General features: G+C 72.7%; 52 protein-coding genes (1 of these 52 only partly in view). 24 read left to right on the top strand and 28 right to left on the bottom strand.

The window, feature by feature from the left end; translation table 11 throughout:
• Positions 1 to 109, top strand: partial view of an FBP domain-containing protein gene (locus Pen02_RS10010; protein ID WP_203865663.1) — the 3' portion only. The gene continues 377 nt to the left of window position 1, outside the view; 109 of the gene's 486 nt are visible here — the last part of the coding sequence; its start codon lies off the left edge, out of view; its stop codon occupies positions 107 to 109.
• A 94-nt stretch (positions 110 to 203) separates the two neighbouring features.
• Here the strand turns inward: Pen02_RS10010 and smpB are convergent, their stop codons facing one another.
• On the bottom strand, positions 204 to 752 hold the full coding sequence (gene smpB / locus Pen02_RS10005) for an SsrA-binding protein SmpB (RefSeq protein ID WP_203865662.1): 549 nt from the start codon (positions 750 to 752) through the stop codon (positions 204 to 206).
• Between the two features lie 161 nt (positions 753 to 913).
• On the opposite strand from smpB, the gene Pen02_RS10000 reads away from it, so the two are divergent.
• Positions 914 to 1669 (top strand): HAD family hydrolase, encoded by a 756-nt coding sequence (locus tag Pen02_RS10000; RefSeq protein ID WP_203865661.1) that lies wholly within the window; start codon positions 914 to 916, stop codon positions 1667 to 1669.
• Positions 1670 to 1745: 76 nt separating this feature from the next.
• On the opposite strand, the gene Pen02_RS09995 is transcribed toward Pen02_RS10000, so the two are convergent.
• Positions 1746 to 2723, bottom strand: a complete 978-nt coding sequence (locus Pen02_RS09995) for a diacylglycerol/lipid kinase family protein (RefSeq protein ID WP_203865660.1) — start codon at positions 2721 to 2723, stop codon at positions 1746 to 1748.
• A 179-nt stretch (positions 2724 to 2902) separates the two neighbouring features.
• Positions 2903 to 4816, bottom strand: coding sequence for a molecular chaperone HtpG (htpG, locus tag Pen02_RS09990; protein WP_203865659.1), 1914 nt, complete (start codon positions 4814 to 4816; stop codon positions 2903 to 2905).
• 343 nt (positions 4817 to 5159) lie between these two features.
• Here htpG and Pen02_RS09985 point away from each other — a divergent pair, with 343 nt between their 5' ends.
• The gene (locus Pen02_RS09985) at positions 5160 to 8204 is read left to right on the top strand and encodes an AfsR/SARP family transcriptional regulator (RefSeq protein ID WP_203865658.1); all 3045 of its coding nucleotides are present in this window, start codon (positions 5160 to 5162) and stop codon (positions 8202 to 8204) included.
• Positions 8205 to 8318: 114 nt separating this feature from the next.
• On the opposite strand, the gene Pen02_RS09980 is transcribed toward Pen02_RS09985, so the two are convergent.
• The gene (locus Pen02_RS09980) at positions 8319 to 8765 is read right to left on the bottom strand and encodes an SRPBCC family protein (RefSeq protein ID WP_203865657.1); all 447 of its coding nucleotides are present in this window, start codon (positions 8763 to 8765) and stop codon (positions 8319 to 8321) included.
• A gap of 53 nt (positions 8766 to 8818) precedes the next feature.
• Between Pen02_RS09980 and Pen02_RS09975 the strand changes: the two genes are divergently transcribed.
• Positions 8819 to 9415 (top strand): TetR/AcrR family transcriptional regulator, encoded by a 597-nt coding sequence (locus tag Pen02_RS09975; RefSeq protein ID WP_203865656.1) that lies wholly within the window; start codon positions 8819 to 8821, stop codon positions 9413 to 9415.
• A 19-nt stretch (positions 9416 to 9434) separates the two neighbouring features.
• On the opposite strand, the gene Pen02_RS09970 is transcribed toward Pen02_RS09975, so the two are convergent.
• The 5 genes from Pen02_RS09970 to Pen02_RS09950 form a co-directional block, all read right to left on the bottom strand.
• Positions 9435 to 10310, bottom strand: a complete 876-nt coding sequence (locus Pen02_RS09970) for an endonuclease/exonuclease/phosphatase family protein (RefSeq protein ID WP_203865655.1) — start codon at positions 10308 to 10310, stop codon at positions 9435 to 9437.
• 290 nt (positions 10311 to 10600) lie between these two features.
• Complete coding sequence (locus Pen02_RS09965; protein ID WP_203865654.1) at positions 10601 to 11212, bottom strand: helix-turn-helix domain-containing protein; 612 nt, start codon at positions 11210 to 11212, stop codon at positions 10601 to 10603.
• 184 nt (positions 11213 to 11396) lie between these two features.
• Entirely contained in the window at positions 11397 to 12662 is a 1266-nt protein-coding gene (locus Pen02_RS09960) for an alpha/beta hydrolase family protein (protein WP_203865653.1), read from the bottom strand.
• A gap of 151 nt (positions 12663 to 12813) precedes the next feature.
• Complete coding sequence (locus Pen02_RS09955; RefSeq protein ID WP_203865652.1) at positions 12814 to 13629, bottom strand: MBL fold metallo-hydrolase; 816 nt, start codon at positions 13627 to 13629, stop codon at positions 12814 to 12816.
• Positions 13623 to 14210, bottom strand: a complete 588-nt coding sequence (locus Pen02_RS09950; protein WP_239140398.1) for a dihydrofolate reductase family protein — start codon at positions 14208 to 14210, stop codon at positions 13623 to 13625. The genes Pen02_RS09955 and Pen02_RS09950 overlap by 7 nt, the downstream gene beginning before the upstream one ends.
• Positions 14211 to 14283: 73 nt before the next feature.
• On the opposite strand from Pen02_RS09950, the gene Pen02_RS09945 reads away from it, so the two are divergent.
• From Pen02_RS09945 to Pen02_RS09905, 8 genes are all read left to right on the top strand, one after another.
• Complete coding sequence (locus Pen02_RS09945; protein ID WP_239140397.1) at positions 14284 to 14775, top strand: winged helix-turn-helix transcriptional regulator; 492 nt, start codon at positions 14284 to 14286, stop codon at positions 14773 to 14775.
• Between the two features lie 337 nt (positions 14776 to 15112).
• Entirely contained in the window at positions 15113 to 15337 is a 225-nt protein-coding gene (locus Pen02_RS09940; protein ID WP_203865649.1) for a hypothetical protein, read from the top strand.
• An 85-nt stretch (positions 15338 to 15422) separates the two neighbouring features.
• Positions 15423 to 16469, top strand: a complete 1047-nt coding sequence (locus Pen02_RS09935) for an AAA family ATPase (protein WP_239140436.1) — start codon at positions 15423 to 15425, stop codon at positions 16467 to 16469.
• 88 nt (positions 16470 to 16557) lie between these two features.
• Positions 16558 to 17676, top strand: a complete 1119-nt coding sequence (locus Pen02_RS41695) for a DUF58 domain-containing protein (protein ID WP_239140394.1) — start codon at positions 16558 to 16560, stop codon at positions 17674 to 17676.
• A 10-nt stretch (positions 17677 to 17686) separates the two neighbouring features.
• On the top strand, positions 17687 to 18646 hold the full coding sequence (locus Pen02_RS09920; RefSeq protein WP_203865647.1) for a VWA domain-containing protein: 960 nt from the start codon (positions 17687 to 17689) through the stop codon (positions 18644 to 18646).
• A 53-nt stretch (positions 18647 to 18699) separates the two neighbouring features.
• Positions 18700 to 19623, top strand: coding sequence for a S1C family serine protease (locus Pen02_RS09915; RefSeq protein WP_443678477.1), 924 nt, complete (start codon positions 18700 to 18702; stop codon positions 19621 to 19623).
• A 45-nt stretch (positions 19624 to 19668) separates the two neighbouring features.
• Positions 19669 to 20349, top strand: a complete 681-nt coding sequence (locus Pen02_RS09910) for a response regulator transcription factor (protein ID WP_203865645.1) — start codon at positions 19669 to 19671, stop codon at positions 20347 to 20349.
• A gap of 122 nt (positions 20350 to 20471) precedes the next feature.
• Positions 20472 to 21740, top strand: coding sequence for a sensor histidine kinase (locus tag Pen02_RS09905; RefSeq protein ID WP_239140392.1), 1269 nt, complete (start codon positions 20472 to 20474; stop codon positions 21738 to 21740).
• Positions 21741 to 21906: 166 nt separating this feature from the next.
• Here Pen02_RS09905 and Pen02_RS09900 read toward each other — a convergent pair whose 3' ends face one another.
• From Pen02_RS09900 to Pen02_RS09885, 4 genes are all read right to left on the bottom strand, one after another.
• The gene (locus Pen02_RS09900; RefSeq protein WP_239140390.1) at positions 21907 to 22647 is read right to left on the bottom strand and encodes a D-Ala-D-Ala carboxypeptidase family metallohydrolase; all 741 of its coding nucleotides are present in this window, start codon (positions 22645 to 22647) and stop codon (positions 21907 to 21909) included.
• Positions 22648 to 22874: 227 nt separating this feature from the next.
• Positions 22875 to 24983: an MMPL family transporter gene (locus tag Pen02_RS42510; protein ID WP_203865642.1), complete on the bottom strand. Its 2109-nt coding sequence runs from the start codon at positions 24981 to 24983 to the stop codon at positions 22875 to 22877.
• Between the two features lie 132 nt (positions 24984 to 25115).
• Entirely contained in the window at positions 25116 to 25838 is a 723-nt protein-coding gene (locus Pen02_RS09890; RefSeq protein ID WP_203865641.1) for a response regulator, read from the bottom strand.
• A gap of 155 nt (positions 25839 to 25993) precedes the next feature.
• Positions 25994 to 27115 (bottom strand): sensor histidine kinase, encoded by a 1122-nt coding sequence (locus tag Pen02_RS09885; RefSeq protein ID WP_203865640.1) that lies wholly within the window; start codon positions 27113 to 27115, stop codon positions 25994 to 25996.
• A gap of 84 nt (positions 27116 to 27199) precedes the next feature.
• Here Pen02_RS09885 and Pen02_RS09880 point away from each other — a divergent pair, with 84 nt between their 5' ends.
• The 3 genes from Pen02_RS09880 to fmdA all read left to right on the top strand — a co-directional run bounded on the left by Pen02_RS09880 (position 27200) and on the right by fmdA (position 29191).
• On the top strand, positions 27200 to 27484 hold the full coding sequence (locus Pen02_RS09880) for a DUF427 domain-containing protein (protein WP_203865639.1): 285 nt from the start codon (positions 27200 to 27202) through the stop codon (positions 27482 to 27484).
• Positions 27485 to 27635: 151 nt separating this feature from the next.
• Entirely contained in the window at positions 27636 to 27917 is a 282-nt protein-coding gene (locus tag Pen02_RS09875) for an FmdB family zinc ribbon protein (protein WP_203865638.1), read from the top strand.
• A gap of 20 nt (positions 27918 to 27937) precedes the next feature.
• Positions 27938 to 29191 (top strand): formamidase, encoded by a 1254-nt coding sequence (fmdA, locus tag Pen02_RS09870; protein WP_203865637.1) that lies wholly within the window; start codon positions 27938 to 27940, stop codon positions 29189 to 29191.
• Positions 29192 to 29270: 79 nt separating this feature from the next.
• Here fmdA and Pen02_RS09865 read toward each other — a convergent pair whose 3' ends face one another.
• From Pen02_RS09865 to Pen02_RS09855, 3 genes are all read right to left on the bottom strand, one after another.
• A complete protein-coding gene (locus Pen02_RS09865) occupies positions 29271 to 30224 on the bottom strand; it encodes a diacylglycerol kinase catalytic domain-containing protein (RefSeq protein ID WP_203865636.1) in 954 nt (317 codons plus the stop codon).
• 28 nt (positions 30225 to 30252) lie between these two features.
• Positions 30253 to 31308 carry an SPFH domain-containing protein gene (locus tag Pen02_RS42505; RefSeq protein WP_203865635.1) on the bottom strand — a complete coding sequence of 352 codons (1056 nt, stop codon included), beginning with the start codon at positions 31306 to 31308 and terminating at the stop codon, positions 30253 to 30255.
• 166 nt (positions 31309 to 31474) lie between these two features.
• Positions 31475 to 32176 (bottom strand): SDR family oxidoreductase, encoded by a 702-nt coding sequence (locus tag Pen02_RS09855; RefSeq protein ID WP_203865634.1) that lies wholly within the window; start codon positions 32174 to 32176, stop codon positions 31475 to 31477.
• 92 nt (positions 32177 to 32268) lie between these two features.
• Between Pen02_RS09855 and Pen02_RS09850 the strand changes: the two genes are divergently transcribed.
• Positions 32269 to 32847, top strand: a complete 579-nt coding sequence (locus tag Pen02_RS09850) for a TetR/AcrR family transcriptional regulator (protein WP_203865633.1) — start codon at positions 32269 to 32271, stop codon at positions 32845 to 32847.
• A 206-nt stretch (positions 32848 to 33053) separates the two neighbouring features.
• Here Pen02_RS09850 and Pen02_RS09845 read toward each other — a convergent pair whose 3' ends face one another.
• The 3 genes from Pen02_RS09845 to Pen02_RS41675 all read right to left on the bottom strand — a co-directional run bounded on the left by Pen02_RS09845 (position 33054) and on the right by Pen02_RS41675 (position 38471).
• Positions 33054 to 33929, bottom strand: coding sequence for an ABC transporter permease (locus Pen02_RS09845; RefSeq protein WP_239140388.1), 876 nt, complete (start codon positions 33927 to 33929; stop codon positions 33054 to 33056).
• Positions 33926 to 34909, bottom strand: a complete 984-nt coding sequence (locus tag Pen02_RS09840) for an ATP-binding cassette domain-containing protein (protein ID WP_203865632.1) — start codon at positions 34907 to 34909, stop codon at positions 33926 to 33928. Before Pen02_RS09840 ends, Pen02_RS09845 begins: the two co-directional genes overlap by 4 nt.
• 235 nt (positions 34910 to 35144) lie before the next feature.
• Entirely contained in the window at positions 35145 to 38471 is a 3327-nt protein-coding gene (locus Pen02_RS41675) for an AfsR/SARP family transcriptional regulator (RefSeq protein ID WP_239140386.1), read from the bottom strand.
• Between the two features lie 196 nt (positions 38472 to 38667).
• Here Pen02_RS41675 and Pen02_RS09830 point away from each other — a divergent pair, with 196 nt between their 5' ends.
• The 3 genes from Pen02_RS09830 (at position 38668) to Pen02_RS09820 (ending at position 41198) form a co-directional block, all read left to right on the top strand.
• Positions 38668 to 39189: a 2Fe-2S iron-sulfur cluster-binding protein gene (locus tag Pen02_RS09830; RefSeq protein WP_203865631.1), complete on the top strand. Its 522-nt coding sequence runs from the start codon at positions 38668 to 38670 to the stop codon at positions 39187 to 39189.
• Positions 39186 to 40175 carry an FAD binding domain-containing protein gene (locus tag Pen02_RS09825; RefSeq protein WP_203865630.1) on the top strand — a complete coding sequence of 330 codons (990 nt, stop codon included), beginning with the start codon at positions 39186 to 39188 and terminating at the stop codon, positions 40173 to 40175. Before Pen02_RS09830 ends, Pen02_RS09825 begins: the two co-directional genes overlap by 4 nt.
• A 183-nt stretch (positions 40176 to 40358) precedes the next feature.
• A complete protein-coding gene (locus Pen02_RS09820) occupies positions 40359 to 41198 on the top strand; it encodes an aldo/keto reductase (RefSeq protein ID WP_203865629.1) in 840 nt (279 codons plus the stop codon).
• A gap of 152 nt (positions 41199 to 41350) precedes the next feature.
• On the opposite strand, the gene Pen02_RS09815 is transcribed toward Pen02_RS09820, so the two are convergent.
• From Pen02_RS09815 to Pen02_RS09805, 3 genes are all read right to left on the bottom strand, one after another.
• The gene (locus tag Pen02_RS09815) at positions 41351 to 41824 is read right to left on the bottom strand and encodes a hypothetical protein (RefSeq protein WP_203865628.1); all 474 of its coding nucleotides are present in this window, start codon (positions 41822 to 41824) and stop codon (positions 41351 to 41353) included.
• Between the two features lie 105 nt (positions 41825 to 41929).
• Positions 41930 to 42544, bottom strand: coding sequence for an FMN reductase (locus Pen02_RS09810; protein WP_203865627.1), 615 nt, complete (start codon positions 42542 to 42544; stop codon positions 41930 to 41932).
• On the bottom strand, positions 42541 to 43653 hold the full coding sequence (locus Pen02_RS09805; protein WP_203865626.1) for an LLM class flavin-dependent oxidoreductase: 1113 nt from the start codon (positions 43651 to 43653) through the stop codon (positions 42541 to 42543). Before Pen02_RS09805 ends, Pen02_RS09810 begins: the two co-directional genes overlap by 4 nt.
• A gap of 174 nt (positions 43654 to 43827) precedes the next feature.
• On the opposite strand from Pen02_RS09805, the gene Pen02_RS09800 reads away from it, so the two are divergent.
• The 4 genes from Pen02_RS09800 (at position 43828) to Pen02_RS09785 (ending at position 48183) form a co-directional block, all read left to right on the top strand.
• Positions 43828 to 45174, top strand: a complete 1347-nt coding sequence (locus Pen02_RS09800) for a sensor histidine kinase (protein WP_372445598.1) — start codon at positions 43828 to 43830, stop codon at positions 45172 to 45174.
• Positions 45171 to 45902 carry a response regulator gene (locus Pen02_RS09795; RefSeq protein ID WP_203865624.1) on the top strand — a complete coding sequence of 244 codons (732 nt, stop codon included), beginning with the start codon at positions 45171 to 45173 and terminating at the stop codon, positions 45900 to 45902. Before Pen02_RS09800 ends, Pen02_RS09795 begins: the two co-directional genes overlap by 4 nt.
• A 171-nt stretch (positions 45903 to 46073) precedes the next feature.
• The gene (locus tag Pen02_RS09790) at positions 46074 to 46958 is read left to right on the top strand and encodes an ABC transporter ATP-binding protein (protein ID WP_203865623.1); all 885 of its coding nucleotides are present in this window, start codon (positions 46074 to 46076) and stop codon (positions 46956 to 46958) included.
• Positions 46959 to 47100: 142 nt separating this feature from the next.
• Complete coding sequence (locus Pen02_RS09785) at positions 47101 to 48183, top strand: ABC transporter permease (RefSeq protein ID WP_203865783.1); 1083 nt, start codon at positions 47101 to 47103, stop codon at positions 48181 to 48183.
• Positions 48184 to 48285: 102 nt separating this feature from the next.
• On the opposite strand, the gene Pen02_RS09780 is transcribed toward Pen02_RS09785, so the two are convergent.
• The 5 genes from Pen02_RS09780 to Pen02_RS09760 form a co-directional block, all read right to left on the bottom strand.
• Entirely contained in the window at positions 48286 to 49389 is a 1104-nt protein-coding gene (locus Pen02_RS09780; protein ID WP_239140385.1) for a CapA family protein, read from the bottom strand.
• Between the two features lie 195 nt (positions 49390 to 49584).
• Positions 49585 to 50199 (bottom strand): bifunctional 4-hydroxy-2-oxoglutarate aldolase/2-dehydro-3-deoxy-phosphogluconate aldolase, encoded by a 615-nt coding sequence (locus tag Pen02_RS09775; RefSeq protein ID WP_239140384.1) that lies wholly within the window; start codon positions 50197 to 50199, stop codon positions 49585 to 49587.
• Between the two features lie 150 nt (positions 50200 to 50349).
• A complete protein-coding gene (locus tag Pen02_RS09770; RefSeq protein WP_203865621.1) occupies positions 50350 to 51099 on the bottom strand; it encodes an IclR family transcriptional regulator in 750 nt (249 codons plus the stop codon).
• 14 nt (positions 51100 to 51113) lie between these two features.
• Positions 51114 to 52112, bottom strand: coding sequence for a sugar kinase (locus Pen02_RS09765; protein ID WP_239140381.1), 999 nt, complete (start codon positions 52110 to 52112; stop codon positions 51114 to 51116).
• A gap of 179 nt (positions 52113 to 52291) precedes the next feature.
• On the bottom strand, positions 52292 to 53356 hold the full coding sequence (locus Pen02_RS09760; RefSeq protein ID WP_203865620.1) for a DUF2332 domain-containing protein: 1065 nt from the start codon (positions 53354 to 53356) through the stop codon (positions 52292 to 52294).
• Between the two features lie 316 nt (positions 53357 to 53672).
• Between Pen02_RS09760 and Pen02_RS09755 the strand changes: the two genes are divergently transcribed.
• Positions 53673 to 54950: a multidrug effflux MFS transporter gene (locus tag Pen02_RS09755; RefSeq protein WP_239140379.1), complete on the top strand. Its 1278-nt coding sequence runs from the start codon at positions 53673 to 53675 to the stop codon at positions 54948 to 54950.
• A 191-nt stretch (positions 54951 to 55141) separates the two neighbouring features.
• On the opposite strand, the gene Pen02_RS09750 is transcribed toward Pen02_RS09755, so the two are convergent.
• Entirely contained in the window at positions 55142 to 55999 is an 858-nt protein-coding gene (locus tag Pen02_RS09750) for a pentapeptide repeat-containing protein (RefSeq protein ID WP_203865779.1), read from the bottom strand.
• Positions 56000 to 56285 lie beyond the last annotated feature (286 nt).

The following is a 56285-nucleotide window of genomic DNA, read 5'->3' as shown; positions in this document are numbered from 1 at the left end:
GGGGAAGAAGGACGCCGGGCGCCGTCTCGACGAGACCATCACGCTCGCGGAGAAGATCGACCGCACCACGGTCAGCCTGGCCGCCCTCCTGGCCAGGGTCGTCGGATAACCACACGCCGACTGCGAGCGCGCCGACCTTGCCGGCCAGGGCGACGGTGGGTGAACGTCGAGCGAGGCAGGTCGGTCGGTCTGGTCAGGTCAGGTCAGGAGCGGCCGGTCGGCCGAGGGCGCCGGGGCATGCCCTTGAGGTGCCGGCCCAACTCCCGGGCTATCTCCCGGTTGGCGTCCCGCTCCGCCATCGCCTGCCGCTTGTCGAACGACCGCTTGCCGCGCGCGATGCCCAGCTCGACCTTTGCCCAACCGTCCGCGAAGTACAGCGACAACGGCACCAGCGTCAGGCCGGGATCGTGGATCCGGTCGAGGATCTTGTTGATCTCCACTCGGCGGAGCAGCAGCTTCCGCATCCGCTTCGGCTGGTGGTTCGTCCACGTCCCGTACGCGTACTCGGCGATGTGCAGCCCGTAGAGCCACAGCTCGCCGTCCCGCTCCTGGGCGAACGCGTTGACCAGTGACGCGTGGCCGGAACGCAGCGACTTGACCTCGGTGCCGCGCAGCACGAGACCCGCCTCGTACGTCTTGAGGATCGCGTACTCGTGCCGGGCCTTCTTGTTCGAGGCGATGAGCCGGCGCTCGCCTTCCCTGGACGCGACGACCTCCCCGAACTCGACTCGACCCGACCCCGGCCGGGCCACTGCGCCCGCCGGGCAGCCAGACTATACGCGGAGGTCAGGTCCCCGCCGATCGATTTCCCGCGCCACCGGCGGCCGGAAGGATCTCGTTTGCGCCAGCCGGACGGATCGCGTTGGCGACGACCGAGGAATCCCGGCGACAGTGGTCGGGAGATGATGTCGTGATGCAATCCGCCGGCCGCACGCACATCCTCTTCGACTTCTTCGGCACCCTCGTCGACTATTCGGCGAGCCGCACCGAGCAGGGCTACGCCGGCTCGCACGAGCTGCTCCGAGGGCTCGGCGCCGACCTGGACTACGCCGACTTCCTGACCGCCATCAGCGGGACGATGACCGCGTTCGACCGGCGCAGCGACCGGGACGACTCCGAGTTCTCGATGACCGAGGTCGGTACGGCGTTCCTCGCCGACGTCCTCGACCGGCGACCGGCGGCCGACGAGGTCGACGCGTTCGTCACCGAATACATCCGGGAGTGGAACACCGGGGTCCGCTACCCCACCGGCGTCGCCGAACTGGTCCGCGACCTGCACCGCGACCACCGGCTGGCGGTGGTGACCAACACGCACCAGCCGGACCTGGTCCCCAACCACCTCACGGCGATGGGGCTGCGGCCCTACTTCGACGCCGTCGTCACCTCCGTCGAGCTGGGCTGGCGCAAGCCGCACCCCCGGATCTACGCCGCCGCCCTGGACCTGCTCGGCATCGACGCCGAGTCGGCGGTCTTCGTCGGCGACACCTACCAGCCCGACTTCGTCGGCCCGGAACAGGCGGGCATGACGGCGTACCTGATCGACCCGGAGCACCGGAGCGCGGTGCCCGACGCCCGGCGGCTCGGCTCGATCCTCGACCTGCCCAACCGGCTGCGCATCGAACAGGCCGACGACGGCCAGCTCGCCGGCTCCACCCCGGTAACCGGATAACCCGTCGGCGCTGCCGGTGCACCGGGTGGCCGACGGCACCCTCCGGCGGCCGGGGAGGGCGGCGGCACCGCCTGGGTCAGTCCGCGGTCCCGGCTACCCGGACCTCCGGGTCGTCGGGTACGCAGACCGTCAGCGCGCCCGGCGCGACCCGGGCCTTCAGCCGGTTGACCCGTTCGCGGGCGCCACCGTCCAGCTCGTACCTCATCGGCTCGGCGAACCGGACGCTGATCTTGCGCCCCCGGGTGATCCGGACGAACGGCGAGGAGTCCGACCGCCCGACGGCCATCCGACCGAGGGTACGGGCCCAGTCGAGTACGCCGCTGGCGGTCGCCACTCCGACCTCCAGGCAGCCGTCGTCGGGACGGGCGTCGTCGAAGGCGGGAATGCCGCCGGTGATCGTGCCGACGTTGCCGAAGAGTACGCAGCTCGCCTCGCCGTCGAACCAGTCCGCGCCGTCCACTCGGATCCGCATCCCGGTGGACTCGCTCCGGACGTGCCGCAGCCCGGTCCAGACGTACGCCAGCCGGCCCAGTCGGTCCTTCAGGTCGCGGTCCGCGTCGCGGATCAGTTCTCCGTCGAAGCCGGCGCCGGCCATCACCGCGAAGTGCTCACCGCCGAGCCGTCCGAGGTCGATCCGCCGACGTGGCCCGGTCAGCCCGATCCGTACCGCGTCGGCCAGGTCCTCCGGGATGCCGAGGTTGGTGGCGAGCAGGTTCGCGGTACCGGCGGGCAGGATGGCGAGCGCCGCGTCGGAGCCGGCGAGCGCGTCGGAGCAGCGCTGCACCATGCCGTCCCCGCCCCAGACGAAGACCAGTTCGGCACCCTTGTCGAGCGCCTTGCGCACCTTCTTCGGCGCCTTGCGGCTCTTCGGCACCTCGTACCAGAGCAGGTCCTCGATCCCGGCGCCGCGCAGCCGGGAGCGGAGTTCGTCGAGCCCGCCGCCGAGGGACTTCTTCCGGTGCGCGACGACCGCGACCCGGCCCACCCGGGCCGGGGCCACGGCCGGGTCGGATGTCGGGGCGGCGGCGGGCGGGGCGGTCAGCGTACTGCTCATGGGGCTGGTCCTTACCCAGCCGTCCGGCCCGCCATGCCCGACTCAGAGGGGCCCGGAAACCGCCGTACCCGGTCCGGACCGCCATGCCGGACGCCGACCGCAACGCCGGGCGCGGGCGGCCCGGAACTGACGCCGGGTCGCCCGCTGCCGCCGGCCGGGTTCGGACCGGATGTCGGGTTTCAGAGGGTACGGGCGAGGCGCTCGGCGAGCAGTCGGGTGAACCGGGCCGGGTCGCCGAGTTCGCCGCCCTCGGCGAGCAGCGCCATCCCGTACAGCAGTTCGGCGGTCTCGGCGACCGCCGGATCATCGCTGCGCTTCCCGTGTGCCTCGCGCAGCCCGGTCACCAGCGGGTGTGTCGGGTTCAGCTCCAGGATCCGCTTCACCGCCGGCACCTCCTGCCCCATCGCCCGGTACATCTTCTCCAGGGTCGGGGTCATGTCCTGGGAATCGCCGACGATGCAGGCCGGCGAGGTGGTGAGCCGGGACGACAGCCGTACCTCCTTGACGTTCTCCCCGAGTTGGCCGGTCAGCCAGCCGAGCAGGTCGGCGAAGTCCTTCTCCTGCTGCTCGCGCTCCGGGCCGGCGTTCTCCTTCTCCTCGTCGGTGTCGAGGTCGACCTGACCCTTTGCGATCGACTGGAACGTCTTCCCGTCGAAGTTCGGCACCGAGGAGACCCACATCTCGTCGATCGGGTCGGTGAGCAGCAGTACCTCGTAGCCCTTGGCCCGGAACGCCTCCATGTGCGGCGAGTTCTCGATCATGGTGCGGGACTCGCCGGTGGAGTAGTAGATGTCGGTCTGTCCCTCCTTCATCCGCTCGACGTACTGGGCGAGGGTGGTCAACTGCTCCGGGTCGGCGGTCGAGGCGAAGGAGGAGATCTCCAGGATGGTGCTCTGGTTGTCGAAGTCGTCGAGCAGGCCCTCCTTGACGGCCTTGCCGAACTCCGTCCAGAAGGTCCGGTACCGCTCGGCGTCGCCCGCCTGCATCTCCTTGACCGTGGAGAGCACCTTCTTGACCAGTCGGCGGCGCATCAACTGGATGTGCCGGTCCTTCTGGAGGATCTCCCGGGAGATGTTCAACGACAGGTCCTGGGCGTCCACCACGCCCTTGACGAAGCGCAGGTACTCCGGCATGAGTTCCTGGCAGTCGTCCATGATGAAGACCCGCTTGACGTAGAGCTGCACGCCGCGCTTCGCACCCCGCATGAACAGGTCGTACGGGGCGTGCGACGGGATGAAGAGCAGCGTCTCGTACTCGAAGGTCCCCTCGGCCCGCATGTGGATGGTCTCCAGCGGGTCGGTCCAGTCGTGGCTAAGGTGCCGGTAGAACTCCTTGTACTCGTCCTCCTTGACGTCGTCCTTCGACCGCGCCCAGAGCGCCTTCATCGAGTTGAGCGTCTCGGACTCGGTGGTCGTGACACCGTCGTTGTCGGTCCGCTCGACCGCCATCCGGATCGGCCAGGCGATGAAGTCCGAGTAGCGCTTGACGATCTCCCGGATCTTCCACTCGGCCGTGTAGTCGAAGAGCTGGTCCTCCTTGTCCTCCGGGCGGAGGTGCACGGTGACCGAGGTGCCCTGCGGCGCGTCGTCGACGGTTTCCACCGCGTAGGTGGCTCCGCCGTCGGATTCCCAGCGGGTGGCGGTGGACTCGCCCGCCCGCCGGGTGAGCAGGGTGACCCTGTCGGCGACCATGAAGCTGGAGTAGAAGCCGACCCCGAACTGTCCGATCAGGTCCTGCGAGCCGGCCGCGTCCTTGGACTCCCTGATCTTTTCCAGGAGTTCCGCCGTGCCGGACTTGGCGATGGTGCCGATGAGGATGATCACCTCGTCCCGGGACATCCCGATCCCGTTGTCCCGCACGGTGAGGGTACGCGCCTCGCGGTCGACCTCGATCGCGATGTGCAGGTCGGACGTGTCGACCGTCAGATCCTTGTCGGTGAACGCCGCCAGCTTGAGTTTGTCGAGCGCGTCGGAGGCGTTGGAGATGAGTTCCCGCAGGAAGATGTCCTTGTTCGAATAGATCGAATGGACCATCAGCTGTAGCAGTTGACGCGCCTCGGCCTGGAACTCGAAAGTCTCGGTCCCGGTGCTCATGTGACCCTCCACGAAATACCCACTCCGCCGACAACGGAACGACGCCGGTGATCCTGGCCCCTCCCGGGATACGCTCCGGATAGCCGGCGCCATACTAAATGACCCCGGCACGGCGACCACGTACACCCGTACTCCGGCCGGTCGGTCCGGCTCACCACGAGCCGGGCCGGCCCGCCCTGCTCCGACCACCGGCCGCCCAGGTGGTGGCGGCGCGGCCACGCCGCTGCCATCTGGGAACCCGCACCGGCGAATCGGGGGCGGCCGGCCGTTGTGTGATCCTTGAACCGGTCGCCGACCCGGGTAGCGGCCAGGGTTACCCCGACCTGGTGGAGGTTCGCGGACGGTGCTGGAGTTTCGGCTGCTCGGCGAGCTCGACGTACGCCTCGACGGGCACCGGATCGAGATGGGTCCGGCACGGCAGTGCTGCGTCCTGGTCGCGCTCCTCGTCGAGGCGAACGAACTCGTCTCGGTCGACCAACTGCTGGACCGGGTCTGGGGCGACCGCCGGCCGCAGCGGGCCCGGGAGACCCTCTACAGCTATCTTTCCCGGCTGCGCCAGCACCTCGCCCCGGCCGGGGACGTGACGGTGCTCCGCCGGCCGGCCGGCTACCGGCTGACGATCGAGCCGGAGACCGTCGACCTGCACCGGTTCCGGGGACTGGTCCGGCAGGCCCGGAGCACCTCGGACGACGCCCGGGCGCTGACCCTGTTCGACGAGGCGCTCGGGCTGTGGCGGGGCGAGGCGTTCGCACACCTGGAGACGCCGTGGCTGAGCGCACTGCGTACCGCGCTGGGGCAGGAGCGGTTCGCGGCCGAACTCGACCGCTGCGACATCGCGCTGCGCCAGGGCCGGCACGCGACGCTGCTGCCGGAGCTGACCCGACGGGCCGGCGAGCATCCGCTGGACGAGCGCCTCGCCGGGCAGCTCATGCTCGCGCTGTACCGCAGCGGGCGGCAGGCGGACGCCCTGGACCACTACTCCCGGCTCCGGCACCGGCTGGCCGACACCCTGGGCGTCGACCCCCGCCCCGAACTGCGCCAACTGCACCTGCGGATGCTGCACACCGATCCGGACCTGGCCAGTCCGGCCGGCGGCGGCCCGGAGCCCGCCCCGGCCGTACCGGCGCCGCCCCGGCCGCACCAGCTACCGCCGACGGTCGCCGACTTCACCGGCCGGAGCGAGGCCGTCGGATCGCTGGAGGCCGGCCTCACCGGGCCGGCCGACCGACTGCGGGTCGTCGCGCTCTCCGGGCCGGCCGGCGTCGGCAAGTCCAGCCTGGCCTGGCACGTCGCACACCGGCTGCGTCCGGAGTACCCGGACGGGCAGCTCTACGCCGATCTGCGGGGAAGCTGGCCGGACGCCGCCGAACCGTTCACGGTGCTCGGGCGTTTCCTGCGGGTGCTCGGCCTGCCCGACAGCCTGCACAGCGACAGCCTCGAGGAACGTGCCAGCCAGTTCCGGGACGCGGTGCACGACCGGCGGCTGCTGGTCGTACTCGACGATGCCCGGTCCGCCGCGCAGGTCCGGCCGCTGCTGCCCGGCGGCGCGCCCGGCGCGGTCATCGTGACCAGCCGGCAGCGGCTCACCGGCCTGGACGGTGCCGGTCACCTGGCGCTGGCGACCTTCGCACCGGACGAGGCGATCCGGCTGCTCGAACGGGTCGTCGGGCCGGGTCGGGCCGGCACCGAACCCGCCGCGGTGGCGGAGATCGTCCGGCTCTGCGGATACCTGCCCCTCGCGGTACGCATCGCGGCGGCCCGGCTCGCCGCCCGACCGCACTGGCGCCTCGGGCAGCTCGCCGAACGGCTCCGCGACGAACTCGGCCGGCTCGACGAACTCGCCACCGACGACCTGGAGGTACGGGCGAGTCTGGCGCTCAGCTACCGCGCCCTGGCCGAGCCGGCCCGCCGGATGCTGCGGCTGTTGAGCCTGCTGGACGCGCCCGACGTGCCGGCCTGGACCGGCGCGGCGATGCTCGACGTGCCGCCGGGCCGGGCGGAGAGCCTGCTGGAGTCGCTGGTCGACGCGTGCCTGCTGGAGCTGCACGACCCGTCCGACGGCGAGCCCCGGTACGCGATGCACGACCTCGTCCGGCTGTTCGCCCGGGAGCGGGCCGCCGACGAGGAGTCCGCGCAGGTACGACGCGACGCGCTGGAACGGGCGTTCGGTGCCTGGCTGATCCGGGCGGAAGCGGTCGGTGCCGGGCTGCCGACCCGTACCCTGGCGCAGATCACCGGTCCCGCCCGTCGCTGGCAGCCGGCGGCTCCGGTGGGGTCGGTGCCCGACCCGGTCGGCTGGTTCGACCGGGAACGACCGGCGATGAGCGCCTCGATCCAGCAGGCTGCCACGCTCGGCCTCGCGGACCTCGCCTGGAACCTGGCCGCGACGACGCAGCCCTTCTACGAGCTGCGCGGCATGCACGACGAGGCGCGGCGGATCCACCAGACGGCGCTGCGGGCCTGCCGTCGGGCGGGTGAACGGCGCGGCGAGGCGGTGCTGCTGCGCAACCTCGCCGACCTGTGGACCTCGCGGCCCGGCGCCGACCTGCGGGACAAGTTCGACGCGGCCGAGGCGGCGTTGGGGATCTTCCGGCTGGTCGACGAGCCGCGAGGGGTGGCGGACGCGCTGTGGCTCTGCGCCGACGTCTACCGGGTGACCGGTCGGCACCGGGAGGCGGAACCGCTGCTCGCCGAGGCGATGTCGATCTCCGTGGCCGCCGGTTACCAACTCGGCGAGTGCCACGCGCTGGCCCAGCGGGCCATCATCAGCCGGGAACAGGGCCGCGACGAGGCCACCCGGGAACTCGGCCAGCGCTATCTCGACCTCGCCCGGCGAATGGGTGCCCGGCGGGACGAGAGCACGGCGCTGACGCTGCTCGGGCTGACCTACGGGGAACTCGACCGGCCGGAGCCGGGGCAGGCGTACCTGCGGCAGGCGGTGGCGGTCGCCCGGGAGATCGGCGACCAGGTCCAGGAGACGTACGCGCTGGCCCGGCTGGGTGCGCTCTACGCCGTACTCGGTCATCCGTCCGCCCGGCACACCCTGGCGGCGGCACTGGCCCGCAGTCAGGCCGACGGGCTGGCGTTCGGCGAGGCGATCTCGTTGGCCGGGCTCGGTGAACTCGAGTTGATCGACGGTCGGCCGCGCCGGGCGGTGGCGTTGCTGCGCCGGGTGCTGCAACTGCTCGGTGATTCGCGGTTCCACTTCCTCCGGGCGCGGGCGCTGACCGTGCTCGGGCACGCGTACGCCAGCGTCAACGACGACGTCGCCGCCGTGTCGGTCTGGTCGGCCGGGTACGACCTGTTCCGGCAGATCGACAACGAGCCGGCGGCCGAGCGGGTGGCCGCGCTGATGCCCGAGATACCGGTACAGGGCACCTGCCGCTGAGCCGGTGCCGGGGACCTGCCCTCGGGCCAGCGGTGCCGGCGGACCTGCCTTCAGGCCGGCGTGCCGGCGGACCTGGCTCGGGCCGGTGGTGCCGGCCGGTGGCGGCGGTCGGGGTCAGGCCGGGTGGGTGGCGGTGGCGGCGTGGGTGGCGAGACCCGTGGCGACCTGCCGGATGAACCGGCCGAGTGCATGGCGGTAGAGCCAGCCGGTGCCGGGCACCCTGGCGGAGAAGGTGGAGTGCCAGCGGATCAGGGTGCCGCCGCCGTCCGGGGTGAGGTCGACGTCGGCCCGGTAGTCCCGCAGCGGCAGCCCGGAGAGGAGTTCGTAGCTGAACCGGCGGTCGGGCACCCGCTCGGCGACCCGCTCCCGGCTGGTGGTCCGGCCGGTCCGGAAGACCCGGATCGCGCCCACGCCCTCCGGCTCGTCGGCCCCGGGACGCTCCAGCGCGAAGGAGCCGAGCGGCGACCAGCCGGGCCAGCCGGCCCCGTCGACCAGCAACGCGTAGACCACGGCCGGGCTGGCCGTGGTGTGCACCCGCACGTCGATCTCTTTCCGCGTCATGTCCCGGCCCCTCCTCCACTCGTGTACCAAGTGGTACATGTACCGTATGGTACATGCCTGGTGAAGCACGGGAACACCTGCTGGCCCGCGTCGTCGACCGGATGGCCGAACAGGGCGTCAGCGCGCTGAGCCTGCGCCGGCTGGCGGCCGACGTCGGCACCAGCCACCGGATGCTGATCTACCACTTCGGGTCGAAGGAAGGGCTGCTCGTCGAGGTGGTCCGGGAGATCGAGAGCCGACAGCGGTCCGCACTGTCCACGATGGAGATCGACCCGGCCGTCCAGCCGGCGGACGCGATCCGGGGCATGTGGCGACGGCTGGCCGACCCGGCGCTGTGGCCGTACGAGCGGCTCTTCTTCGAGCTGTACGGCCAGGCGGTGCAGGGCTATCCGGGCACCACCGCGCTGCTGGAGGGGGTGGTGGAGAGTTGGCTCGACCTCAACGTCGAGCTGGCCGCCCGCCGGGGCGTACCGGCCGAAGTGGCCCGGACGCATGCCCGGCTCGGGCTCGCGGTGATCCGAGGGCTGCTGCTCGACCTGCTCGCCACCGGTGACCGGGCCGGCACCGACGCGGCTCTGGAAGCCTTCGCCGCCGGCTACGAGGCGGGCCTGCCGGGCCTGCCCGGGCCACGGAACGGAGCGGACTCGTAGCCGGCGGACGGCGAGCGCGTCAGTTCTGGATCGAGAACGTGGCGACGACGCCGTTGTGGTCGGACCGGGTGCCGCCGACGATGTCGTAGCCGGTCATCCACATGAGCTGGTACTCCGGCAGCCGCTTCCAGAAGTAGACGTAGTCGATGTGCCGGTTCCCGTGCGTACCGGTGCCCTTCTCGCCGTAGAGGTTGTAGTTGGAGCGCAGGTTCGGCAGTTCGTTGGCCTCGAAGACCTGCCACGGGAACTTCGCGTACCCATAGCTCCGGTCGGCGCTGAAGTCGACGTTGAGATCACCGCTGACGATGACCTGGCCCTCGTCCTGCTTGTCGACCGCCAGGTCCTTGAGGCCCTGGAACTGCGCCTCGGCGCACCTGGTGCGCGGCAGATCCTCCGGCCGACCGGCGGTCTCGATGCTGGCCACCGCGTGGGCGTTGATCTGTGTCACGTTGCGACCACTGGCCTTGTGCCGGTACTTGACCCAGTTGTTGTACCGCGCGGGCGGCACCTCGCCCGGACCGTTGGTGTCACACACGAAGATCGAGCCCTTGTCGAGTACGTCGAACATGCTCTTCCTGGCGATCAGCGCCTCGCCGGCCTGGTTGGTCCCGCCCGGCGCGTACAACCACCAGCCGTTGGCGGCGGCCCAGCTCTCCAGGAAAGCCTTGCGGTTGCCGACCTCGTTGAGACCGACGAGGTCCGCCCTGGACGCGATCAGGTTCAGGTCGGACACGAAGTCGGCCTGGCTCAGCCCGTTGTAGATGTTCAGCGTCGCCGCCCTAAAGGTCACGTTCGCCGCAGCCGCCGGATTGGCCGGCAGCAGGGCCGTCACCAGCGCGACGGCGCCCGCGAGAGCGCCCAGGGCACGGGCCGACCAGTGTGTTGTCTTACGCATCGACATCCCTCCGCACGAAACCCGCCGTCGGTGGCGGCCAGCGCAGGCTAACGATTCGAGTCGACGCGACACCGAACAACGGGGAACGGAAGATCGACAGACCCCCGCCGTGGCGTGGCCGCCGTCGGAAGCAGACGGGCGGCCACGGAGGGCGGCACAGCCGGTTAGTTACGAAGCGTGACGGACTTCGGCCGGGCCGGTGCGCGCGTCGGCACCTCCGGATGCCGGCTCGGGACAGGGGCGGGCAGGCAGCGGTGTGTCAGTGGTGCGTCGGCGGATGGCATGCCAACTCATCGGGTGTCTTCCGGATCGAGTCCGGCGATAGCGGCAAGATCCTCTGCGGACATCTTCAGGACCTCGGGAACATAAGCGAGCACGTCCCGGTGCGGATTGAAGTGTCCACTGCGGAGTGCCCTGATCGTCGAGTACGACCGGAAGCTCCCCCTGGCCATCTCCCGGACGGAGATTCCGCGCAGGTCCATCAGCCTGCTGAAGACAATCCCGAACGGATGCGGTTCGGGCTGCCCCGTAGCGGCGATGCTCGGACCGACAACCACGTCACCGAGCTTCGCTTGAAACCGGATCATCCGGTCATGTTCGAACCGCACCCGGGCCGAGAACGGCAGGGTGTCCGCCACACCGCAGCTTGCCGTTCCTGGCACGGACACCTCGACAACTCCCTGTCTGCCCTCGTTCCACGGAGTCTCGCGTGGGTAGGCGGGCTCCACCTGGGTGATCCGCCACGCGCGATTCCACCACGGCAGTTCGGCAAGCAGCTCGTCGAAGAAGGGTGGCAGAACCGCGAGGTCCACGGGTGCCGGCGTGACCTCGTGCACGACGCCGGGCCAGTACCTCAACGCCTCGACAACGGCAGGACTCAATGTGCGCCCGGCGAACGTCATTGCCAGAGCGTAACGCGCTGGCCGGCCTCGGATCGTTCGCAGAAGTCCGGATCTGCGGCTCGCCTCCGGCCGGTGATGTTGGCACCCACCGGCAACCTCTTTCATCGACCTGTTCGGATCCGAGGCCCGAGCACCCGTCCGCCGGCCGGTACCGGCCGGCGGACGGGCCGTCACGGCGTGGGGGTCAGGGACGAACGAACGCGACGTCGGGATGCCGGGGCGACGGGTCGCGGAGCAGCGGCTGCGGCTGTCCGCGTAGGTGCTGGTCGAAAAAGGCGCCGAGGTACGCCTTCAGCGACCCGACGATCCGGTCCGGGTCGACGGTACCGATCGAGCTTTCGACCAGGCCGGGCGGCAGCGGGAACGCCTCGGCGAGCTGCGGCAGCAGTGCCTGGTGGTCGGTGAAGGTGAAGTGCTCGCCCTCGGCCACGTAGAGGTCGAGCTTCCAGCCTGTGGAGTTCGCCCAGAAGCCCGCCCAGTCCCGGGCGTGCTGGTGGGTGTGGGGTGTACCAGAACTCTGTCCCGCCCCCATCAGCAGGAACGGCCGGTCCAGCCCCTGGTCCACCACGTCACCGAAGTCGTTCGCCGAGAAGCTGTACGCCAGGCTGCCGTCCATGTTCACCCCGGCGTCCAGTCGGCGGTCCACCAGCATCGTTTCGGCACTCGTGAAGCCCCCGGCGGAGTGGCCGAACATCCCGACCCGGGACAGGTCGATCCCCGCACCGAGGCCGGCCGGCAGCCGCCGGTGACCGGCGTCCGGGTTACCGCCCCGGGCGAGCACGGCGAGCTGGTCGAGGACGAACCGGCTGTCCCGGACCCGGGTCTCGATCATCCGGTGGTTGAGTTCGGTGGGGTCGATGTCGGGAAGCTGCTGCGCCTCGACCCGCCCGCCGGGAAACTCCACCTCCGGCGTCTCGTAGGTGTGGTCGATCGTCACCACCACGTACCCCCGGCTGGCCAGGTCGGTCGCCAGCATGGTGCCGTGCGCCCGGGGTACGGCACCGCCGGGCGAGAAGACGACGACGGGGTGGCCGCCGAGCCGGGGACGTACCGGCACACCGGTGCGGGCGTGCGTGGTGGTCCCGGCCCAGTCGACCTGGCCGGTGGCCAGCCCGAGCTGCGCGTCGGTGCGCTCGGCGAACGCTCGCGCGGCCAGTGGTGGCAGGTACGGCGTCGGCTGCCCGCCGTGCGCGGTCGACGCCGGGTACCAGACGCTGACCATCAGTTCTCTCGGTCGGCCGGCCACCCACGGATCGGGGCGGCCGGCGTCGACCAGGTGCAGTTCGGTGCTGCCGACCGGGTACGGCCCGGTCGGTTCGGGCAGGGTGAGCCGTAGTGCGGGTGCGGGCGGCTCGGTCCGGGCTGACGCGGCCGGTGCGGCGGCCGGCGCCGAGACCACCAGCAGCGCGACCAGCCCAGCGAGCAGCCAGCGTCGAGAGGGAATCTGCATACCCGCAGCCTCGCCCGCCAGCGGACCGGCGCACATCTGTCGAAGGTGGCCAGCGGGACCCGGAGAAATCTCAGGGGCGGGTCGCCGGAAACCAGGGTCGGTCCGGCGACCGGACACGGCAGCGCCGCGCACCGGTCAACCGTCGACCCACTCAGTCACCAGCGGCCAGCCTCTGGACCTGACCGTGGTGCACATCGCTCACCCACTCCCAGCCGGGCTTGGCCGAGGGGCCGATCCGCGGGTCGTCGGGCTCGCGGCCGTCCCGCAGGGCGAGCACGTACGCCCGGTCCCGCTCGATCCGCTCGTGCACCTGACCGGCTCCGCCGACCGACCCGTGGCCGGGAACGACGACGTCGACGTCGGCCGCCACGCCCTCCAGCAGCCGCAACGCCGCGAGGTAGTCCTCGATCGGGTCGGCGGCGCCGTGCAGGTCGAGCATCGGGACCAGGACGTCGGAGAGCATGTCGCCGGCGACGAGCAGCCCGCGTTCCTCGACGAACAGCGCCGCATGGCCCGGCGCATGTGCTCGATGCTCGATGATCCGGACCCCGGGGCCGTCCCAGGGGATCCGCGTCGCCCCGGCGGGCAGGGCGGTGACGAGGCCGTACAGGTCCAGCGCGACCTGCCCGGCGATCTCCGTCTCGGCCAGGTGTTCGGTGACCTGGGTCTTCGCGTCCGGGTCGGACAGTTGTTCCCGGACGGCGGCCACGCAGCGGGCCGTGCCGTAGCGGGGCGCTTCGCCGAGCTGTGCGTGCCAGAGCAGGTGATCCCAGTGCGGATGCGTCGAGAAGCCCGCCACGACGGTCCGGCCCGAGGCGGAGAGGTCGTTCGCGAGGCAGGCCAGTTCGTGGTCCTGCAACCCGGGGTCGACGAGCAGCACGCCGGCGGGGCCCTGCACGACGACGGTGTTGCTCTGGAGGAACTCGCTCTGGTGGACCAGCACGCCGTCCGCGACCTGCCTCAGCACGAGCTTGCCTTCCGGATGGCGTAGTGGTGCATCGTGACCCCCTGCTCGAACGATCGCTGCTCGATCAGGTCGAGGTCGATCGGCATGTCCCAGTCGTCGAACAGCGGCCGGCCGAAGCCGAGGATCGCCGGGTGGGTGAAGAGCAGCAGTTCGTCGAGCAGCCCCGCCCGGAGCAGCTGCGTGGCGAGCGCCGCGCCGCCCACACCGAGGGTGCCGTCGGTCTCGGCCCTGAGGGCGGCCAGTTGCTCGATCGCGTCGTCCCCACCGACGATCCGGGTGCCGTGATCGGCGCTGTGGCGGGTGCGGGAGACGAGCACCTTGGGCGCGGAGGTCCAGATCTCGCCGTACTCGCGCATGAAGTCCGGCAGCGACGTGTCCTCGCGCGCCCGTGGCCAGTACTCCTCCATCGTCTCGTAGATGACCCGGCCCTGGACCATGCCCGCGAGTCTTCGCGCCCGCGCGTTGAACTCTCGGTGCAGCTCCTCGTCGATGCGTAGCCACTCGCCGGCGCCGTTGTCTCCGGGAACTTGCTCTATCCGAAGGTCGAGGGACACGTTCATCCAGTACAGGAAGCGGCCCATCATCCCTCCTCCCCCTAGTGGTTGCAATTTGCAACTACTATATTGGGGGCCAAGTACCTGTCAAGGAGGAGTCGTGGAACCACGGTCCGGGTGTCCGATCAACGCGACCATCGAGGTGCTCGGAGACCGCTGGGCGCTACTCGTGCTCCGCGACGTGATCTTCGGCGACCGCCGATACTTCCGGGCGCTGCTCACCGGGTCGATCGAGGGCATCGCCTCGAACATCCTCTCCGACCGCCTCGTGCGGCTCGTCGAGGCGGGGATCCTCACCCGCGGCACGGCGGCGCGAGGGCAGCGCGCCCGCTACAGCCTCACCGAAGCCGGCATCCGGACCCTTCCGATCCTCTACGCGCTCGGCAACTGGGGCCTCGACTGGCGCCCGGGCACCGAGGAACTCCGGATCCGGCAGCAGGTCATGCGCGACGCGGGCCCGGCGTTCGTCGAGGAACTCATGGACGAACTCCGGGTACGCCACCTCGACGCACCACCGAAGCCCCACGACGGCCCGAGCCCCCTCGAACGCCTGAGCGCCGCCTACACCGCCGAGCAGGAACGGCGCGACTAGCCACGGCCGGTGCCGGACCAGCCGAACAGCGACGCCCGCCCACCAGCCGTGCACCTCCTCGGATGGCTGCCCTCGAAGACCTGACGCCTCGTCATCCGTCGGTACCTCGACCCGTCAGCTGCCGATACCTCGACCCGTCATCCGTCGGTACCTCCGTCATCCGTCGATACCTCGAACGTTCCCCGAGCCGCCCCTGAGCCGTTCCGGCCTTCGGCTCTCTTTCGGTCCGTCCTGATGTCATGGGCTCCTGCGGGCGCCCGGGTCGCCACTCCACTCCGGCCCGGGTGCCCGCTCCGGACAACAGTCCCGACAGTCTCGACGGAAGGAACCACAGATCATGCGGATCAAGCGGATCGCCGGGCTGACCCTTGCCGGTGCTGCGGCCGTCGCGGCCGTCGGCTTCGCCACGGCGGCGTACGCCGACGACCCGGCCGACTCGGAGAAGACCGTACGGATCGTCACCGAGAACAACGGCAACGTCTTCGGCAGTACGGCCGACGTGTCGAAGGACTGCCCCGAGAAGAACGGCGGCGCGAGCACGCCCGCCGAAGCCGGCCTGTGAGGTATCGCCGATGAGCGTCACCGCAGCCGGGCCGGAGCCGCACCTCACACCGGCACCACCGCACGTCACGCCGGAGCCGCCGCAGATGGCGGCCGAGGCACCGCACGTCGCGCTCGAACAGGCCCTGTTCGAGGTCAAGCGGGTGATCGTCGGGCAGGACAGGTTGGTGGAGCGGCTCTTCACCGCGTTGCTGGCCGACGGGCACTGCCTGCTCGAAGGCGTACCGGGGGTGGCGAAGACCCTGGCCGCGCAGACCCTGGCGACGGCGGTGGGTGGGGACTTCTCCCGGATCCAGTTCACTCCGGACCTGGTGCCGTCGGACATCGTCGGTACCCGGATCTACCGGGCGTCGGCGGAGAGTTTCGACGTGGAACTGGGTCCGGTGATGGCGAACCTGGTGCTGGCCGACGAGATCAACCGGGCACCGGCGAAGGTGCAGTCGGCGCTGCTGGAGGCGATGGCCGAGCGGCAGGTGTCGATCGGCGGGCGGAGTTATCCGGTACCGGCGCCGTTCCTGGTGCTGGCCACCCAGAACCCGATCGAGTCCGAAGGGGTGTACCAACTCCCGGAGGCACAACGCGACCGCTTCCTGCTCAAGGTCATCGTCGACTACCCCACCGACGAGGAGGAACTGGGCATCCTCTACCGGATGGGCACCAGCCGGCCGGAGCCGCGTCCGGTGCTCGACCCGGCCCGGCTGCGCGCCCTCCAGGAGCGGGCCCGTGGGGTGTTCGTGCACCACGCCGTCGCGGAGTACGTGGTGCGGCTGGTGGTGGCGACCCGGCATCCGGACCGGTTCGGCGCGGGCAACCTCTCGGCGCGGCTCGCGTACGGGGCGAGTCCCCGGGCCACCCTCGGGCTGGTCGCCGCCGCCCGGGCACTGGCCCTGCTACGGGGGCGCGAGTACGTGCTGCCGGACGACGTCACCGAGTTGGCCGTCGACGTGTTGGCGCACCGGCTGGTGCTCTCCTTCGACGCGGTCGCCGACGGGATCACGGCCGAGTCGGTGGTACGCCGGCTGGTCGGCGCGGTACCGCCACCGCAGATCGCCCCGCACCAGCGGGAGCAGAGACGCCAGGACGAGCAGGCGCACCCGAACGAGCAGACGTACCGGACGGAGCGGGCGGCGTGAGGCGGCGCCGACCCGGCGGGCGGGGCGGTGGGCACGGGTCCCGCCGTCCGCCGCGCCGGACGGACCGGAGGATCGGGAGGCGCAGCGGATGAACGAGGGACACGCCACCGTGCACCACCTCGCGCCGCACCGCCGGCTGCGCCGGCTGGAACTGGCGATCACCCGGCGGCTCGACGGGCTGCTGCACGGCCAACACCTCGGCCTGCTGCCGGGCGCCGGCAGCGAGCTGACCGGCAGTCGGGAGTACCGGCCCGGCGAGGACGAGGTGCGCCGGATGGACTGGGCGGTGACGGCGCGTACCGGGGTGCCGCACGTCCGGGAGGTGGACGCCGACCGGGAACTGACCACCTGGCTGCTGGTCGACTCGACCCCGAGCATGGACTTCGGCACCGCCGAACTGGAGAAACGGGAACTCGCGGTGGCCGCCACGGCGGCGATCGGCTATCTGACGGCGAACTTCGGCAACCGGCTCGGCGGGCACCTGCTCGGCGCGGACGGGATCCGGCGGTTTCCGGCGCGTACCGGTCGGGAGCATCTGCTCGGGCTGTTGCACACCCTGCTGGCCGCGCCGCGCGGTGCGGCCGGGTCCCGACCCCCGGCGCTGGCCGAGGCGCTCGCCGGCCTGCACCGCGCGGCGACCCGCCGGGGCCTGGTGGTGGTCGTCTCCGACTGGCTGGACGGACTGCCGGACTCGGTCGGCGACCCGCCGGACCGGCCCCCGGCGGCCGGCCGGTCGGGACAGCCAGGGCGGGCAGGGCGAGCGGGACAGTCAGGGCGGGCAGGACAGGCCGAGCGGAACGCCGCCGAGGAGAGGCAGGAGCGGGACGAGCGGCCGGCGTGGGAGCAACGGCCGGAGTGGGAGGGCGAGTTGCGCCGGCTCGCCGTCCGGCACCAGGTGCTCGCGGTCGAGGTGACCGACCCGCGCGAACTGGAACTGCCGGACGTCGGGCTGATCACGCTGGTCGACCCGGAGAGCGGGCGGCGCCGCGAGGTCTCCACCGGCAGCCGGCGGCTGCGTGAACGGTACGCCGCCGCCGCGCTCCGGCAACGCGCGGCAGTCCGGGCGGCACTGCGCCGGGCCGGCGCCGCACACCTGGCGCTGCGTACCGACCGGGACTGGGTGACCGACATCGTCCGGCACGTGTACGCCCAGCGCCGCCTCGCGGCGGCGGCCCGTACCCCCGGCCCGGGCGGCGGGGCGGCGTGAAGGAGCAACGATGACCCTGGAGAGTCCGGACCGGCTGTGGCTGCTGGTCGGTGTCGCGGCGCTGGCCGTGGCGTACCTGGTGGTGCAGCGCCGCCGCAGCCGCTACGCCGTCCGCTTCACCAACCTGCGTCTGCTGGACCGGCTGGCACCGAGCCGGCCGGGCTGGCGGCGGCACGTGCCGGCGAGCCTGTTCCTGGGCATGCTCGGGCTGCTGGTGGTCGGCTTCGCCCGCCCCAGCGACGAGGTACGCGTGCCGCGCGAGCGGGCCACCGTGGTGATCGCGGTGGACGTGTCGCTGTCGATGCTCGCCGACGACGTACCGCCGGACCGGCTCAGTTCGGCCAAGGCGGCGGCCCGGGAGTTCGTCGACGGGCTGCCCGAGGAGTTCAACGTCGGGCTGGTCGCCTTCGCCGGCAACGCCTCGGTCTTCGTGCCGCCGGGCACCGACCGGCAACTGCTGGACGCCGGCATCGAACGGCTGGCCGAGGGCGGCACCGGGCAGCAGGGTACGGCGATCGGGGACGCCATCGCCACCGCGCTGGAGACGATCGCCACCCTGGACGGCGAGGCGGCCGAGGATCCGCCGCCGGCCCGGGTGGTGCTGCTCTCCGACGGGGCGAACACCTCCGGCAGCGACCCGGAGGACGCGGCGGCCGACGCCCTCGGCGCCGGAGTTCCGGTCGACGCCATCGCGTTCGGCACCCCGGACGGGGTGATCGAGCAGGGCAACCGGCCGATGACCGTACCGGTGGACGGCGAGACGCTGCGGATGGTCGCCGAGCAGACCGGCGGCGGGTACCACGAGGCGGGCAGCAGTGACGAGTTGCGGGCAATCTACGCCGACATCGGCAGCTCGGTCGGGTACACGACGGAACGGCAGGACGTCTCGGCCCGGTTCATCGGGATCGGCCTGGTGCTGGCGCTGCTCGCCGCCGCCGCGTCGATGTTCTGGTTCGCCCGGATTCCCTGACGGGCACGGATTTCCACAATGGAGGGAGTGACGGGGAGATGGAGCACGCAGAGGTGACGGCGGCACCGCCGGGGCTGGGCCGGCCCCGGGGACCGGGTTTCGTCTCCCCGACGCTGGGCGCGTGGCCGGCGCCGGGAACGCCGGTGGGCGTACCCGATGGGAAGCCGGCGGCCGGTGCGGCGCGGTGGCGGCGGACGCTGCTGGCCGGGCTCGCGGTGATGGCGCTCTCGGCGGCCTCGGGGGCGCTGGCCGGCGGCTACGTCGCGGCGGACGGGCCGGCTCCCGAGCTGGCCGCTCCCCCACCGGCGACGCCGCTGACGCCGGTGCCGGGGCCGAGCGGCGGCGCGGTGCCGGACGGCCTGGTCGGCGCCGCCGCCACCGCGCTGCCGGGAGTGGTGTCGGTACGCGCCGGCCGGGCCGGCGGGTCCGGCTTCGCCGTCGACGGACGGCACGTCATCACCAACAGCCACGTGGTGTCCGGCAGCACGGAGGTGAGCGTCGTCGGCCAGGACGGCCGGCGCCGGCCCGCCGAGGTGGTCGGCCGCGATCCGGGCAGCGACATCGCGGTGCTCCGGGTCACCTCGCCCGGAACGTCGCCTGGAGCCTCGCCCGGAACGTCGTCCGGAGCGCTGCGGCCACTGCGGATCGCCGCCGGGGACGTCCGGGTCGGTGAGCCGGTACTCGCGGTCGGCTCCCCGCTGGGACTCTCCGGCACCGTCACCGCCGGCATCGTCAGCGCGCTGGACCGGGAGGTACGGCTCGGGAACGGCGGCGCGCGGCAGACCGCGATCCAGACCGACGCCTCGATCAACCCGGGCAACTCCGGCGGTCCGCTGGTGAACGCCCGGGGCGAGGTGGTCGGGGTCAACACCGCGATCGCCACCCTGGACGGCAGCGGCAACATCGGCATCGGCTTCGCGATCCCGATCGACCGGGCCCAGCGGGCGGCCGAGCGGATCATCAGGAACGGCGGCTAGCGTCGGAGTTCGCGGCCGGTCGGTGGCCGTGCGGGAGGTCGGATCATGCGGTTGCTTGTGGTGGAGGACGAGGAGGACCTGGCCGACGCGGTGCGGCTCGGCCTGGTCCGCGCGGGGTACGCGGTGGACGTCGCCACCGACGCCGCCCAGGCGTACGAACGGTTGGCGGTCAACGCGTACGACCTGATGCTGCTCGACGTCAACCTCCCGGACGGCGACGGTTTCGCGGTCTGCCACGCGATCCGGCGCGGGGAGGTACCCGTCGAGGGCGGCGTCGACCTGCGGGTGCTGATGCTCACCGCGCGGGGCGCGCTGCACGACCGGGTACGCGGGCTCGACGAGGGCGCCGACGACTACCTGGTGAAACCGTTCGCGCTGGCCGAACTGCTGGCCCGGGTACGCGCACTGCTGCGCCGGGACGCCGGTGGCGGTACGGCGGTGCTCCGGGTCGGCCCGTTCCAGCTCGACGCGGCCCGGCACGAGGCGAGTCGGGACGGCACCCGGCTGCACCTGACCCCGAAGGAGTTCGGGGTGCTGGAATACCTGATGACCCGACCCGGTCACGTGGTCTCGGCGGAGGAGTTGTTGGAGCACGTCTGGGACGCCAACGCCGATCCGTTCACCCAGACCGTCCGGGTCACGGTCGGCACGCTGCGTCGCAAGCTCGGCGGCGAGGCGATCGAGACCGTGGTGGGACGCGGCTACCGGCTGCGGGAGGCGGCGTGATGCCGGCCGGTGACTCGACGTCCGCCCGTGGCTCGACGTCTGCCCGTGGCTCGACGTCTGCCCGTGGCTCGACGTCTGCCCGTGGCTCGACGTCTGCCGATGGCGGGAGGTCGACCATTGACGTGACGGTCACCGGGGACGTGACCTCGGCCGGTGCCGGGGTGGCGGCGCGGGGCTGGCGGCCTCGGCGGTGGCTGCCGTTCGTGCAGTCGATCCGGTTCCGGCTCACCGTGCTCTACTCCACGCTGCTCTTCGCGCTGGCCGGTGCCGGGCTGGCCGTGACCTACCTGGCGGTGCAGTACAGCACCAACCCGAAGCCGATCACCAACCAGTACCAGGCGGACGTGGTGAAGCACGGCCGGACGGTCGGGACGCTGACGGTGGCCGAGGTGGACGAGATCGAGTCGGAGGTCAACTTCCGTACCCTGGAAACCCTGCGCAACTACTCGCTGATCGCGCTGGCCGGTCTCTTCGTCGCCAGTCTCGGCATCGGCTGGGTGCTCTCCGGGCGGGCGCTGCGCCCGGTCGGCGCGATCGCGCGTACCGCCCGGGAGATCCAGGCGACCGACCTGTCCCGACGGATCCGGCTGGCCGGTGCCCGGGACGAGCTGCGCGAACTCGGCGACACCATCGACTCGATGCTGGACCGGCTGGAGGAGGCGTTCCGGACCCAACGGCAACTGGTCGACGACGCGTCGCACGAGCTGCGCAGTCCGTTGGCGATCATCCGGGCCAACCTGGACGCCTCGCTGCTCGACACCACCGAGGCCACCGACGCGGAACGGACCCGGGCGGTCGCGGTGATCGACCGGGCCACCACCCGGATGTCCCGGCTGGTCGAGGACCTGTTGGCCACCGCACGCCGTCGGTCCGACGCACTCGCCGACACCGACGTGCTGCTCGACGCGATCGCCCGGGAGGCGGGCGAGGAGTTCACCGCGGTCGCCGCCGCCCGCCAGGTGAACGTCGGGTACGACGTCCGGCCCGACCTGCTGCTGATCGGAGACCACGACGCGCTGCGCCGGGCGGTCGGCAACCTGCTCTCCAACGCGGTACGTCTCTCCCCGCCCGGCGGCACGGTGACCGTGGCGGCGGGCCGGATCGGCGGCTGGTTGTGGGTCGGCGTCGCCGACGAGGGACCAGGGATCGCCGCGGCCGACCGGTCCCGGGTCTTCGACCGGTTCTGGCGCGGGCCGACGAGCCAGTCGACGGGAGCCGAGCGGCGTACCGGGCTGGGGCTGGCGATCGTCCGGCAGATCACCGAGTCGCACGGCGGGCAGGTGGCGCTCTTCTCCTCGGTCGGCCGGGGCAGCACCTTCGTGCTGTGGTTGCCGGCGGCGGACCGTACCGACGACGCCGAGCCGCCCGCACACTCCCCGATCGGCGACTGACCGGGGGCAGAACCACGGCCGCGAGTGACTACGACCGGGGGCAGAACGACGGCCGCGAGTGACCACGACCGCGGAAGACGTCGGCCGGACGCCGGAGTACGACCGAGCGCCGACGCGGGCGGTACCCGTCCCGCCTCCGACGGGCACCGCGAACGCGCAGGCTGGGTCAGGAGACGCCGCAGGAACTCGCCGACCAGGTACGGCTCGACTTGTGCGCCACGTGGGTGTGGTCGCTGTGTCCGGGGTAGCCGGGGCCGAGGATCTCCCGCCAGCCGTGGTTGCGGGCCTGCTGGGCGAGCCGGCACAGGCTGTGCGGGCTGGCGCCGAGGTCGACCGCGTCACCGTAGAGATGGCGGCTGGTCGAGGAGCCGCCGACGGCGTTGTTGCAGGCGTGGCTGCGGAACGCGCTGGTGACCCGGATCTGCTGGTCGCCGAGGGCGTGCCGCATCGCCTGGAGCTTCCACATGTTCACCAGGGCGTTGAACCGGGCGGTGGCGGCCGACACGGCTCCGCCGGACCAGTCCGAGTTGCAGTCGTTGAACTCGGCGTAGCTGAAGTTGACCGGGGTGCAGTCGTCGTCCTGGAGCGCGTAGATCCGGGTGAACGTCTGCGGGCCGGCGATGCCGTCGGCACCGAGCCCGTACGCCTGCTGGAAGCGGACCACCGCGGCCCGGGTCGCCGGTCCGAAGGCGCCGTCGATGCCGAGCACCGCGTTGTTGCCGGGGTAGCCGGCGACGCGGATCTGCAACTGCCGTACGTCCTCACCGGACATTCCCTCGGAGAGGGTCCGGCCCCAGGTGTAGCAACCGTCGGCCTGTGCGGGCGCGGCGGTGGTCACGGTCGCGACAAGGGTGGCCGCGGCTGCCATGGTGAGCGCCGCGAGAATTCTGACGGTACGTCTGAGCAAGGGGTCCTCCATACCGAGCGGGGGTTGAATATCGACGAGGATGGCTGCCCCTCGATCACAAGTCAATATCCTGCACACACCTTTCGTAGGACGGCGGTTTCCTTCACCCCTCGGTGACGCACCGTTCACCGCCCCGCCGCCGTACGAGACCGGCTGTGGCGGGGCGGTGTAGCGATGGTTACGGCGCGGTGCGGCCGTCGTCGCCCGAGTGGGCGAGCCGGAACCGGCTACCGGGACAGGGCGGCAGCGGGTTCCGCAGCAGGTTCCGGTGTGGACGGCTCGGCCTCACGCAGTTCGATCCGGGCGTGCAGCCGACGCAACGGCCCCGGCGCGGCCCAGTTGTACCGACCGAGCAGAGTCATCGTGGCCGGCACGAGCAGCATCCGTACCAGGGTGGCGTCCAGGGCGATCGCCAGCACCAGGCCGAGCCCGATCGCCTTCACCGGTACGAAGCCGCCGACCAGGAACCCGGCGAAGACCACCACCAGCAGCAACGCCGCCGAGGTGACGATCGCACCGGTCCGCTGCAACCCCTCGGCGACCGCCCGCTGCGGGTCGGCCCCGGCGAGCCAGCGTTCCCGGATCCGGGACAGCAGGAACACCTCGTAGTCCACCGAGAGTCCGAAGGCGATCGCGCCGACGAGTACCGGCACGGTCAGGTGGGTCGAGTCGAGTCGTACCGTGCCGAACAGGCCGGCCAGGTGCCCCTGCTGGAAGACCCAGACCACCGCGCCGAGCGCCGCACCGAGGCTGAGCACGTTCGTCAGTACCGCCTTGACCGGCAGCAGTACCGAGCCGGTGAGCGCGAAGAGCAGCACCAGGGTGGCGAGTACCACCACCAGGATCGCCCACGGCAACCGGTCGGCCAGCATCTGCCGGTAGTCCACCAGCCGGGCGGCGTTGCCGGTGACGACGACCTCGAACGGCGCGGGCAACGCCCGGATCGCGCTGACCGTCGTCCGGGCCGCCGCCTCCTCCGGCGGTGCGGCGGGCGCCGCGCGCAGCACCGTCAACTCCGGTCCCGCCGGCACGGTCTCCACCCGGGTGACCCCGGGTACCCCGGCCACCCGGGCCCGCAACCGGGCCAGTTCCGGGTCGGTGGCCGGTACCGGCGCCAGCACCACGATGTCGCTCGGTGCCGTCCGCTCCGGGAAGTGCGTGCCGAGCGCGTCCCACATCTGCCGGGTCTGGGTGCTGGTCGGCAGTAGCCGGGGGTCCCCTGTGGACAGCCGCAGGTCCAGCACCGGTACGGCCAGCGTGCCCATAACCCCCACGGTGGCGACCAGGGTCAGCACCGGCCGGCGCTGCACCAGCCCGGCCAGCCGGGCGAACACCCCGGCCCGGGTACGCGGCTTCGCCGCCGGGATCCGCCGACCGACCAGCACCAGCAGTGCCGGCAGCAGGGTCAACGCGGCGAGCATGTCCACCGCGACCACCGCGGCACCGGCCAGCCCCATCGACCGGAGGAACGGATCCGGGAAGACCAGCAGGCCGGTCAACGCCACCGCCACGGTCAACCCGGCGAACAGCACGGTACGGCCGGCGGTCGCCGCCGTCCGGGCGACCGCTGTCGGCACGTCCGGCGCGGTGACCCGCTCCTCACGGAACCGGCTCACCATCAGCAGCGCGTAGTCGACCGCCAGCCCGACCGAGAGCATCGTGGTGACCTGGACGGCGTAGACGGAGACGTCGGAGACGAGGCTGAAGGCGTAGAGAACCCCGAAGGTGCCGCCGATGCCGACCACGGCGACCAGCAGCGGCAGCCCGGCCGCGACCAGGCCACCGAAGATCAGCAGAAGCAGCACGAGCACCACCGGCATGCTCAGCGCCTCCGCCCTCGCCACGTCCTGCTGGGCCTGCGAGCCGAACTCCTGGTCGGTGATCGGTCCGCCGCCGACCGCGACCGACGGCGCCTCGATCCGGTGCAGCCGGGCGGCGGCGGTCTCGGCCGCGTCGGCTTCACCGTCCCCGGGAGTCAGGGTGACCGAGATCAGCAGCGCCTGCCCGGTACCCGGCGACGGCAGCGGATCGGAGACCTCGGCGATGCCCGGCATCGTGCGTACCTCGGCCACGGCCGCGTCGGCACTCGCCCGGACCGCCGGATCGGTGGCCGGCACACCCGTGATCACGGCGGTCAGCCGGACCGGCTCGGGCGGCGCCTCGGCCAACCGCTCCACGCCGACGTCCGACTCGCTGCCGGGTACGCCGCCGACGTCGGCGACCAGGCGCTCGAAGACCCCGACTCCGACCCCAATCCCGCCGACCAGGACGACCAGCCAGAGCAGCAGGACGACGACAGGCCGCCGGATGGCGTACCCGGTGATCAGACCCAACATGGCACTCTCCATCGTGGACACGTTCCCGGCTCCGGGAACTGCCACGATGGTGGTCCGGACGGCCACCGCTCCGGATCGCCGTACGGAACGGATCTCCGCTCCGCCGGACGGGCGGGGGTGCCCGCCGACACCTCACTCGCGGGAGGGAGCCGCCCGTCCGACCTCGTCCGGTACGCCGAGGTCGCCGGGCAGCACCAGGCCCGACTCGTACGCCAGCACCACCGCCTGGACCCGGTCCCGCAGGCCGAGCTTGGTCAGTACGTTGCTGACGTGGGTCTTCACGGTGTGCTCGCTGACGAACAGCGCGGCGGCGATCTCGGCGTTGGACAGCCCCCGGGCGACCTGGCGCAACGTCTCCGTCTCCCGGGCGGTGAGCGCCGCCAGCCGGTCCGGCAGCGCCCGGCCCGGCCGGAGCGGACGGTCCCGGGACACCACGTCGGCGATCAGCCGGCGGGTGACGGTCGGCGCGAGCAGGGCCTCGCCGGCGGCCACCACCCGGACGGCGTTGACCAGCTCGTCCCGGCGCATGTCCTTGAGCAGGAAGCCGCTGGCGCCGGCCCGGAGCGCGTCGTAGACGTACTCGTCGAGGTCGAAGGTGGTCAGCACGAGTACCCGGGCGGTCGTCTCGGCGCAGATCCGGGCGGTCGCGGTGATGCCGTCCACATTGGGCATCCGAACGTCCATCAGCACCACGTCGGGAGCCAGCTCGCGGGCGCGGTCCAGCGCCTCGGCACCGTCGGCGGCCTCGCCGACCACCGCGATGTCCGGCTGGGCGGCCAGGATCATGCCGAAGCCGTCCCGCACCAGCGCCTGGTCGTCGACGATGAGCACCCGCAGTGTGGTCTGCTCCGGCATCGGCCCTCTCCCGCGTGCTGACCGGCCCGCCGGCAGGCTGCCGCCGGTACCCGTCCGTCGTTCCGCCGCCCTCCCCCACGCCGGTCCCGACGGCGCGGCCGGGCGCACCCGGCCTCGGGCCGGCCACGGCGGTCCGGGCCGGTGGCGGTGCGTCCCTACGGTAGTGGCAGCGTGGCCGCGACACGGAACCCCGTGCCGTCCGGCCCCGGACCGGTGCTCAACGTGCCGCCGACCGCCGACACCCGCTCCCGCATCCCGACCAGCCCGAGGCCGCCCGGTGGGCCGCCGTCGGCCGGTCCGCGACCGTCGTCGCTTACCTCCAGCCGCAACGCCGCGTCCGCCCAGTCCATCCGGACCCGGACCGCGCCGGCTCCGGCGTGCCGCAGCGTGTTGGTCAGCGACTCCTGCACGACCCGGTACGCCGTCACGCCCAGGTCCGCCGGCACCGGCCGGGGTTGGCCGTACTCCTCCAGGGTGGCGGCCAGGCCGGCCCGTCGGGCGTTCTCGACAAGTGGCCGTACCGCGTCGAGGTCCGGCACCGGCGCCCGGGGCGGCCCGTCCGACCGGAGCACGCCGAGGGCCCGGCGGAGCTGCACGAGCGCTTCCCGGGCGGTCGCCGAGATGGTGTCGAAGACCTCCTCGGCCCGGCCGGGGTCGGACCGGACCACCACCGGCCCCGCCTCGGCCTGCACCACCACCAGGCTCATCGAGTGGGCCAGGATGTCGTGCACCTCCCGGGCGATCCGCTCCCGCTCCTGGGCCGCGGCGGCGTGCTGCTCCTCGGCGAACCGCCGGGTGCGCTCCTCCAGCATCGCGATCCGGTCCCGCCGGGCCCGGGCACTGGTCCCCATCGCGTACGCGACCACGAACGCGATCACGGCCGGCCCGAAGGCGAGCAGTTCGCCCTTTGGCAGCGAGATGCCCACCCCGACCAGGGTGCCGAGCAGCAGGACGGCCCGGTGCGCCAGCGGGCAGATCGCCGCGAACGTGTAGGTGGCGACGAGCTGGGCGACCGGGATCTCGCCGATCGCGTGCTCCAGGGCCAGCCAGGTGGTGCCGACCCCGGTCACCGCGGTCACCAGGAACGGGTACCGCCGCCGCCAGATCAGCGGGGTCGCGTTCAGGCCCGCGAGGACGAAGACCCACCACTCGGCGCGGTCCTTGGTGAAGGCGTTGATGATGATGATCAGGTAGCAGGCGAGCGCGACGAGAGCGTCCACGACCAGTGGTGGCCGGCCGCGCCCCCACTCGACGAGCCGGTCCCACCACGCGCGCATCGCCCCAGTATCCGGGCGCGGTGAGTCGGACGCCTCCCTCTGCGGAGCGAGTTCCGGCCGGACCGCCGGCATAGTGTGGGGAGCATGCCGAAAGCCATCTGGAACGACCTGGTCATCGCGGAGAGCGCGGACACCGTCGTGGTCGAGGGCAACCACTATTTCCCGCGTACGGCCCTGCGCGACGACCTGGTCCGGGAATCCGACACGCACACCTTCTGCCCGTGGAAGGGCACCGCGTCGTACTACAGCCTCGAACACGAGGGGCGGCGCAGTGACGATGCCGTCTGGTATTACCCCGAGCCGAAGCCGGACGCCGAGATGGTCCGGGACCGGGTCGCCTTCTGGAAGGACGTCCAGGTCGTCGACTGAGCGCGGCTGCCCCGGGCGCCCGGCGAGCGGGGCGGTACGGCGCGGCACGCAAGCGGGAGGCGGACGGGCACGGACAGCGGTCGCGGCACCAAAAGGCGCTAGTTGTGGCATAAGCCTGCGAAGGCCACCTTTCGGGTCGGATCCTTGACCCGTGGCGACGTACGAGTACCGGTGTCCCCGGGACGGGACCTTTCCGGCGCGGTACCCGATCGGGCAGGCGCCCGGACAGGTCCGCTGCGCGACCTGTGCGGCGGAGGCCGTCCGGGTCTACTCGGCACCGTCGCTGCGCGCCATGCCGCGTCCGCTGGTCGCGGCCCTCGACCGGGCCGGCCGCAGTGCCGAGGCCCCGGAGGTGGTCTCCCGGGTTCCCGGCCGACGCGTCGCGCCGGCCCGACCGGCCCATCCCGGGCACGCCCGTCTGCCACGACCCTGACGGGTGAAAGGGAAGCCGCGATGCCCGAGCTGTTGTTTCCGCTGGACTCGACGAAGAGGTTCCCCGAGCAGGCACTCGTCGGCCACAACAGGTGGCATCCGGACATCCCGCCGGTCGCCACCGTCCGGCCCGGCCAGTCGTTCCGGGTGCACTGCCGGGAGTGGTTCGACGGTGCGATCCACAACGACGACTCGGCCGCAGACGTCCGGGACGCGCCGCTGCCGATCGTGCACGCGCTCAGCGGCCCGTTCTCGGTAAGCGGCGCGGAGCCCGGCGACCTGCTGGTGGTCGACATCCTCGACGTCGGGCCGATCCCGCAGGAGGACTCCGGTCCGCTAGCCGGCCAGGGCTGGGGCTACACCGGGATCTTCCCGAAGCAGAACGGCGGAGGCTTCCTGACCGACTACTTCCCGGACGCGTACAAGGCGATCTGGGACTTCAGCGGGCAGCAGGCCACCTCCCGGCACGTGCCCGGGGTGACCTTCACCGGAATGGTCCACCCCGGGCTGATGGGTACCGCCCCGTCGGCGGCGCTGCTGGCGAAGTGGAACGAGCGGGAGGGTGCGCTGCGGGCCACCGATCCGGACCGGGTGCCGCCGCTGTCGCTGCCGCCGCTGCCCGACGGTGCGATCCTCGGCTCGCTGACCGGCAGCGACTTCGACCGGGTCGCGGCGGAGGCGGCCCGGACCGCGCCGCCCCGGGAGAACGGCGGCAACCAGGACATCAAGAACATGACCAAGGGAACCCGGGTCTTCTATCCGGTGTACGTCCCGGGCGCCAACCTGTCCATGGGGGACCTGCACTTCTCCCAGGGCGACGGCGAGATCACCTTCTGCGGCGCGATCGAGATGGGCGGCTTCCTCGACCTGCACGTGGACGTGATCAAGGGCGGGATGACGACGTACGGGGTGTCGGAGAACGCGATCTTCCTGCCCGGGATCGTGGCTCCGCAGTACAGCCAGTGGCTCGCCTTCTCCGGCATCTCGGTCAGCACCGACGGGGAGCAGCGCTACCTCGACTCGCAGCTCGCCTTCCAGCGCGCCTGCCTGCACGCGATCGACTACCTGACCCGGTTCGGGTACAGCCCGGAGCAGGCGTACCTGATCCTCGGCGCCGCCCCGATCGAGGGGCGCTTCTCCGGCGTGGTGGACATCCCGAACTCGTGCGCCACGGTGTACCTGCCGACGGCGATCTTCGACGTCGACGTACGCCCGTCGGCCGCCGGGCCGGCCCGGGTCAGCCCGGGGCAGGGAGCGCCGAAGGCGACGTTCTGACCAGGCGTACCGCTGGCCGGGGATGCCGACCATGGTGGGCTGCCCAGCGGGCGGGGCGCTGGGGAGGCGTGGGTTGCCGCTAACGGCGGCGGCGCCGGGCGGTCGGGCGGGCCGGCTCGGGCGGTGCGGTCGGCGGCTCGACCAGGCGGAGTCGCCGGGCGGCCGGGCCGATCGTCAACCGCTGTCCCCAGGCCATCGTCAGGTGGTCGGCCTCCAGCCCGTCGGCGAAGACCACCAGCCGCTCCCGTTCCGCGACGACCTCCAGCGACTCGGCCGGCCCGAGCCGCCCGGCGGTCAGCGACGCTCCGGTCGCCGGGGACGGCCACGCCTCCCGGACGAACCAGCACAGCGCCGGCTCGTCGGGGGCCGGCAGCGGCGGTGCTTCCGAACGTTCCCTGGCGATCGAGGCACACCAGCCGGTGGCACCGGTCCCGGTGCCGACCACCAGTCCGGAGGAGGACTGGCGTTCCCGCCGGCCGTCGGCGGTGGAGAGCAGGTAACGCGCCGACTGGTGGCCGGGGTGACCGGCGTAGACCTCGTTGAGCCCGATCAGCTCCTGGCCGTCGTCGAGCGCGGCCCGGACCATGGTCCGCTCGCGCACCGGAGCGCGCCCGGCGACCACCGCCGGCAGCAGCCGGGCGACCTCGGCGGGCGCGAACCTGACGAGTACCCCGGCGTTCTGCCCCGGCTCCGGGTCCACGCCGAGCACCGGCTGCCCGTCGAGGTACTTGGCGACGTTGGCGACCAGCCCGTCCTGGCCGACCGCGACCACGACGTCCTCCGGGGCGAACGGGAACCGGGCCAGGTCGTCCCGGTCCGCCCTGCCCCGCCGCCAGTCGGCCGGGACGGCCGCGCCGACGGTGGTCAGGGCCGCCTGGAGCGCGTCGTGCCGGGCCACCACCTCGGCCAGGTCCCGCCCGCGCTGTCCCAGGTAGTAGCCGGCGGCGGCCCGGGTGCCGTGGTGGGCCAGCAGTTCGTCCAGCTCGCTGCGCCGGCTCACCACGACGATCCGGGGGGCGAGGGTGGCGCTCACCCGGCCCGCCCCGCCGGTGCCGCCACGCTCATCGGGACAGCCGGCCCAGCAGGCCGGTCAGCACGTCCGGGGTGACGGTGAGCTGGCCGATCTCGGGCAGCTGGCCGGCCACCTCGCGGACGGCCAGCGCGTGCAGCACCTCCGGGGACAGGTCCCGGTACGCCGCCAGTCGGGCCGCCTCCGTCTCCGCCTCGGCGAGCCCGACCGCGCGTACCCCGTCGGCCTTCGCCCCGGCGAGGGTGCGCTCCTTGTCGGCCTCGGCGGCGGCCAGCACCCGGGCCCGCTCGGCTGCCGCCGCGTTCGCGACCTTCTCCCGCTCGGCCTTGCCCTGCGCCACCGCCAGCTCCGCCGCCGCCTCCAGCTCGACCCTGCGCCGCGAGTTGGCGCCGTGCTGCTCGACGAGTTGCTGCTCCCGGCGGGCCAGCTCGATCTTGTTCTGCAACTCGTTCTCGGCGATCGCCCGCTCCTGCTCCACCGCCTGCGCCCGCCGGGCGTAGGTGGCCCGGTCGGCCTCGACCTGCACCGTCTCCCGGGTCGGCGTCTGGAGCGCCCGTTCCATCTCCGGCTCCGGCCGGACCGCCACCACCCGCGCACTGACCACCGACACCCCGACGTCGGTGAGCCGTGCCTCGTCGCGCAGCGCCGCCGACACCGCCTCGCGGACTCCTGCGATGTCGGTCAGCGCCTCGGCCAGCGGCACCCGGGCCAGCAGGTCGAGCGCCGGCTGCTGGGCCAGTTCGGCCAGCAGGGTGGCCACCTGGTCCAGTGGACGGCCCCGGGCGACGCCCCTGTGCGGGTCGACCGAGAAGTCCAGCCGGCTCGCCGCCACCGCCGGGTCGGCGATCCGGTACGTCACCGTCGCCTGCACGGTGACGTCGGCGAAGTCGCTGGTCCGGGCGTGGAACAGCAGCGGCAGTTCGCGGTCGTCGACCGGCACCTCGCTGAGTACGCCGACCAGCGGCCGGTACCAGAAGGACTGCCCGACCCCCTCGTGCCGGACCCGGCCCCGCACCGAGTGCCGGATCCACGTGGTCGGCGCCCCGCGCAGGTGTCGCAGGAACAGCCGCCTGGTCACGTCGGCCATGACGCGCCACCTCCCCTGTTTTCGTCGCCACGACGATAAAGGGGAGACCTATTTCGCGTCAAGCCGCCGATAAATCCTCCGGGCGAGCAGCGGAGCAGGGTCCGATTGCAGGACACGCAGCGGCCAGGTTGACGGTCATCACGACGTCCCGGGCGACGGCCGTGGATCAGCCGCCGACCAGTTGCGGATAGAGCGCGGTCAGGTCGGCCGAGAGCCCGGCCTTCACCCGTCGGGAGACGTCGTCGGCGAGCACCTCGAAGGCGCCGGCCTCGACGCCGTCCAGCGCCTGCCGGGCGACGTCCCCCGGGGCGAGCTTCGGCGCGTCGATGTGCGCGGCCATGTCCGTGTCGACGTACCCGACGTGCAGGCCGGTCACCCCGACGCCCTTGGCGAGCAGTTCCAGCCGGAGCGAGTTGCTCATCGACCAGAGTGCCGCCTTCGAGGCGCTGTACGAGCCGGACAGCGCGAGCCAGGAGAGCACCGAGTGGATGGTGAGGACGTGTCCCCCACCGGCGGCCACCATGCCCGGCACGAAGGCCCGGGTCACGGCGAGCGGGCCGAAGAAGTTCGTCTCGAACTCGCGACGGACGTCCTCCACCGGTCCGTCGAGGAAGTTCGCGGCGACCGCGCCGGCCGCGTTGTTCACCAGGAGCGTGACGTCGGGTGCCCGCCGGGCGGCCTCGGCGACCGACCCGGGATCGGTCACCTCCAGCGCCAGCGGCACGACGTCCGGGTTGGTGACCGTACGCGGGTCGCGGGCGGTGGCGTAGACCTTGCGGGCACCCCGGGCCAGGGCCTCGGCGGCGATCGCCCGGCCGAGCCCCCGGTTGCCGCCGGTGACCAGTACGACGGCGTTTTCGACCTGCATGGTGGAACCTCCGAGAAGTGGAAACCGATCAGTTTCCGCAACCGTAAACCGATCGGTTTTCATCCGCAAGTACGCCCGGGTACGCTGCCCAGGTGACCTCGACGACCGACCCGGCGACGCCCCGCGACCGGCTGCTGCACGCGGCGGCCGACCTGTTCCACCGGGAGGGCATCACGGCCACCGGGGTCGAGCGGCTCTGTCAGGCCGCCGGCGTCTCCAAGCGGACGATGTACCAGCTCTTCGAGACCAAGGACGCCCTGGTGGCGGAGAGTCTCGCCGCATGCGGTCCGGCGGTGGTCGCGGTACACCTGCCGGACGAGACGTCCGGACTCGCCCCCCGCGAGCGGATCCTCGCCGTCTTCGCCCACCTGGACGAGCTGTCCGGATCATCGGAATATCGGGGCTGTCCGTTCCTGAACACCGCCGTCGAACTCCGGGACCCGCAGCACCCGGCCAGCGTGGTCGCCCGTAACCACAAGCAGCGGCTGACCGACTTCTTCGCCCGCCAGGCCCGGCTGGCCGGCGCCGCCGACCCGGAGACGCTCGCCAGGCAGCTCACCATCGTCTACGACGGTTCGGCCAGCCGAGCCGTTACCCAGGGCGCCGGGCTGGACGGGCTGGCCACGCTCACCGCCTCGGCCCTGCTCGACGCCCAACTCGGCACCACCTGAGCCGCGCTCTGTCGCGGCACCCGCCCCCCGAACCCCGCCCAGCCGCGATCGGTAGCAACGCCCGGACCCCGAACCCCGCCCGAGCCAGCAGCGTCCCCCCGACGACACGCGCTCGATCCGGCCCGTACCCCGGAAGTGCGGGTACGGGCCGGATCCCCCCGAGCGACCGTCGCGTCATCCCCCGGGACGCGGCGGTACGTGGTTCGTCAGCGGCTCAGCCGCTGGTAGCGCCGTACGGCCAGCGGCGCGAAGACCGCGATCAGCAGCAGCGGCCAGGCGACCGCCAGGAGCATCGGGTGCTGCGCCGCCCAGGAGTCGCCACCGGTGCCGGGGTTGCCGAACAGCTCGCGGCTGGCCGCCACCGTCGCCGACAGCGGGTTCCACGACGAGATCGCACCGAGCCAGCTCGGCATCAGGTCCGGGGCGACGAAGACGTTGGAGAGCGCGGTCAGCGGGAAGGCCAGCGGAAAGACGATGACTCCGACGGTGTCCGGGTTCGGCACCATCAGGCCGAGGAAGATGCCGACCCAGGTGAGCGCCAGCCGCAGCAGCAGGATCAACCCGACCGCGGCGAACGCGTCCAGCAGGCCGTTTCGCCACTGCCAGCCAACCAGCAGGCCGCAGACCACCAGGATGGTCATCTCCAGCAGGGCACGCAGCACGTCGGCGCCGGTCCGGCCGGTGACCAGGGCGGTCCGGGCCATCGGCATCGACCGGAACCGGTCGACCACGCCCCGGCTGACGTCCATCGCGATGCCGCTGGCGGTGGCGCCGAGACCGTACAGCATGGTCATCACGAAGACTCCGGGCAGCAGGTACTCCCGGTAGTTGCCCGCACCGGTCGCCATGCCGCTGCCGAAGACGTAGCCGAAGACCAGTACGAACATGATCGGCAGGCTGAAGTAGATCACGATCTCCTCGGGCGACCGGATCACGTGCGCCATGTTCCGGCCGGTCATCACCCAGCCGTCGGCGACCGCCCACCTGAGCCGGGCCAGCGGACCGGTCGGCCGACCGGTGTCCCGCCGGGCCGGACCCACCGCCGCCACCGCCCGATGCTGTTCGCGCAGGGTGCTGGTCATGCCGCCACCTCCGCCGTGCTCGGCCGCGCCGCTCCGGGCTGGTGCCCGGTGAGGTGCAGGAACGCCTCGTCCAGGGTCGGCCGGCGCAGCGCGATGTCCTCGACCGCGATCCCGGCGTCCCGCAGCGCCCGCATCACGTCACCCAGTGCGGCGACCCGGTCCACGACCGGGGCGCTGAGCTGCCGGATCTCGGGGTCGACCGTCACCGGTCCGGCGGAGGAGCGTTCGACGATCCCGGCGGCGGTGCCGAGTTCCGCCGCGTGCCGGACCACCACCTCGATCCGGTCGGCCCCGATCCGCGCCTTCAACTCGGCCGAGGTGCCCTCCGCGACCACCCGTCCGGCGTCGATCACGAGAATCCGGTCGGCGAGCTGGTCCGCCTCCTCCAGGTACTGCGTCGTGAGCAGCACGGTGGTGCCGTCGGCGACCAGGCCACGTACCGCCGCCCAGAGCTGGTTGCGGCTGCGTGGGTCGAGGCCGGTGGTCGGCTCGTCGAGGAAGAGCACCCGGGGCGTCATGATCAGGCTGGCCGCCAGGTCGAGCCGGCGGCGCATTCCGCCGGAGTACTCGGCCGCCGACCTGGTTGCCGAGCCGGTCAGCCCGAACTGCTCCAGCAGCTCGTCGGCGCGACGCCTCGCGATCCGGGCCGGCAGGTGGTGCAGCCGACCGAAAAGGATCAGGTTCTGCCGACCGCTGAGCACCTCGTCCACCGCCGCGTACTGCCCGGTCAGGCCGATCACGCCGCGTACCTGCTCGGGCTGGCGGGCCACGTCGTACCCGGCCACCCGGGCCCGACCGGCGTCGAAGCGCAGCAGTGTGGAGAGGATCCGTACCGCCGTGGTCTTGCCGGCGCCGTTCGGTCCGAGCAGTCCGCACACCGTGCCGGCCGGCACACTGAGATCGAACCCGTCCAGGGCCCGGGTCGCGCCGTACCGCTTGTGCAGTCCCTCGGCGACGACCGCTGATGTCTCCGTTGTCATGCCCCGACGGTCGCCGACCGCGCTGACCGGTCACGCACGAGCCGCTGACGGCGACGCCGACCGGCCACGCACCAGGCGGGCGTCACCGGTCGGCGGCCGGACCACCGGCACCGGAACCCGATCGACGCACCTCGTCCTCGGCGGCGGCCTCGGTGGCGTACAGCCGGAGACCGGGCGGCTGACCGGCCACCGCCGCCACCGGAACCCGATCTACTCGGGGAGGGCCGGGGTGCGGTCAGGATTCGTCGAGCAGGCCGAGTGCGGCTGTCCGGCTCAGCGCCATCCCCTCGGCCCGGACCCGCCGGTACGTCGACTCGCCGAGCCGCTCCCGGACGACGGCGGCGACCGGTGCCGCCTCGATCGCGACCAGGCCGCCGGGTCCGCCCTGCAACACCGCCACCGCGCCGAGCAGCCGGCCGGCCCGCTCGACGGCGCCGGCCCGGAGTACCGGCCCGACCAGGCCCTCGACCGCGACCGTCAGGGTGGCCTGCTCCCAGACCCCGACGGCGGCGCCGAGCACCTGACGGAACCGGGTACGGGCGGCCCGGGCGGCATCCGCGCCGCCGATCGCCGTCTCGATCTGCCCGAGGGAGACGAGCACGGCGAGCCGGATCCCCTCGGCCCCGAACCAGCCGGTCGGGCACTCCGCCAGCGCCTGCTCGCAGAGCCGCCGCGCCAGGCCGAGGTCGCCCCGCTTCCGGGCGATCTCGCCGAGTCCCAGGTGCGCCGCGGCCAGCAGTTCCGGCGCTCCGGCCGGCAGGGCAAGTTCCACCACTCGCTGGTAGTCGTCAGCCGCACCGGCCAGGTCACCGGCGCCGAGCCGGCCGTCACCCCGGGTACGCAGCAGTTCGGCCATGTCGAGCATCGAACCGAGTTCGTCGGCCAGCCGCAGCGCCTCGTCGACCAGTTCGGTGTGCGCCAGGTCGCCGCGCCGGTAGGCCAACTCCGTCATGATTGTCAGCACCAGGATCGTCCCCCAGCGCTCCCCGATCACCCGGAAGTCCGCCAGCGCCTCGCCGAGCTTGGCGTGCGCCTCCTCGTACCGGCCGTCGAGCATCCAGACCATCCCGAGGCCGAGCCCGGCCAGCGCCCGGCTCCACGGGTCGGTACTGAGCAGTCCCGCCCAGCCCTCCGGGGTGGTCAGCCGGTTCTCCGCCATCCCCGGCGGCGGGCCGTTGGCCACCCCGGAGAGGTAGAGCAGGAACGGCTGCCGGGGTGGCCGACCCAGGTTCCACAGGATCGAGGCGGCCGGCTCGACGCCCTGCGGCCCGGAGCCGTACCCGCCGAGCGAGGCGTGCAGCAGGCAGAGCGCGTACTCCTCCTCGAAGCCGGGTGGCGGCGTACCGTCGAGTCGCTCGACCAGTTGGGCGGCCAACGCGGCGCCCTCGCCGCGCAGCCCGCGCAACCACCAGTAGAACGACAGCGCGGCGACCAGTTCCAGCGCGGTGCCGAAGTCGGCGCCGGCCATCGCCCGGCGCAGCGCGGCGTGCAGGTCGTCGCGGTCGGCGTCCAGCCGGCGCAGCCACTCCAGTTGCTGGGCGCCGCGCAGCCGCTGGTCGGCGGTGTGCGCCAGATCGAGGAAGTACGCCGCGTGCGCCCGCCGCAGTTCGTCGGCCTCGCCCGCCTCGGCCAGTCGTTCCGCCCCGAACGCGCGTACCGTCTCCAGCATCCGGAAGCGCCCGCCGCCCGCCTCCACAAGGGACTTGTCGACCAGGCCGGAGAGCACGTCGAGCAGGTCGGCGCCGAGCGGCTCGCAGATCCGCTCGACGGCTGCCAGGTCGGCACCGCCGGCGAACACCGTCAACCGGCGGGCCAGTCGCGCCTCGGCCTCGTCCAGCAGGTCCCAACTCCACTGCACCACCGCGCGCAGCGTCTGGTGGCGGGGCTGGGCGAGCCTGCTGCCCCGGGTCAGCAGCCGGAACCGGTCGTCGAGCCGGGCCGCCACCTCCGTGACCGGCAGCGCCCGGAGCCGGGCCGCCGCCAGCTCGATCGCCAGTGGCAACCCGTCGAGGGTGCGGCAGATCCGCAGCACCGCCGCGAGGTTGTCGGGGCCGAGGGCGAACTCCGGCGACACGTCCCCGGCCCGCTCGACGAAGAGCCGGACCGACGCGTACGCCGGGGCTGCCTCGACGGTCGCCCCGGCCGGGGGCAGGGTCAGTCCGGAGACCGGGCAGAGCGCCTCGCCGGTGAGTCCGAGCGGCTCCCGGCTGGTGGTGAGGACGCGTACCTGTGGGCAGGCGCCGAGCAGCCGGGCGACGAGTCGGGCGGCGTCGGCCACGACGTGCTCGCAGTTGTCCAGTACGAGCAGCAGGCTCCGGTCGGCGAGCGCCGTGACCAGCCGGTCGGCGGCGTCCCGGGGGCCGCCCTGGGCGCGCAGCGCGGCGTCCCGCAGGTGCAGCGCGGCCAGCACGGCCGGGGTCACCTCCGCCCCTGCGGTCACCGCCGCGAGTTCGACCAGGCAGATCTCGCCCGGCTGCCGGCCGGCCGCCTCGATCGCCAGCCTGGTCTTGCCGGCGCCGCCGGGACCGTGCAGGGTGACCAGCCGCGCTTCGCCGAGCAGCTTGCCGACCCGACCCAGTTCCTCCTCCCGCCCGACGAAGCTGCTGAGCTGCCCGGGCAGCCCGACCACCGGCGGCCCGGATGGCGCCGCACCCGCCGGGGACGGCAGGGGCGGTCCGGCGGCCGGCGGGGGCGGCGCGGCGGATGACCAACGCGGCTGGGGCGACGGGTTCGGCCGTAGAGACAGCGGGGAGGGCGCGGTGACCGGCGTGGTGCCTTCGGCGCGGACCGGAGCCGGCGAGGCGGCGGCCAGCGCGGGGTCGTCCCGCAGCACGGCCACGTGCAACGCGGCCAGCTCCGGCGAAGGGTCGGTGCCGAGTTCCTCGGCCAGCAGGCGCCGGCCCTCCTCGAAGGTGGCCAGCGCCTCGGCCCGCCGTCCGGCCGCGTGCAGGGCGCGCATCAGCAGGCCGCGCAGTCGCTCCCGCAACGGGTACGCCGCCGCGAGTTCGCGCAGTTCGGCCACCGATGGCCCGGCCCCGGTCAGGTCGAGTTCCGCCGCGACCCGGTCCTCGATCGCGGTCAGCCGCAGCTCGTCGAGGCGGATCGCCTGGGCTCGGGCGAACGGCGCCTCCCGGACGTCCGCCAGCGGCTCGCCGCGACACAGGTCCAGCGCCGCGCGCAGCAGTTCGACGGCGTGCCGACGGTCACCACCGGCCAGCGCCCGCTGCCCGTCGGCCACCAGCCGGCCGAACCGGTGCACGTCGACGTCCTCCGGGTCGACCGCGATCCGGTACCCCGCCGGGTGGAACTCCAGCACCGGCTCCGGCCCGTCGACGCCGGAGAGCACCTGGCGGAGCCGGGACACCTGGGACTGCAACGCGTTGCCGGCCCGACCGGGCGGGTTGTCGCCGTAGAGGCCCTGGATGAGCCGGTCGGCCGAGACCACCCGGCCGGCGTCGAGGAGCAGCAGCACCAGCAGGGCGCGCAGGCGCGGGCCACCGACGACGAGTCGCCGGCCGTCGCCCGCGTACACCTCGGTGGCGCCCAGGATGCCGAACCGCATGGCGTCGATTGTCGCCCACCCCGGCCCGGCGCCCCGCACGCGTCCGGCCGCCGTCCGGCGGGACGGCCGGGTCGGGCCGCCGGCAGCCATGCCGTACTGCGAGGGCTTTGTGCATTTCACCGCTTTACTGCCCTGGTATAGCTAGCTTTGGGGGTGTTCAACGCGACTCGATCCGACCGAGGAGGAGGCCGAGGGGATGGACGTGGAGGTCAGCCTCCGGGTGGACGGGACCGCGCACCGGGTCACCGTCGACATCCGGACCACCCTGCTGGACGCCCTGCGGGAACGGTTGGGCAACACGAGCCCGAAGAAGGGCTGCGACCACGGGCAGTGCGGCGCCTGCACGATCCTGCTGGACGGCCGGCGGGTGAACAGTTGCCTCGCCCTCGCGGTGGCGCACGACGGGGCCGAGATCGTCACCGCCGCCGGCCTCGCCGCCGACGGCGAACTGCACCCGATGCAGCGCTGCTTCATCCAGTACGACGCCTTCCAGTGCGGCTACTGCACGCCGGGGCAGATCGTCTCGGCCGTGGCGATGCTCCGCGAGGCCGAGGCGGGCTGGCCGAGCGCGGTGACCGCCGACGGTGTGGCGGCCGGTGACGGGGGTCGGACAGGGCTGGACGCCGACGAGATCCGGGAACGGATGAGCGGCAACCTCTGCCGCTGCGCCGCGTACGCGAACATCGTGCCGGCGATCCAGGAACTGGCCCGGCGATGAGACCGTTCCGGTACGCCCGGGCCGATGACGTACGAGGGGCCGTCGCGCTGCTGGCCGAGGCGCCGGCCGGCGCGTACCTCGCCGGTGGCACCAACCTGGTCGACCTGATGAAACTCGACGTGGCCACGCCGGAACTGCTGGTGGACGTACGCCGGCTCACCTCCGACCGGGTCGAGGAGCTGCCCGACGGCGGGATCCTGATCGGCGCCGCCACCCCGAACAGCGACCTGGCGGCACATCCGCTGCTCCGGGGCCGCTATCCGGTGCTCTCCCAGGCGCTGCTCTCCGGCGCCTCCGGCCAACTGCGCAACCTCGCCACCGCCGGCGGAAACCTGCTGCAACGCACCCGCTGCGTGTACTTCCAGAACGTCACCACCCCCTGCAACAAGCGGACGCCTGGCACCGGCTGCTCGGCGATCGACGGGCACCACCGCGAACTTGCCGTCCTGGGCACCTCGCCGGAGTGCATCGCCACCCATCCGTCGGACTTCGCGGTGGCCCTGGCCGCGTTGGACGCCACGGTGCACACCGAGGGACCGGGCGGCGGGCGGCGCATCCCGATGACCGAGCTGCACCGGCTGCCGGACGGCGAACCGGACCGGGACACCGTACTGGCGCACGGCGAGCTGATCACCGCGATCGAGGTGCCCCCGCTGGCCTTCGCCACCCGCTCGCACTACCGCAAGGTCCGGGACCGGGCGTCGTACGCGTTCGCGCTGGTCTCGGTGGCGGCGGCGATCGACGTGGCGGACGGTACGGTACGGGACGTCCGGATCGCGCTCGGCGGGGTGGCGCACAAGCCGTGGCGGGCCAGCCACGCCGAGGAGCTGCTGCGCGGCGGCCCGGCCCTGGAGGACCGGTTCCGGGCGGCGGCCGAGGCGGAGTTGGCCGAGGCCCGGCCGCTGCCGGGGAACGCGTTCAAGGTGCCGCTGGCCCGCAACACCCTGACCCGTACCCTGCTCGACCTGGTCGACGGGCCGGCCTGAGCACGAGCCCGGCCGGTCTGGACACGAGCCCGACGGGCGGCCTGAGCACGAGCCCGGCGGCCGGCCCCGAGCGCCGCCACCTCGGCGGCGGTGGTCCCGCCACGGGTAGGTTGATCTGGTAGAACGTCGCACCGCGCCGGCCGCGCCACCCGGGGCCGGGCTCGACCGCAGGAGACCAACCGCATGACTTCAGAGCCGACAGTCCCGACCCGTCCGCTGGCGAACGGTGCCCGGATCCCGCAGTTCGGCTTCGGCACCTGGCCGTTTTCCGACGCCGAGGCCGAGCGGGCCGTGGCCGAGGCGATCGGGATCGGGTACCGGCTGATCGACACCGCCTACAAGTACGGCAACGAGGTGGGCGTCGGCCGTGGCCTGCGCGCCTCCGGGGTACCCCGGGAGGAACTCTTCGTCACCAGCAAGCTCAACGGCGAGTGGCACGGTCGGGAGAAGGTCCAGGAGGCGTTCCGGGACAGCGTCGACAAGCTCGGCGTCGACTACCTCGACCTCTATCTGATCCACTGGCCGATGCCGTGGCAGGACCGGTACGTCGACGCCTACCTGGGCCTCACCGACCTGCTCCGGGACGGCCGGGTCCGGGCCATCGGCCTGTCCAACTTCAAGCCGGCGCACATCGACCGGATCCGGGCCGCCACCGACGTCACGCCGGACGTCAACCAGATCCAGTTGGACCCGACGCTGACCCGGGACGCCGCCCGGGCGTACCACGAGAAGCACGGCATCGTCACCGAGTCGTGGGGGCCGATCGGCCAGGGTGGCGACCTGCTCGCCCATCCGGTGGTGACCGGGATCGCCGACCGGTACGGCCGGACGCCCGCGCAGATCGTGCTGCGCTGGCACGTCGAGCTGGGACTCGTACCGATCCCGAAGACTGCCTCGCCGGACCGGATGAAGAGCAACATCGACGTCTTCGACTTCACGCTCACCCCGGCGGAGGTAGCCGCGCTCTCCGCGCTCGACCGGGGCGAGGACGCCGCCACCGACTCCGACACGACCGGACACTGATCCCGCCGGGGGCGCCTTCGTGATCCGCGCCGACCGGACATCGATCCCGAGGGCGTCCTCGTGATCCGGGTCGAACGGACATCGATCGCGGGGGCGTCCTCGTCATCCGCCCCGACCGGGCCGGGAAGTCGGGACCGGCCGGGTCGCGTCGCTTAGGGCAGTTCCATCGTCTCTGCGACGGCGATCTCGTCGAGCGCGGCGGTCAGGTAGTCGCCGACCGCTCCGCCGGCGACCGTGAGCAGGTCGGCGACGAGCAGCGGCGCGTGCCGGGCCACCGCCGCCGGATCGGCCGTGGGCACCTCGTCGGCCATCTGGTGTACGCCGAGCGCACCGGTCAGCAGCAGCGCCAGTACCCCGACGTCCAGCCCCGACAGCCAGCCGGCGTTGCTCCGGGCACACCGGACCAGTACGGCCTGCACGTCCTCTCCGGCCAGCCCGTCCGGGTGCGCCTGCTCCAGCAGCATCCGGAGTACCGCGCCGAGCACCAGACCGACCTGCTCGGCCGGCAGCGCGGCAAGGTCACCGGCCGCCTCGTCGAGGGCCGCCTGGTCGTGCGCGCGGGCTGCCTCGACGGCACGGGCGGTGGCCTGCCCGATGGCCCGGGGCAGCGGTGGGGTCGCGGTCATCAGGACATTCAACCGGACGTACCCGCGCCGACCCGGCCGGGCCTCGCCGACCTCGCCCACCCGGCCGCGACGCTGTCGAAGGCCGAGCCGGGTGGGCGGTGGGGCTCAGTCGCCGGCGAGTAGCTGGTCGAAGGTGGTGGTGAGCCGGAACGGGTCGGCGGCCTCGGCCGGTTCGCGCCGGCCGACCTGCTCGGCGAGTTCCCGGGCGGCCCGGTCGATTCGGCCGCGCAGCGTGCCCTGGGCGCTGCCGCCGGCCCAGTCCTCCGGGGCGGCGAAGACCGAGGTCGGCATCACCACCGCCCGCAGGTAGCTGAACATCGGCCGGAGGGCGTGTTCGAGGGCCAGCGAGTGCCGGGCCGTGCCGCCGGTGGCACCGATCAGCACCGGCCGGTCGACCAGGGCGTCGTCGCCGAGTACGTCGAAGAACGACTTGAACAGCCCGCTGTACGAGGCGTTGAAGATCGGTGTCACCACGATCAGCCCGTCGGCACCGGCGACGGTGTCCAGGGCCCGCCGCAGCGCCTCGGACGGGAAGCCGGCGAGCAGGTTGTTCACCACGTCGTGCCCGTGGTCGCGAAGTTCCACCAGTTCGGTACGCACCGGTACGCCCCGGCGGTCGAGTTCGGCTGCGGTGGCCTGGGCGAGTTGGTCGGCCAGCAGTCGGGTGGACGACGGCACCCGCAGGCCGGCCGAGACGACGGCAAGGGTCCGGTCGGTCATCGGGCGGCTCCCGCCTCGGTCTCCGCCGTCGCCTCGGCGTCCCGCCGGGCCTTCATCGAGGCGTGCGTCGGCGCGTCCGGCACGTGTGCGGGGCGCTTCGCGGCGAACTCCCGGCGCAGCACGGGTACGACCTCCTCGCCGAGGATGTCCAACTGCTCCAGTACGGTCTTCAGCGGCAGTCCGGCGTGGTCGACGAGGAAGAGCTGGCGCTGGTAGTCGCCGACGTAGTCCCGGAAGCCGAGGGTACGGTCGATCACCTGCTGCGGGCTGCCGACGGTCAACGGGGTCTCCCGGGTGAACTCCTCCAGCGACGGGCCGTGCCCGTAGACCGGCGCGTTGTCGAAGTAGGGCCGGAACTCAGCCACCGCGTCCTGGGAGTTGCGCCGCATGAACACCTGGCCGCCGAGGCCGACGATGGCCCGGTCGGCGCTGCCGTGGCCGTAGTACTCGAACCGCTGCCGGTAGAGGCCGACCATCCGCTGGGTGTGCTCCTTGGGCCAGAAGATGTGGTTGGCGAAGAACCCGTCGCCGTAGTACGCGGCCTGCTCGGCGATCTCGGGGCTGCGGATCGAGCCGTGCCAGACGAACGGCGGGATCCCGTCCAGCGGTCGGGGGGTGGAGGTGAACGACTGCAACGGGGTGCGGAACTTGCCTTCCCAGTCGACGACGTCCTCCCGCCACAGCCGGCGCAGCAGGTCGTAGTTGTTGATCGCCAGCGGGATGCCGTTCCGGATGTCCTGCCCGAACCACGGGTACACCGGTCCGGTGTTGCCCCGACCCATCATCAGGTCGACCCGGCCGTCGGCCAGGTGCTGGAGCATGGCGTAGTCCTCGGCGATCTTCACCGGGTCGTTGGTGGTGATCAGGGTGGTCGCGGTGGAGAGCAGCAGCTTGCTGGTCCGGGCCGCGACGAAGCCGAGCATGGTGGTGGGTGACGAGGGTACGAACGGCGGGTTGTGGTGCTCGCCGGTGGCGAAGACGTCGAGGCCGACCTCCTCGGCCTTCAACGCGATGCTGACCATGGCCTTGATCCGCTCGGCCTCGGACGGTTCCCGTCCGTTCGTCGGGTCCGTGGTCACGTCCCCCACGCTGAAGATCCCGAACTGCATCGCCAGCTCCTCACTCGTACCCCGGGTACCCGGGGATCGCCCGGCACAACATACTTGCGGCGTCAACTATTCCGCCGGCCCGGGTCGGTGGAACGGACGACCACCCTCCGTGATATCTGCCATGCCGGCAGGCCGAAGATGCGCGGAACCCGGCGGATACGTTATCCATGTCGGGTGGAAGCTGGCAGCGCACGACCTGACGACGCGGCACCCGGAGCGGACGGCGCCCCGGCGGGCCCGTGGGCCCGGCCCGGCCCGACCGCGCTGCAACGTCAACGGGACATTTACCTGGGGCTGTCGATGTCCGCCCTGGCCCTGCTCAGCGTCGTGCTGTCGAACAGCATGGGCAGCTTCCCGCTCGGCCCGCCGCCGTCCTGGCCCGAGCAGTTGACCTGGGCGGTGCTGGTGGGGCTGCCGCTGATCTGGCGGCGTACCCATCCGGAGATCAGCACCGCCGTGCTCGCCGCGATCTTCATCGCCGCCCAGGTCCGGCACAGCCCGGAGGTGCTGGTCTCGTCCGCGACGCTGTACATCGCCCTCTACAGCCTCGGGGCCTGGGGACGGGACCGCCGGCTCTCCGCCCGGATCCGGATCGGCGTGATCGTCGCGATGTTCGCCTGGCTGGCCATCGCGGCGGGGCTCTCGGTCGCCTCGATGGAGTCGAACTTCCCGGGCGGGAACGGGCCGATCTCGCCGTTCCTGGCCGCCGCCATCAGCAGTGTCCTGTTCAACCTCGCCTTCTTCCTGCTCGCCTACCTGCTCGGCAACCGCACCTGGACCTCCGCGCTGCGCCAGCACGAGTTGGAGGTGCAGGCCGAGGCGCTGCGCCGGTCCCGGGCCGAGAACGCCGAGCGGGCGGTCACCCAGGAACGCGTCCGGATCGCCCGTGAACTGCACGACGTCGTCGCCCACCACGTATCCGTGATGGGCGTACAGGCCAGTGCCAGTCGGCGGGTGATGGACAAGGATCCGGACAAGGCCAAGACGGCGCTGGCCGCCGTGGAGCAGAGCGCGCGTACCGCCGTCGACGAGTTGCGCCGGATGCTCGGGGTGCTGCGCAACGCGGGCGCGAACGACGGGGCCCTCGGCTACGGGCTGGACCAGGTCGACAGCCTGCTCCAGGGTGCCCGGGACGCCGGACTCGCCGTCGAGTACACGGTCTACGGGACCCCGGTGCCGGTGCCGGAGTCGGTCTCGCTGGCCGGCTACCGGGTGGTGCAGGAGGCGATGACGAACACCATCAAGCACGCCCGGGCCAGCGCGGTCGACGTGCGGATCCGGTACCTGCGCCGGGAGGTCGAGGTGGAGGTGACCGACGACGGCCGGACCGGCCGGGCCGTGCCCCCGCCCCGCTCCCCCGGCGGCGGGCTCGGGCTGATCGGCATGCGGGAGCGGGTGGCCGCGCACGACGGCAGCCTGGAGGTGGGTGCCCGGGACGGCGGCGGATTCCGGGTACGGGCCCGCTTCCCGATCGTGTCCGGCGGTTCCGCCGACTCTGCTGCCACGGTGGCGACGGCATGACCGGGCCGACCGAAGACGGCCGGATCCGGGTACTCGTCGCCGACGACCAGCATCTCGTCCGGGCCGGCCTGCGGATCATCCTCGAAACGGAGGACGACTTCGAGGTGGTCGGCGAGGCGGCGGACGGCCGGCGGGCTGTCGATCTGGCCCTGGCCCAGCGCCCCGACGTCGTACTGCTGGACGTGGAGATGCCGCACCTGGACGGATTGGCGGCGACCCGGCAGATCGTGGCGGCCAGCGGGGCGGACGGGCCGGCGGTGCTGATCCTGACCACGTTCGACCGGGACGACTACCTGTTCGCCGCGTTGCAGGCCGGGGCGAGCGGGTTCCTGCTGAAGAACGGCTCGCCCGAGGAACTGGTCGAGGCGGTCCGGATCCTCGCCCGGGGTGACGCGCTGCTGGCGCCGCAGATCACCCGTCGGGTGATCGCGACCTTCGCCACCCCGGCCGGCACGGCCCCGAGCAGTCGACCCGGCGCGACCGGCGGACCGTCCGAACTGGACCGACGGCGGCTCGCCGAGTTGACCGAGCGGGAACGGGAGGTACTGGTGCAGCTCGCCGGGGGCGCCTCGAACGCCGAGATCGCCGAGCGGCTGCTGCTCGGCGAGGCGACCGTGAAGACCCACGTCTCCCGGGTGCTGATGAAGCTGGGGCTGCGGGACCGTACCCAGGCGGTGGTCTTCGCGTACGAGCATGGCGTGGTGACCCCCGGCGGTGCCGGCGGCTGACCGACCCGGCCGCCCGCCCCCGTTGCTCGGTCACCCGTGCGGTGGGCGGCGCCGGAAGTGGATCATCCCTGCGGTTCCGCCGCGCGACGGACGACCCCGGGCGCCGGCCGAACTACCGTCGGTTCCGCTGGTGCACCGTGCGCCGGCGGAGATCCTGGCGAAGGAGGCCGGATGCTGCGCGTGGCGTCCGTCGATCGGTCGTTCGGCGGCCGGAGAGTGCTCGACGACATCTCGTTCGAGGTGGTCCCGGGTCGGATGACCGGGTTCGTCGGCGCCAACGGTGCCGGCAAGACCACCTCGATGCGGATCATCCTCGGCCTGCTCTCCGCCGACTCCGGCACGGTGACCTGGAACGGCGAGCCCGTCACCCGGGCCGTCCGGCAGCGCTTCGGCTACATGCCGGAGGAACGCGGCCTGTACCCGAAGATGAAGATCCGTGAACAGCTCGTCTACCTCGGCCGGCTGTACGGGCTGACCGCGCCGGCCGCCCGGCGCAGCGTCGACGAGCTGCTCGACCGGGTCGGCCTGACCGAGCGGGCCGACGACCCGCTGGAGAAGCTCTCCCTCGGCAACCAGCAGCGGGCGCAGATCGCCGCCGCCCTGGTGCACGACCCCGAGGTGCTGATCCTGGACGAGCCGTTCTCGGGGCTCGACCCGATCGCCGTGGAGGTGGTCGCCGGGGTGCTGCGGGAACGGGCCGGCCGGGGCGTACCGGTGCTCTTCTCCAGCCACCAGCTCGACGTGGTGGAGCGGCTCTGCGACGACCTGGTCATCATCGCCGCGGGTGCGGTGCGGGCCGCCGGCAGCCGTACCGAGCTGCGCACCAGGTACGCGATGCCGCGCTACCAGCTCGTCCTCGACGGCGACGCCGGCTGGATCCGTGACGTGCCGGGGGTCTCCATAGTGGACCTCGACGGCGCCCGGGTCGTGATCGAACTCGCCGACCCCGCCGACGACCAGACGGTGCTGCGGGCCGCCCTCGCCCGGGGCCCGGTACGCAGCTTCGGCCCCATCGTCCCCTCGCTCGCCGAAATCTTCCGGGAGGTCACGCAGTGAACCTATTCCAACCTGAACCGCGCGGCACCCACGCAGAGCGTCCGACCTCGCGGTCCGTCGGAGCGCAAGGGGAGGTTCGGTGACGACGCTCGCCCCGCCCCGCAGCCAACCGCAGGCCGGACCGGCCGCCACCGGCACCTCGCTGTGGGCCGCGACCAAGCTGGTCGCCGGCCGGGAGATCGCGGTGAAGATCCGCGACAAGGCATTCGTGATCGGCACGATCCTCTTCCTGGTGATCGCGGCGGCCAGTACGGTGCTGCCGGCGATCTTCGCCAACGGCAGTTCGACGGTGGCCGTGGTCGGCACCGGCGACGTCGGCGCGGCGCTGGACCGGGCCGGCATGGAGGTGGTGGCCGCGACCGACGTGGCGCAGGCCGAGCAACTGGTCCGGAACGGCGACGTCGACGCCGCCGTGGTGCCGGGCGACGACCTCGGTGAGATCCGGGTACTGGCGATGGACCGTACCCCGGACTCGGTGGTCCGGGCGCTGTCCAGCTCTCCCCCGGTGCAGCTTCTCGACCCGGACGCGGTCGACCAGGTACTTGCCTTCCTGGTACCGATGTCCTTCTCGATGGTCTTCTTCTTCCTCTCCATCAGCTTCGGCGTGCAGATCGCGCAGAGCGTCACCGAGGAGAAGCAGACCCGCATCGTGGAGATCCTGGTGGCGGCGGTGCCGGTCCGGGCCCTGCTCGCCGGCAAGGTACTCGGCAACGGCGCGCTCGCGCTCGGCCAGGTGGTGCTGATCGCGCTGGTCGCGGTGGTCTCGATGCAGGCCGTCGGCGGCGACACCGCACTGCTGGCTCAGCTCGGCCCGGCCATCGCCTGGTTCATCCCGTTCTTCGTCGTCGGTTTCGTGCTGATGGCCTCGCTCTGGGCGGTCACCGGCGCGCTGGTCACCCGACAGGAGGACATCAGCGGAGCGTCCGGCCCGGCCCAGTTGGTGATCATGGCGCCGTTCTTCCTGGTGATCTTCCTCAACGGCAACCCGACGGCGATGACGCTGCTCTCCTACATCCCGTTCTCCGCGCCGACCGCGATGCCGCTGCGGCTGTTCTTCGGCGACGCCGCCACCTGGGAGCCGATCGTGGCGCTGCTGGTCCTGCTCGGTGCCGCCGCCCTCTGCCTGGTGCTCGCGGCCCGGCTCTACGAGGGGTCGCTGCTACGCACCAACGGCAAGACCAGCCTGCGGGCCGCCTGGCAGGAACGGGAGACCCGGGTCTCCTGAGGCCAGCGGGACCGCGTCCGGAGGTCAACGGGATCGACTGCCGGGGCGAGCGGAGATCGACCCCGCGACCGGCGGGATCGACTGCCGGGGCGCGGCCCGGGATCAGGATCGTTTCGCGGCGAGGCCGGTACACCGCCTCGCCGCGACGATCCGTTCCTCGATCCGGTCCCGGGTCGCGCCGGAGACGAGGACCGGCTGACCGGTACCGGAGACCCGGGCGGGCAGGAACTCGTTGCGGATCACCGTACGTCCCCGGACGGTCAGCCGGAGCACCCCCGAGTCGGTGCTCTTCGAGTCGCCGTACCAGAGGAAGTTGCCGAGCCCGTAGTGCACGTACGTCCGGCCGAGCCAGCCGTCGGCGAGCAGGGTGTGCGCGTGCGTACCGAGCACGATGTCGGCACCGGCCTTGGACATCCGGCCGGCGAAACTCTTCATCTCGCCGCTCGGGCACGAACTGCCCTCGATCCCCCAGTGCATGAAGACGATCACCAGGTCGGCCTGGCTCCGGGCGGCCCGGACAGCGGCGGTGGCCCGGGCGGCGTCGAACGCCATCGCCACCCCGGGTCGGGTCGCCGTCGGCGTCCACTGTGCCGACAGCTCGTGCACCTGCGACATGCCGAGGACGGCGATCCGCACCCCGCGTACCGTGGTCAGCCAGGGCGCGTACGCCGCGTCGGCGTTCCGGCCCGCGCCGAAGACCGGGAACCTCGCCTCCGCCGCCGCGTCGACGGTGTCCCGCAGTCCCACCGGCCCGTAGTCCAGTACGTGGTTGTTGGCGATCGACGCGGCGTCCACCCCGGCGGCGCGCAGGGCCGCGTACGCGCTCTTCGGCGCCCGGAAGTGGAACCGCTTCGGCTGCGGTGTGCCCCGGGAGGTCACCGCCGTCTCCAGGTTCAGCAGGGTCAGGTCGGCGTCCCGCAGGGTGGGCGCGATCCGGCTGAAGGCCGTTTCCGGCTCGTCGAGCAGCCGCAGCGTACGCCCGGTGAAGTGGACATCGCCGGCGAACGCCAGCCGTAGGTCGACCGGGGGCGCCGGAGTGGCCGAGGGGCTCGTCGCCGGGGTGGCCGGTGCGGTGGTCGCGCCGTTCGTCGGGGCCGCCGGGGCCGGTGGATCGTCGTCCGGTCCACCGGAACAACCGACCAGGACCGCCCCGGCCGTCACGCCCGCCAGCACCGCCCGCCACGCCCGCACCACGCCGCCGCCCATCCGCCGAAGGGTACGCGGAAGGGCACTTGCCGCGCTGCCCGCGCCGCGCCGCGAGAGCTGCCGCGCCCTGGCGGGTTGCGGGGAGCAGGCACGTCCCGCGCCGCGACAGCTACCGCACCCGGACCGGTGGCGGGGAGCAGGCACGTCCCGCGCCGCCCGCGCCGGACCGTCTCGCCCGAAGGTGCCGGCGGATGGTCAGCGGTGGGCGGTCAGCCGGCCGAGCAGGTCGAGTTGGCGGGGATCCTGCAACGCGGAACCCACCGCGACCACCCGGCAGCCCGCGCCGAGGAACGCCTCGGCGTTGTCGGCGTCCACGCCGCCGGTCGCGACGAACTTCACCGTCGGGAACGGGGCGAGTTGGGCACGGATCCAGCCGGTGCCGAGTTCACTGGCCGGGAACGCCTTGAGCCAGGTGTGCCCGGTGCGGAGTGCCCGGCCGATCTCCGAGGAGGTGGCGACCCCGGGCAGGTGGGCGAGGCCGAGCCGGGAGCACTCGGCGGCAACCTCAGGGTCGTACCCGGGGGCGACGGTGAATGCGGCGCCGGCCTCGTACACCGTCCGCACCTGGTCGGGGGTGACCACCGTGCCGGCGCCGACCGGCCGGCCCCGGTCCCGGCCGGCCGCGACGGCGGCGTGCAGCGAGGGCAGCGCGTCCGGGCTCTGCACCGGTACCTCGACCACGTCGATGCCGGCCGCCCAGGCCCGCTCGCAGAGCGCGACCGTGCCGGCCGGATCGAAGCCGCGCAGGATCGCCATCACCGGCTGGCCGGCGAAGAGGTCGTCGAAGTAGGCCGTCGATGGATTGGACACGCTGGCTCCGTTCATGGTCGGTCGTCCCCGTTCACGCTGGGTCCCCGTGCACGGTCGATCTCCGTTTCCGCTTGTTCCCCGTCCACGGTCGGTCCCCGTCCACGATCGACTGCCGTCCACGATGGATCGCCGTTCACGGTCGGTTGCCGTTCACGGTGGGTCTCCGGGCCAGCCGAGGTCGCGGGAGATCGCGGCGCAGGTTCCGGTCAGCTCCGGCAGGTGTTCGTGGAGCCGCTCCAGCGGGGCGAGTGCCCGCAACGCGGTGATCGACACCGCGCCGACCACCCGGCCCCGGGCGTCCCACACCGGTACGGCGACACAGTTGACGAAGTCCTCGAACTCTCCGTCGTCCTCGGCCCAGCCCCGCTCGACGATCCGGGCCAGTTCCGCCCGGAACGCCACCGGATCGGTGATCGTGGTGTCGGTGTGCCTCGGGTACGTCAGCCGGGCCAGGAAGCGTTCCCGGGCCGGCTGGTCGAGGTGGGCCAGGACCGCCTTGCCGACGCCGGAGGTGTGCGGGTCGACCGGCTGGCCGACCCGGGATCGCATCCGCAGCGCGCCCCGACCGTCCACCTTGGTCACGTAGACGATCTCGTCGTCGACGAGCTGGGCGAGGTGCACGGTGTGGCCGTACCGGTCGCCGAGCCGGACCAGGTGCGGATGGGCGACCGGATGCAGGTCGAGCTGTTCCACCGCCTGGTGCGCGATCGCCACCATCCGGAACCCGACGGTGTACCGGCCGTCGACCGGGCGGGCGAACCCGCCGCGTTCGAGGGTCTGCACCAGCCGCAGCGCGGTCGACCTGTGCACGCCGAGGTCGGCGGCGACCTCGCCGAGCGAGCGCGGCCGTTCGGCGAAGAGTTCGAGGATCCGCAGGGCGCGTTCGACGGTCTGGGACATGGTCGTACTCCCGGTCAGGCCGGTCCGACGGGCCGGTGCCAGGCGTCCGGGGTGATGCCCAGCTCCGCGCAGATCGAGTCCACCGGCGGCAGCTCGGCGAAGTCCGAGACGGAGCCGAGCGCGGCGCCGGCGACGAGGTGCCCGAGCCTCAGCCGGGCGGCGGCGTCGAGGCCGCGCAGCGCGCCGGAGAGCCAGCCGGCCGCGAACGCGTCGCCGGCCCCGACCGGCTCGACCACGTCGACCGGCCGGGCGGGCTCGACGGTGACGCCGTCGGCGGAGAACGCGGTCACGTCCAGCGCACCGTTCTTCACCACCACCGTGCCCGGCCGGTCGACCAGCGCCCGGACCTGCTCCGGCTGCTCGACGTCCCAGAGCCGGGCTGCCTCGTCCAGCCCGACGAACACCACGTCGGCGGCCTGGGCCAGCCGGAGCAGCTCGGTGCCGGCGGTGGACCGGTCGGGCCAGAGCGCGGGCCGGTGGTTGACGTCGAAGGAGACCAGCCGCCGCCCCGCCGGCCGACTGCTGATCAGGTGTTCGACCAGGGACCGGCAGCTCGCGGAGAGCGCCGGAGTGACACCGCTCAGGTGCAGTACGGCCGCCGGCACCGCGTCGACCCGGGCGGCGTACGCCAGGTCCATGCCGGCGGCGGCGGAATCGCGCCGGTAGTAGTAGACCCTGGTCCCGTCGGGGCCGGGATCTTTCAGGTAGACGGCGGTCGGGTGGCTCGGGTCGATCTCGACCAGCGAGGTGTCCACCCCGGTCGCCCGGACCTGCCCGACGACCAGGTCGCCGAGCGGATCGGCGCCGACCCGGCCGGCCCAGCCGACCCGGTGCCCGAGGGCGGCGAGGAACATCGCGACGTTGGACTCGGCACCGCCGGCCCGGAGCACGAAGGTCGACTCGGCGTCCAGCCGCCCGCCGGGCGTCGGGGTCACCATCGCCATGGTCTCGCCGACGCAGACCACGTCGAGCGGTGCCGAGGGCTGGCCGTTGGCCGTCTCGACCCGGGTCACCGAACTCCCGTCCGTTGCAAATCTTGCAACTATCGCTCAGCATGTGCACCAACACCGAGCAGCAAGGCTAGATCAACGCTCGCCGCGACGCGACAGCCGGAGCGGTCCGGAAGGCCGGCAAGTGGCGACAAACACTGCTGGCGGCCGGCCGGTCGGCAGCCCGAGGGAGTTCGGGCGGTTCAGGGCGTGATGTCCAGCGGGCCCAGCCAGCGCAGGTGGCCGTCGACCCGGAGCAGTGGCACCACCTGGTCGACGTCCGGGCCGTGCATCGCCAGCTCGGCGCGCGGGTCGGCGCCGTGCCCGCGATGCGGCGCGGAGGGCGGCTCCTGCCAGACGTGGTAGAGCGGGCCGCCGGCACCGATCGAGTCGATCGCCCGGTCGAACGCCGCCCGCCGAGCGGCCGGCACGTGCATCCGGGTCGCCGCGTGGAACACCACCCTCGGCTCACCCGCCGGCAGCCGCCGGCCCAACTCCGGGCAGACCTCTACCGCGTCACCGGCGACGACGTCCGGCGGCTCCGCCAGCACCCCGTCGAGGGCGGTGTCGAGCAGCGTCGCCGCGTCCTGGTTCTCGGGCCAGACCAGCGCCCGCAGCCAGCGCCGCTCACGCTCGTCGGTGACGTCCACCGGGTTCAGGTCCACCCCGGTCCGGCTGGCGATCTCCGGTACGTCGTCGAGGTCGGGCAACGGCGCCCGGCCCAGCCACCGGCTGTCCAGGGTGACCCGGGCATCGGCGGGACCGAACACCTGATCGCCGAGGAGATAGCGGTAGCGGTCGACGTACAGGTGGACGCCGGCGCTGGACCCGACCTCGACCAGGTGCACAGGTCCGGGGCACCGCTGCCCGACCACCCAGAGCGCGTACCGCAGCGCGACCGCCCGGCGTACGACGTTGGTCTGCACCAGCCGGGTGCGGACGAGCTGACCGAGTTCGGCCCGGTACCTGCGGCAGAAGTCGCGCAGCACCGGCCCGGCCTCGGCCGGATCGGCGGCCGACGCGCCGACCAGCGACGGGTAGAACTCCCGCAGCGGATGCCGTACCCCGCCGAGCAGCAGGTAGTGCACCGCCCCGAAGAAGAGGTACGACGCCTGCTGCCCCGGCCGCCGGCCAGTCAGCAGTTCGAGGGTCGACCGGTCCTGCGCCACCACCGGACAGAGCGCCCGGTAGAGCGGGGAGGTGGTGAAGGTTCCCGGCGCGGCCACGAAGTGGCGTTCGAGTTCGTCGATCTCCCCTGCCGTCGTCATGTCCCTCGTTCCGCGTCCACGTCCGTCGATCCGGTTACCGCCGGAAGCTACCCGGGTGGTCCGGGGAACCACTACGGCAACGTTCGAGGCCGGTCGTACCGGTTGGTCGGGTGTCGGGGCGGATCGGCCGGGTCCCGGACGTTCGTATCAGTATCCGAAGCGCGGCGGGTCGGCGGCCGAAGCGCGGCGGCCCGGCGGATGTGAACTGGAGCACCTCTCGATCAACCGGGAATGTGCCGGACCGTCAGCGGTTGGACGCAGGTGTGATCTTCGCTGTGCGCGTCCGGACGTACGACCATCAGACGGGAAGGACCTCATGACCGTCACCGCCGAGCACGTCGAGGTGCCCGCTACACCCGGCGACCTGATGACCGGTCGGGAGCGGTTGCGGCTCGTCCTGGTGCTCGGCTCGCTGATCGCGATCGGGCCGCTGACGATCGACATGTACCTGCCGGCGCTGCCGGCGATCACCACCGACTTCGGTACCGCCGAGGCGGCGGTCCAGTTGACCCTCACCGGCACCCTCGCCGGGCTGGCCCTCGGCCAACTGGTGATCGGACCCTTCTCCGACGCGATCGGCCGGCGCCTGCCGTTGCTCGCCGGGCTGGTGCTGCACGTGGTCGCCTCGGCGCTCTGTGTCGTCGCCCCGAACATCGGGACGCTGGGCGTGCTCCGGGTGTTGCAGGGGCTGGGCACCGCCGCCGCCTCGGTGGTGGCGATGGCAGTGGTACGCGACCTGTTCAGCGGTACCGCGTTCGCCCGGATCTTCTCCCGACTGATGCTGGTGATGGGTGCCGCCCCGGTGCTGGCACCCACCCTGGGCAGTGCGGTACTGGGTTGGACGGACTGGCGCGGGGTGTTCATCGCGCTCGGCGTGTTCGGGATCGTGCTGGTAACCCTGGCGGCGTTCAAGCTGCCCGAGACCCTGCCGGTGCACCGTCGACGCAGCGGCGGCGTACGCGGCACCGCCCGGGTCTACCGTTCGCTGCTGCGGGACCGGACGTTCGTCGGACTCGTCCTGGTCGCCGGGCTGGCGATGGCGGCGCTGTTCGCGTACGTCTCCGGCTCGTCCTTCGTCTTCCAGGAGGAGTTCGGCCTCGACGAGCAGCAGTTCGGGATCGTCTTCGGCGCCGGTGCGGTGGGGCTGATCGGGGCCTCCCAGCTCAACGTGCGGCTGCTGCGCCGGTACACGCCGCAGCGGATCCTGGTGACCGCGCTGACCGTCGGCATGCTGGCCGGGTTCGCGCTGCTCGCCTTCGCCGCGACCGGGTTCGGCGGCCTGGCCACGGTGCTGGTGTCGCTCTGGGTGGTGCTCGCCGCGTCGGGCCTGGCGATGCCGAACGCTCCGGCGCTGGCGTTGAGCCGGCACGGTGAGGCGGCCGGCACCGCGGCGGCGCTGCTCGGTGCGGTGCAGTTCGGCATCGGTGCCCTGCTCGCGCCACTGGTCGGCGTGCTCGGCAACGGTAGCGTCGGGATGGGCGTGGTGATCGCCGGTGGAATGGTGGCCGCGCTGACCGTGCTGTTCCTGGTCGTCCGCCCGGCCCGGCTCACCCCGACCGCCGACCCGACCCCGGTACCGGCCGCCGCGCACTGACCCTCGACCCGACCGCCGCTCCTCGATCCGCCGTCGGATCCTGACGACCTGTCGCAGCGGCAGCCGCGACAGGTCGGGTGGATCTGCCCGGAGCCGCGCCGTGGCAGGACGGCGGCATCGTGGGCGGGCGGCGGGCGCGAACGCGCCGCGCTGGGCGGCGGGCGCGACCGCGCCGTGGGCGCGCGGCGGGGCTAACGACGGCGGGGTTTGCCGGCCGGGCGGCGTCGCGGGGCGGGCTGGTGACGGGTCGGGGTGATCGTCAGGCGCCAGTGCGCCGGGTGCCGCAGGGCCGGTGGCAGACCGGTCCGGACGTCCCCGTTGGCCGCGTCGACCTGGGCCTGGGTGAGGAAGATGCTGCCGGTCAGGTCGGCGCCGCGCAGGTCGGCACCGCGCAGGTCCGCCCCGGTCAGGTCGGCCATGGTCAGGTCGACGCCGCGCAGGTCGGCGCCGATCAGGTACGCCCCCCGCAGGTTGGCGCCGGCCAGGTCGGCTCCGCGCAGGTCGGCGCCGATCAGCTCGGCGCCCCGCCGGTCGCTCCCCTTCCGTCCGGCCCGCGCCCGCGCCTGCTCGCTGGCCCGCAGCAGCAGCTCGTTGACGTCGCGGCGATGGGCCGCGACATCGAGTACGACGAGCGACTGCGGATCACCGTCGGCGAGCCGTTCGGTGGCGACCCGGGCGGCGGCCAGTTCGGTGTGCAGGGGCTCGGCCGGGCGCAGCGCCAGGGCCTCGGTCAGATACCAGAGCAGTTCGTGGAGCTGCCGCACGACCGGGAACACCTCGACCATCGACGCCGCGATCTCCGGACTGGTCCGCCAGTCTCGTCCCCGGTAGGTGACCTGGGCGACCTGCTGACCGGCGCCGAAGCAGTCGAAGACCGTACAGCCGGCGAAGCCGCGCTCCCGCAGGTCGCGGTGGATGCCGCAGCGGAAGTCGGCGCGGAGGTTGGGGCAGGCCCGGCCGGCGGGCTTGTCGATGGCGAAGTCCGACGACGCGGCGAAGGCCGGGACCACGCAGCACAGCCCGAAACAGCGCTCGCAGTCGGCGCGCAGCGCCCGCCGCCGCCCACTCGTCGGATCTCTCAGTTCCGTCGGGGGTGCCGGCGTGCCCGAGGGGGCCGGATCGGACGGGCGTGCCGGGTGCTCGGAGGTGCTGGACACAACAGTTGATCTCCTGGTGAACCGGGCCGGTCGCCGGGCCCGGTCGCCGTCCGCGCCGCACCCGTCTCGCGGTTGAACTGCGTAAAGGGTACCGACCGGGCGGCCCGCAGACCGTTTCGGTAATCAGCGCCTCGTGGACAGCCCGCATTAACCGGCCACACCTAGCCTCCTGGCGAGA

Origin of the sequence: Plantactinospora endophytica (assembly GCF_016862915.1) — a bacterium.
Classification (GTDB): Bacteria; Actinomycetota; Actinomycetes; order Mycobacteriales; family Micromonosporaceae; genus Plantactinospora; species Plantactinospora endophytica.
The sequence above is the reverse complement of the archived record's forward strand: the minus strand, read 5'-3'. Positions and strand labels throughout refer to the sequence as shown.

What these genes read in the sequence shown, in the direction of transcription:
- Pen02_RS09840 (WP_203865632.1), bottom strand. Translation starts at nt 34,909, where the DNA reads ATGACAACGGAGACATCAGCGGTCGTCGCCGAGGGACTGCACAAGCGG.
- Pen02_RS42510 (WP_203865642.1), bottom strand. Translation starts at nt 24,983, where the DNA reads ATGTTGGGTCTGATCACCGGGTACGCCATCCGGCGGCCTGTCGTCGTC.
- Pen02_RS09880 (WP_203865639.1), top strand. Translation starts at nt 27,200, where the DNA reads ATGCCGAAAGCCATCTGGAACGACCTGGTCATCGCGGAGAGCGCGGAC.
- Pen02_RS09780 (WP_239140385.1), bottom strand. Translation starts at nt 49,389, where the DNA reads ATGGGCGGCGGCGTGGTGCGGGCGTGGCGGGCGGTGCTGGCGGGCGTG.
- htpG (WP_203865659.1), bottom strand. Translation starts at nt 4,816, where the DNA reads ATGAGCACCGGGACCGAGACTTTCGAGTTCCAGGCCGAGGCGCGTCAA.
- Pen02_RS09890 (WP_203865641.1), bottom strand. Translation starts at nt 25,838, where the DNA reads ATGCCGGAGCAGACCACACTGCGGGTGCTCATCGTCGACGACCAGGCG.
- Pen02_RS09790 (WP_203865623.1), top strand. Translation starts at nt 46,074, where the DNA reads ATGCTGCGCGTGGCGTCCGTCGATCGGTCGTTCGGCGGCCGGAGAGTG.
- Pen02_RS09935 (WP_239140436.1), top strand. Translation starts at nt 15,423, where the DNA reads ATGGCGGCCGAGGCACCGCACGTCGCGCTCGAACAGGCCCTGTTCGAG.
- Pen02_RS09855 (WP_203865634.1), bottom strand. Translation starts at nt 32,176, where the DNA reads ATGCAGGTCGAAAACGCCGTCGTACTGGTCACCGGCGGCAACCGGGGG.
- Pen02_RS09885 (WP_203865640.1), bottom strand. Translation starts at nt 27,115, where the DNA reads ATGCGCGCGTGGTGGGACCGGCTCGTCGAGTGGGGGCGCGGCCGGCCA.
- Pen02_RS09755 (WP_239140379.1), top strand. Translation starts at nt 53,673, where the DNA reads ATGACCGTCACCGCCGAGCACGTCGAGGTGCCCGCTACACCCGGCGAC.
- Pen02_RS09940 (WP_203865649.1), top strand. Translation starts at nt 15,113, where the DNA reads ATGCGGATCAAGCGGATCGCCGGGCTGACCCTTGCCGGTGCTGCGGCC.
- Pen02_RS09950 (WP_239140398.1), bottom strand. Translation starts at nt 14,210, where the DNA reads ATGGGCCGCTTCCTGTACTGGATGAACGTGTCCCTCGACCTTCGGATA.
- Pen02_RS09770 (WP_203865621.1), bottom strand. Translation starts at nt 51,099, where the DNA reads ATGTCCCAGACCGTCGAACGCGCCCTGCGGATCCTCGAACTCTTCGCC.
- Pen02_RS10000 (WP_203865661.1), top strand. Translation starts at nt 914, where the DNA reads ATGCAATCCGCCGGCCGCACGCACATCCTCTTCGACTTCTTCGGCACC.
- Pen02_RS09805 (WP_203865626.1), bottom strand. Translation starts at nt 43,653, where the DNA reads ATGCAGTTCGGGATCTTCAGCGTGGGGGACGTGACCACGGACCCGACG.
- Pen02_RS09795 (WP_203865624.1), top strand. Translation starts at nt 45,171, where the DNA reads ATGACCGGGCCGACCGAAGACGGCCGGATCCGGGTACTCGTCGCCGAC.
- fmdA (WP_203865637.1), top strand. Translation starts at nt 27,938, where the DNA reads ATGCCCGAGCTGTTGTTTCCGCTGGACTCGACGAAGAGGTTCCCCGAG.
- Pen02_RS42505 (WP_203865635.1), bottom strand. Translation starts at nt 31,308, where the DNA reads ATGGCCGACGTGACCAGGCGGCTGTTCCTGCGACACCTGCGCGGGGCG.
- Pen02_RS41695 (WP_239140394.1), top strand. Translation starts at nt 16,558, where the DNA reads ATGAACGAGGGACACGCCACCGTGCACCACCTCGCGCCGCACCGCCGG.
- Pen02_RS09820 (WP_203865629.1), top strand. Translation starts at nt 40,359, where the DNA reads ATGACTTCAGAGCCGACAGTCCCGACCCGTCCGCTGGCGAACGGTGCC.
- Pen02_RS09830 (WP_203865631.1), top strand. Translation starts at nt 38,668, where the DNA reads ATGGACGTGGAGGTCAGCCTCCGGGTGGACGGGACCGCGCACCGGGTC.
- Pen02_RS41675 (WP_239140386.1), bottom strand. Translation starts at nt 38,471, where the DNA reads ATGCGGTTCGGCATCCTGGGCGCCACCGAGGTGTACGCGGGCGACGGC.
- Pen02_RS09810 (WP_203865627.1), bottom strand. Translation starts at nt 42,544, where the DNA reads ATGACCGACCGGACCCTTGCCGTCGTCTCGGCCGGCCTGCGGGTGCCG.
- Pen02_RS09760 (WP_203865620.1), bottom strand. Translation starts at nt 53,356, where the DNA reads ATGACGACGGCAGGGGAGATCGACGAACTCGAACGCCACTTCGTGGCC.
- Pen02_RS09995 (WP_203865660.1), bottom strand. Translation starts at nt 2,723, where the DNA reads ATGAGCAGTACGCTGACCGCCCCGCCCGCCGCCGCCCCGACATCCGAC.
- Pen02_RS09960 (WP_203865653.1), bottom strand. Translation starts at nt 12,662, where the DNA reads ATGCAGATTCCCTCTCGACGCTGGCTGCTCGCTGGGCTGGTCGCGCTG.
- Pen02_RS09825 (WP_203865630.1), top strand. Translation starts at nt 39,186, where the DNA reads ATGAGACCGTTCCGGTACGCCCGGGCCGATGACGTACGAGGGGCCGTC.
- Pen02_RS09980 (WP_203865657.1), bottom strand. Translation starts at nt 8,765, where the DNA reads ATGACGCGGAAAGAGATCGACGTGCGGGTGCACACCACGGCCAGCCCG.
- Pen02_RS09965 (WP_203865654.1), bottom strand. Translation starts at nt 11,212, where the DNA reads ATGACGTTCGCCGGGCGCACATTGAGTCCTGCCGTTGTCGAGGCGTTG.
- Pen02_RS09815 (WP_203865628.1), bottom strand. Translation starts at nt 41,824, where the DNA reads ATGACCGCGACCCCACCGCTGCCCCGGGCCATCGGGCAGGCCACCGCC.
- Pen02_RS09975 (WP_203865656.1), top strand. Translation starts at nt 8,819, where the DNA reads ATGCCTGGTGAAGCACGGGAACACCTGCTGGCCCGCGTCGTCGACCGG.
- Pen02_RS09970 (WP_203865655.1), bottom strand. Translation starts at nt 10,310, where the DNA reads ATGCGTAAGACAACACACTGGTCGGCCCGTGCCCTGGGCGCTCTCGCG.
- Pen02_RS09845 (WP_239140388.1), bottom strand. Translation starts at nt 33,929, where the DNA reads ATGACCAGCACCCTGCGCGAACAGCATCGGGCGGTGGCGGCGGTGGGT.
- Pen02_RS09920 (WP_203865647.1), top strand. Translation starts at nt 17,687, where the DNA reads ATGACCCTGGAGAGTCCGGACCGGCTGTGGCTGCTGGTCGGTGTCGCG.
- Pen02_RS09910 (WP_203865645.1), top strand. Translation starts at nt 19,669, where the DNA reads ATGCGGTTGCTTGTGGTGGAGGACGAGGAGGACCTGGCCGACGCGGTG.